This is a genomic window from Leisingera sp. NJS201 (genome assembly GCF_004535885.1).
Lineage (GTDB): Bacteria > Pseudomonadota > Alphaproteobacteria > Rhodobacterales > Rhodobacteraceae > Leisingera.
Map to the genome: position 1 here is coordinate 2,005,292 of NZ_CP038234.1, position 57,520 is coordinate 2,062,811.

Sequence of the window (57,520 nt, forward strand, 5' to 3'; positions counted from 1 at the left end):
GTGGTAAGGGAAATTGCTATGACAACTCTGCTGTCGAAACCTTCTTCAAAACAATCAAAGCAGAGTTGATCTGGCGCAGGTCATGGCCAACGCGCCGAGACGCTGAAATGGCCATCTTCCAGTACATCAATGGCTTCTACAATCCGCGCCGACGGCACTCAGCATTGGGTTGGAAAAGCCCGGTCGCGTTCGAACGGAAAGTGGCCTAAACGAGCACTTGGCGCGGCACGAAAACGGGACAGGCCCAAACTGCGGAAGGCCGGATTTCTCGCGGGTTGTCCTCAAACAACCATGACTTAGCTCCAACTACCGAAAGAAGCCGCGCCTTCCACATAGCGGGGTCTTACAGCGAGTCGGCTTTGTTCCGTCGGCTGTCAGATTTCTACCTGCGTGCCAGTGATCAGGGCCAGCCGCTGCCCACACTTCCAAAGCATATCCATGATGCTTTAATGACAAGCCGAAACACGTCAAACTCAGTGCTAGTGGATGCCCACCCAGCCTGACAGCTCCATTTTATAGGCGTTTCACAGGGCATTTAGGGTTTGCAACGGGAAGTGTCCCAAAATCGGTCAATCACGCTGTATGGGCCATTTTGCCGGGCATTGAAGGACAAACGTCCCTGGCTTCATTTCGGGCTTATACCTTCCTGTAAGCCCTTTTATTTATGGCCCCATCCGGGTTTTTCCGGGTTCCTCCGGCCTCTTCCGGTTACTGCAATACCAAATGTCTCCTAACACTGCGCCCGCGGGGCGGCGGATGAGGGGAATTTTAAGAAATAGATGCGATCATGAGACGAGCCTGCCAAAAACCGACCGGTTGGCTCCAAGGCGGTACCGAGTTCGGATATCTGGCAGACCTCTCGGTCGGTGCTTCGGAGCCAGATTTCAACCGGCCACAGCGGCTTTCGAGACGAACATCAGAAGGTTTTTGAATGCCCCATTCATTAAATTCTAGCCGGGCCGCGACGAACCCGGCTCCCGTCACAAGCCAAGCGGACACGCTTTATGTCCAGGCGCTACGCCGAATAGTTTCTGGCAATCCCGGGGAGGCAATCCGGCTGCTTCAGCAGGCAATTGGCGTTAGCCCGGGTGATGTCCGGCTGCATCTGAGTGCTGCAGAGGCCCTGCAAATGGCGGGCCTGAAAGGGAAAGCGTTCCAGATGTTGCACCAAGCACTGAAGATAGAGCCGGCAAACACCAAATGCCAAATCGCAATCGCGAACTTCCTGCTGAAGGAGAAGCGGGAGGAAGATGCGCTTGATTTCTTTGAACTAGCCGTCGGGTCGGGGGCGGAATGCTCAACTTTGCTTTCCCGGATGCTGTACCTGAAGCTAAAAAAATGCGAATGGAACGCATTTGAGGGACTGGCGGACAAGCTCAGATTCATCGACAAGGAAAGAGGTTGCCCCGATCCTTTCATGTTCCTGCCGCTGACCGATAATCCGGGGTATCAAAAGCGGCGCTCGGCGCGAATGGCCAAGGCGCTGGAGGCGATTCCGGCCACTCAACCCCTTCCGCCGCTGGAGCCGCGCAGGGCCGGGAAAATCAGGCTCGGGTATTTCTCGAACGACTTTTTCGGGCATGCGACCATGTTTCTGATGGGCGGAATGTTTGCGCTGCATGACCGCGAAGAATTCGAAATCTTCATTTACGACACCGGTTCCGGGGAGCTTGACCAAGCGCAACGGCGTGTTCGGCAGTCAGTGGACAGCTACAAGGATGTTTCGCAGCTGTCCGACAGAGACATTGCCAAACTTGCCCGCAAGGACGGGATTGATGTTGCAATCGACCTGAAGGGGCATACAGCAGGCAGCCGCCTGGGGATATTCTGCTACCGGGCGGCGCCTGTGCAGGTGTCCTATCTTGGATATCCTGGCACAACCGCGCTGCGGGAAATGGATTACCTGATTGGTGATGCAGTGACTGTCCCCAAGAGCATGAGGGCACACTACGCCGAGAAGATTTTGTACATGCCAGGAACCTATCAGGTGAATGACGGCAGCAGGGTGCGCCCGGGGAATATGCCGGATAGAAACCAGCTGGGTCTGCCGGAAGGAAGCTTTGTGTTCTGCTCCTTCAACAATCCCTACAAGATCTCTCCGGATGCTTTTAAGATCTGGATGGATCTTCTGAAGGAGGTTCCGGACAGCGTTCTGTGGCTGCTGGAACCGTCCGAAGCGGGAAAGGCGCTGCTGCTGAAGGAGGCCCGAAACCAGGGCGCGGGGGAAAACCAGATCATCTTCGCAAACCGGTTGCCCCAAGCGGAGCACCTGGCGAGGCTCCCCCACGCGGACTTGTTTCTGGATACGTTCAACTACAACGCTCATACCACTGCAAGCGAAGCGCTTTGGAGCGGCGTGCCGGTTGTTACAAAGCCTGGCAAGCAGTTTTCGGCCCGGGTTGCAACAAGCCTGCTGCGTTGCGTCGGCCTGCAGGAGCTAACAGCGGAGACCCCGAAGCAGTATCATGCGCTTGCTCTGAAACTGGCGCGCGATCCGGCGTATCTGGCAGATGTAAAGGCGCGGGTGAAAAACGGAATCGCAACCGGTCCGCTGTATGACACGGAAAAATTCACCCGCAATTTCGAAGCGTTGATGGAAAAAGCCGTTGAGCGGTTCAACGCGGGCCTGAAGCCGGATCACATCAGCCTGACCTGATTTCGGATTCTGAAAGCAAGGGAGCGCAGGCGGTATCTGCGCTCCTTTTTGGTTTCCAATGCTGACCCCAGTCTTCTGGCTACAGCAACCGGACCTGGGTGCCGATCTGCACCATTTCAAACAGCTCCTCGGCGTGCTGATTGTAGAGGCCGATACAGCCGGAGGAGCTTTGCCGTCCGATCTTGCGGGTGTCGTGGGTTCCGTGCACCAGATAGGCCGGCCAGTCCAGATACATTGCCCGGGTGCCCAGCGGGTTGCCGGGAACGCCGCCCTCGATCCGGACGGGCAGGGTTGGATCACGCTCGCGCATGGAGGCGGTCGGAGTCCAGCTTGGGTTTTCCCGTTTGCGCACCACTTTGGTGAAGCCGCGTTTGGTCAGATCCTCGGTCATCGGCACAGAAGAGGGGAACAGCCGGTAGGTTTCACCGTCCGGCCCCCAGTAATGCAGCGCGCGGGAGCTGATATCGGCCAGCAAGCAGCCGGCGCCGAGCGTGTCGAAATGATCCTGCCAGTTCTGCTGGGTGAAGGCGGACAGATTGCGCTGCACCGCTACCTCTTCGCGAATGGGGGTCTCGTCTTGCGGGAAGGCATCCGTCGATTGCGCCCGCAGGACGGCCGGAGCGGCCAAAGTGGCGCCAAGGCCCATCAGGGTGGTGCGGCGGGTGATTTTGAGTTTGGTCATTTTTCCTCAACCGTGCTGCTCGAAAACTCCACAGCAAGATAAGCTGGCGCACGGATTTTCCTAGAGGCGGCATAGCGGAATTGCGGCGCCTCACAAGCTTGTGTTGCCGGGGCGGCGGAACACCGCCACCCCGGCAACACTGCACCAGAGGCGTCAGGAATACAGCGGCCGGGCCTGGGCGAAGGACAGCAGGCGCTTGCTGTCTTCATCCCACAGGTGCAGCCGCGCATTGGCCAGGCTTTCGCGGATGGTCATCCGGTTGCCTTCGGACAGTTCTGCGTGATCGCGCAGGACTTCGGTCAGGCGGTAGAACGGGATGCGGCTGTAAAGGTGATGCACATGGTGGATGCCGATATTGGCGCTGATCCACTGCAGAACCGGCGGCAATACATAGTGCGAGCTGCCATGCAGGGCGGCGTCATGCAGCTGCCAGTCTTCTTCCTGTTCCCATTGAGTGGTCTCAAATTGATGCTGCACATAGAACAGCCACATGCCTGCTGTTGCGGCGACCAATGTTGCCGGCACAAAGATCAGCAGAAGCGGCATCAGCCCGCCAAAGTACCAGATAATGCCGACAGCTGCGAGGATCACCGCATTGGTGCCCATCGCGCTGATCCAGTAGCGGGCCTGGTTCATCAGACCGTAGGGAATGCGGTTTTGCAGGAAGAACAGGTAGCCGGGGCCAAACCCGAACAGGGTCACGGGGTGGCGGTAGATCCGGTACATCAGCCGGTCCCAGCGTCCCAGCGCCCGGTATTCGGCCACGGTCATCGTGTGGATGTCGCCCATGCCGCGCTTGCCCAGGTTGCCATGGGTGCTGTGGTGGATTGAATGGGTGCGGCGCCAAACGTCATACGGGGTGAGGGTCAGAACGCCGATGATGCGGCCGACCCAATCGCTGACATGGCGGTTGCGGAAGAAGGAACCGTGCCCGCAATCATGCTGGATGGTGAACAGGCGCAACAGGAAAGCCGCGATCAGAATGGAGATCGCCAGCGTCAGCCAATAGCTGACCGACAGCGACCACCAGGCCAGAGCCCAGAGCAGGAGAAAGGGGACAACCGTGACCGCCAGTTCAAACGCGCTGCGCCTGTGATCGGGTTCCCTGTATTGCGCGAGGACCTTCACCCAGTCGCGCGCCGTTTTCTCGGCCGCCTGCGGCCTGGTGGAGTCTGGGGAGTTGCTCATACGCCTGCCGTTTTATTTGTCTGATGCAGACCGGATAGACTACCAGACGCGTGGGGCAAGTGAAATTCTGCCGCAGGCCCGCCAAAACAGGGTCAATTCAGCCTAAACCGCGAAATAGTGATCGATTGGCCCCGGATTTTTGAAGTCTGATCAAAAAAATGAGGCCCCGGAAATCCGGAGCCTCTGATTGTTTCCGGCCTGGCCGGAAGGTCAGTCCATTGCTTTGAAGTTGAACTCGCCGCCTTCCTTGATGCCCGAGGGCCAGCGCGAGGTCACGGTCTTGGTGCGGGAGTAGAACTTGAAGCTGTCGGGGCCGTGCTGGTTCAAGTCGCCGAACATGGATTTCTTCCAGCCGCCGAAGGTGTGATAGGCCAGCGGCACCGGGATCGGCACGTTGATGCCGACCATGCCGATGTTGACGCGGCTTGCGAAATCACGGGCGGTGTCGCCGTCGCGGGTAAAGATCGCGGTGCCGTTGCCGTATTCGTGATCCATCGCCAGTTTCAGCGCGTCCTCATAGCTGTCTGCACGCACGGTGGACAGAACCGGGCCAAAGATTTCCTGCTTGTAGATATCCATGTCCGGGGTCACCCGGTCAAACAGATGGGCGCCGACAAAGAAGCCGTCCTCGTAGCCCTGCAGTTTGAAGTCGCGGTTGTCGACCACCAGTTCCGCGCCCTGATCGACGCCGGACTGGATCAGGCCCAGAATGCGTTCTTTGGAGGCCGCGGTCACAACCGGACCCAGGTCCACGTCGTCGCCGGCGGTGTAGGGGCCGACTTTCAGCTTCTCAATGCGCGGGATGAGCTTTTCGATCAGCTTGTCGGCGGTTTCCTCACCCACCGGAACCGCAACCGAGATCGCCATGCAGCGTTCGCCTGCCGCGCCGAAACCTGCACCGACCAGTGCGTCGGCGGCCTGGTCCAGATCGGCGTCGGGCATCACGATCATGTGGTTCTTGGCGCCGCCGAAACACTGGGCGCGCTTGCCGTTGGCGGTGGCGCGGGAATAGATGTACTGCGCGATCGGGGTGGAGCCGACAAAGGACACGCCCTGGATGATCTCGCTGTCGAGCAGGGTATCAACCGCTTCGCGGTCGCCGTTCACTACCTGGAACACGCCTGCGGGCAGGCCGGCTTCGACAAACAGCTCGGCCAGCATCAGCGGCACCGAGGGGTCGCGCTCGGAGGGTTTCAGCACTACGGCGTTACCGCAGGCCAGGGCCGGGCCGACGTGCCACAGCGGCATCATCGCGGGGAAGTTGAACGGCATGATCGAGGCAACCACGCCGAGCGGCTGGCGCATGGAGTACATGTCGATGCCGGGGCCTGCGCTGTCGGTGAATTCACCCTTCAGCATCTGCGGTGCGCCGATGCAGTATTCGATCACTTCCAAACCGCGCTGCAGGTCGCCCTTGGCGTCGGGAATGGTCTTGCCGTGCTCACGGCTCAGCGCCTCGGCCAGCTTGTCCATGTCGCGGTTCATCAGGCCGACCATGGCCATCATCACACGGGCGCGTTTCTGCGGGTTGGTGGCGCCCCAGGCGGGCTGTGCCGCGGCTGCTTTTTCGATGGCGTCAGTGGTTTCTGCAACGCTGGCCATCGGGCATAGATACTGCACTTCGCCGGTTGCAGGGTTGAAGATATCGTCAAAACGGCCCGAGGTGCCGGAGATCAGTGCGCCGTTAATAAAATGGCCGAGTTCTTTCATCGGATCCTCCTCTGTTCATCTTGCCTTAATCCTAGGCTTGCAAAAATCATCGGAAAAGAGGAAAGATTTCAAAGAGGCTTTGCAGGAACGCAAAAGGTTAACAGAACGTTAGCAGCAAGACGGAGGACCCGGGCCGATGGATCCGCAGTGGGATGATATGAAAGTGTTTTTGGCGGTGGCACGGGAGGCGAGCCTGTCAGGCGCCGGCCGTATCCTCAAAATGGACCCCGCAACGGTGGGGCGGCGGGTCGCCCGGTTTGAGGCCGCACTGGAAACACCGCTGTTTGTGAAATCGCCGCAAGGCTATGCGCTGAGTGCTGCGGGCGACCGCTTGCTGGTCCATGCCGAAGCGGCCGAACAGGCCATGCGCGCCGGGACCGAAGCGCTGAGCGGCCCCAGCGACACCATGTCCGGGCAGATACGTATCGGCGCCCCGGACGGCAGCGCCAACTATCTGTTGCCGCAGGTCTGTGCCCGGATCGCCGAGGAAAACCCGGATCTGGACATCCAGATCGTGGCGCTGCCGCGGGTGATCAACCTCAGCCGCCGCGAGGCGGATATGGCAGTGACCGTCAGCGCGCCGACAGCGGGCAAGCTGCTGGTGCAGAAGATCTGCGACTACCGGCTGCATCTGGTCGCCTCGCGTCATTACCTGAAGAACCATCCGCCGATCACCGGGCTGGCGGATCTGAAGGGCCACAAGATGATCGGCTACATCCCCGACATGATTTTCGACAAGGAACTGGACTATCTGAACGATATAGGGGTCGAACGGGTGGCGCTGGCGTCGAATTCCGTGTCAGTGCAGATCAAGATGGCGGCGCAAGGCACGGCGATCTGCATTGCGCATGACTTCAGCCTGCCGTCCCACCGGATGCTGCGCAAGATCCTGACCGACAAGGTCAGCCTCAGCCGCAGTTTCCATCTGGTGCGCCACCAGGGAGACCAGCGCAGCGAGCGGTTGAACCGCTTTGCCCAGGCGTTGTCGAAAGGCATCCGCGACGAGGTGGCCCGGCTGGAAGCCTTGACTTAAAGCTGCGTTGCGGCACACTTAATTGAAACGCGCCAATATTATGGAGGTCTGCAACGTGCTCGTTCAGGTCATTTTGAAGTCCAAAGCCACCAACGGTGTGGTCACGATCAAGCCGGATGCCAGCGTGTCGGAAGCAGCAAAGCTTTTGGCCGAGAACAAATTCGGTTCCGTTGTAGTTTCCGCGGATGGAGAAAAACCCGATGGCATTCTGTCCGAGCGCGATATTGTCCGTGAGCTTGCCGTCAGCGGGCCCGGCTGCCTGAGCAAACCTGTCAGCGAATACATGACGCGCAAGCTGGTGACCTGCACCAGCCAGTCGAATGTCGGCGGTGTGCTGCAGCAGATGACCGAAGGGCGTTTCCGCCATATGCCGGTTGTCGAAGATGGAAAACTTGTTGGGATCGTAACGCTTGGCGATCTGGTCAAAGCGCAGCTGGCGCAGGTGGCAATGGAGAAAGATGCCCTGCAAGGCATGATCATGGGGCACTAAGCCGCAGCGGCGGCGTCCGTATTTCTGCTCTCTTGCAATGATGGCCGCAAATATGTTTGCTTGTGCAGAAATTTGACAAAGCAGGAGGCCGCCGATGCGTGTGGGTCTGTATCCCGGCACCTTTGACCCGATCACCATCGGGCATATCGACATTATCCGCCGCGCCAGCGCGATGGTGGATAAACTGGTTATCGGCGTGGCAATCAACCGCGACAAGGGGCCGCTGTTTGACCTGGAAGAGCGGGTTGAGATGATCGAGGCGGAATGCGCCAAGCTCAGCACCGAAACCGGGACCGAAATTGTTGCGCATCCGTTTGAAAACCTGCTGATCGACTGCGCCCGCGACGTCGGCGCGCAAATCATCGTGCGCGGCCTGCGGGCGGTTGCCGATTTCGAATATGAGTTTCAGATGGTCGGTATGAACCGGGCGTTGGACAGTTCGATCGAGACCGTGTTCCTGATGGCAGAGGCACGGCACCAGGCGATTGCATCAAAACTGGTCAAGGAAATCGCCCGGCTGGACGGCGACGTGTCGAAATTCGTCACTCCGCTGGTCAACGACAAGCTGCTGGAGCGTTTGGGCAAGACCGCATGAACCGGCGTGGGGTAAACCCGCTGAGTGCAGTGCGGGCCGCAGGCTGACGCGGGAGGGGCGCTGCCCCTCTTGGCCGCAGGCCAATTCACCCCGGGGTATTTTAGACCAGAAAGAAGCAAAACCGACACAGGCGGCGTCGAAACCTGTGGCAGGCGGCCACAGGCCGGTCAGCGCCAGAAGGCGACCCAGTCGATCAGGGCAAACAGTTTCTTGCCCAGGAAGATCATGTGCTGATCGCCGAACATGGCGATGTCGATCACCGCGGCGGCAATCAGGAACACGCCGAGGGAAATGGCAATCCGGTTGGTCATCGGGGCTCCGCCGCAATAGAAAACGCCCGCCCAGATAACCTGAGCGGGCGTGAAATCTCAAGAGGTTAGGCCGGGATCAGCCCAGTTTGCCCATCGCAACAGCCACATCAGCCATGCGGACCGAAAAACCCCATTCATTGTCGTACCAGGCCAGCACCCGCACCATGCGGCCGTCCAGCACCCGGGTCTGATCCGGCGCAAAGATCGAGCTCTCGGGCGAGTGGTTGAAATCGGTGGAGACCAGCGGTGCCGGCTCATAGCCCAGAACACCCTTCATCGGGCCTTCGGCGGCTTCCTTGACGGCGGCGTTGATCTGCTCAGGGGTCACATCGCGGCCAGCGCGGAAAGTCAGGTCCACGGCGGAGACATTCGGGGTCGGCACGCGGATGGCGGAACCATCAAGGCGGCCTTTCAGGTTCGGCAGCACCTCACCCAGGGCCTTGGCGGCGCCGGTCGAGGTCGGGATCATCGACATGGCGGCAGCGCGGGCGCGGTACAGGTCCTTGTGGCGGCGGTCCAGAGTCGGCTGGTCGCCGGTGTAGGCGTGGATGGTGGTCATGATGCCGTGCTCGATGCCGAACGCCTCGTCCAGCACCTTGGCCAGCGGCGCCAGGCAGTTGGTGGTGCAGGAGCCGTTGGAGATCATGGTGTCGGCGGCGGTCAGCTGGTCGTCGTTGACGCCGAAGACGATGGTCTTGTCGACGTTTTTGCCAGGGGCGGACAGCAGTACTTTCTTCGCACCGCGCTCCAGATGCGCTTTGGCCTTCTCACCGTCGTTGAACTTGCCGGTGCATTCCAGAACCACGTCGCAGCCCGACCAGTCCAGCGCGCCCAAGTCGTAGGTCGAGAACATCTGCATGTCGCCGCGGCCCAGGTTCATGGTGCCTTCGCCAATGGTGACCTCGCCGGGGAAACGGCCATGCACGCTATCGTATTTGATCAGGTGTGCTGCGGTCTCCAGCGGGCCGGTGGCGTTCACCTTGATCACTTCGATGTCGTCGCGGCCCGAAGCGGCGATGTGCGACAGGGTGCAGCGTCCGATGCGGCCAAAACCGTTGATCCCGACTTTGATGGTCATGAGTTACGTCTCCAAGCGAGCAAAAACCTTTGATCGCCATATAGACCGGTGCAGATGTGGTCTAAAGAGGTAAAAGCGTCATTAAATGAAACTGTTAGCGCAAAAAGCGAACGATGGCGCTAACGGTTTGCGGCGGTGGCGTTAACGGAAATCGGCTGGGTGCGGACGGTGGCGCTAACGCTTGTGCTGCGGCGCGGAAGCGGGCAGATTGCCACCAAACGCGAACAGGATTTGAAGGATTGGGTATGAGCGGTTTGCTGGCGCTTCTGGATGATGTGGCGGGGATTGCCAAGGTTGCGGCGGCCTCGGTTGATGATGTGGCGGCGGCAGCGGGCAAGGCCGGAGCCAAGACCGCGGGCGTGATCATCGACGATGCGGCGGTGACGCCGAAGTACCTGCAGGGCTTTGCGCCTGCGCGCGAGCTGCCGATCATCTGGCGCATCACCCGCGGGTCTCTGTTCAACAAGCTGATCCTGTTGATGCCGGTGGCGATGCTGCTGGCGAATTTTGCGCCGTGGCTCATTACGCCCTTGCTGATGCTGGGCGGGAGTTATCTGTGTTTTGAAGGGGCTGAGAAGATCTTTCACGTCCTCTTTCCGCACGTCAGCCACGCCATCGACGAAGACATGAGCGTCAAGGATCCCGGCCATCTGGAAGAACAGAAGATCAAGGGCGCGATCAAGACCGATTTCATCCTGTCCGCCGAAATCATGACCATCGCGCTGGCCGCCATCGAGGCGCCGAATGTCTGGATGCAGGCGGCGACCCTGGCGGTGGTGGCGATTGGCGTCACGCTGGCGGTCTACGGCTCTGTCGCGCTGATTGTGAAGATGGATGATGTGGGGCTGTATATGGCTGAGAATGCCCATACCGGCTTTGGCCGCGGGCTGGGGCGCGGGCTGGTCAAGTTCATGCCGGTGCTGATGAAGATCCTGTCGGTGGTCGGCACCGCGGCGATGCTGTGGGTTGGCGGCTCCATCATCATCCACGGGCTGGAGGTTCTGGGTTTTGGCTGGCTGGGCCATCACATTCACGACTGGGCCTATGCTGTGGGCCATGCGGTGCCTGCCGCTTGGGAGGGCCTTGCGGAGTGGACGGCAAAGGCGGCAATGGACGGGGTGTTTGGCGTGGTCTGGGGGCTGGTGCTGATCCCGCTGGCGACCAAGGTTGTGGGGCCGGTTTTGGGGATGTTTGGAGGCCCGAAACAGGGCAGCTGAGTGTTTGCTACATCTTGTCTGTTTTTGAGTTGTACAGGAAATGATATTGCGAGTTATTTGACGAGGCTAACGAAGAAATGAAGTCAGCTAAAGTCAGTTTTCATCATAACTTTCCAGAGACTCCAGTGAGCGCTTGGGCGGGGCAAGGTGGAAGGCTTGGTTTCGCGAGATTGATGCTACGGGGCACCTAAAATCGCTTACTCAGGTGCGTCACCCATTTCCTGCACAACGCAAGTTATGGTGTCTTTTGGAGGTTCACTTCGACCAAATTGACCTTGTCTTCGCTACGCCACAAGAACTAGATCAGTTTATCTGTGTATTGTCGGAAAACCCGCTACCTTCTGGGCCGTCCTTGGTACGCAAGTGTTCAATTGGACGCCCTCACAGACACTGGCTTGCAAAGTTGCCTGCCAAGGCAAAGGCACTAAAATTCCGAAGACGATTATGTGCATACTTGTCTGAATGTGACGCAGCTACTCAGTTCAGAGATTTCTATGAGAAAGACCCAGTCAGAATAGACTTCCCTGGATACTTCGACACGCTTCAAGAAGCGAGGGAAGGTAGACGAACGCCATGACCTCCGTTTCCTCAAACATGCTCTCCAAGAATAGCTGTAGGTAGATTGAGGTGAATGCTGCTTCCCGAACTAAAAAGGGCACCCTATTGGGTGCCCTCGCATTTATGTATTTCTATTCAATTCACCCCAGCAGCTCTTTCACCTTCGCCACTGTGCCCTCAGCCGTAATGCCGAAACGCTCGAACAGCTCGCCTGCCGGGGCAGAGGCGCCGAAGCGGTCCATGCCGACGAAACCGGCTTTCTTCTCCTGGCCGCGCTCGCCCAGCAGCCAGCGGTCCCAGCCGCCGGCGCGCATGGCGGCCTCGATGCCGACGCGGACCGGGCCTGCGGGCAGGACCTTGCGGCGGTAGGCTTCGTCCTGCTGCGCAAACAGCTCCATGCAGGGCATGGAGACGACGCGAGTGCCGATGCCCTCGGCTTCCAGCTTGGCCTTGGCGTCCATCGCAACGGCAACCTCAGAGCCGGTGGCGATCAGGATCACCTGGCGCTTGCCCTCGGCCTCGGCCAGAACGTACGCACCTTTTTCGACCATGTTGGTCAGCTTATGCTCGGTCCGGACGGTCGGCAGGTTCTGCCGGGTCAGGGTCATCACCGAAGGGGTGTCTTTGGAGGTCAGGGCGATTTCCCACGCCTCGGCGGTTTCCACAGTGTCGGCGGGGCGGAACACATAGGTGTTCGGGGTCGCACGGCAGATTGCCAGATGCTCCACCGGCTGGTGGGTCGGGCCGTCTTCGCCAACGCCGATTGAATCGTGGGTCATCACAAACACGGTCGGGATCTTCGACAGGGCGGCCAGGCGCATTGCCGGGCGGGCATAGTCGGTGAAGCAAAAGAAGGTGCCGCCGTAAGCGCGCACGCCGCCGTGCAGCACCATGCCGTTCATCGCGGCGGCCATGCCGTGCTCGCGGATGCCCCAATAGACGTAGCGGCCCTTGCGGTTGTCGGTGTCGAAGGTGCCGAGATCACCGGTCTTGGTGTTGTTGGAACCGGTGAGGTCAGCCGAGCCGCCCACGGTTTCCGGCATCAAGGGGTTGATGACGGCCAGCGCCATTTCCGAGGATTTACGGGTGGCAACCTTTGGCTGGTCTTCACTGACCTGCTTTTTCAGCGCCTTGATGGCGGCGGACAGTTTCTTGGGCGCGTCCAGTGCATAGGCACGGTTGAAACGGTCCTGTTTCTGCGTCGACAGCTCGGCAAAACGGCCTTCCCAGGCTTCGCGCTCGGACTTGCCGCGCGCACCGATCTCTTCCCACTGGGATTTGATCTCGCTCGGCACTTCAAACGCGCCGCCGGTCCAGCCATAGGCGTCCTTGGCGGCCTTCAGCTGGTCCGCATCGGTCAGGGCGCCGTGGCCCTTGGAGGTGTCCTGTGCGGCGTGGCCCAGAGCGATATGGGTTTTGCAGGCGATCATCGACGGTTTCTTGGACTTCTTGGCGGCCTCGATGGCCTCGTCGATGGCCTTGGGGTCGTGGCCGTCGATTTCCAGCACCTGCCAGCCCGACGCCTTGAAGCGCTGCACCTGGTTGGTGCGGTCGGACAGATCAACGGTGCCGTCGATGGTGATGTTGTTGTTGTCCCAGAACACGATCAGTTTGCCCAGCTGGTGGCGGCCGGCAAGACCGATGGCTTCCTGGCTGATGCCTTCCATCAGGCAGCCGTCGCCGGCGATCACATAGGTGTGGTGATCCACGACCTTGCGGCCGTAATGGGCGCGCTGCATTTCCTCGGCCATGGCAAAGCCGACAGCGTTGGAAATACCCTGGCCCAGCGGGCCGGTGGTGGTTTCAACCGCATCCAGCAGGAAGTTTTCCGGGTGGCCCGCAGTCAGCGCGCCAGTCTGGCGGAAGTTCTTGATCTGATCCAGGGTCACCTGGCGGTCGCCAACAAGATACAGCAGCGAATAGATCAGCATCGAGCCGTGGCCCGCCGACAGGATGAACCGGTCACGGTCCGGCCACTGCGGGTTGGATGCATCGAATTTGAGGTGCTTTTCGAACAGCACGGTCGCCACGTCGGCCATGCCGATCGGCATACCAGTGTGGCCGGAATTGGCGGCGGCGACGGCGTCCAGAGCCAGCGCGCGAATGGCGGCGGCCTTGTTCCAATGGTCGGGATTGGCGGTGCGCAGGGCTGTCAGGTCCACTTGGATCGTCCTTTGGCGTTAACAGGCAATTGCTGCGCTCAATAACAGCGATGCCGCAAAGATCAAGCATGGTTGCGCCTATGTCTGCTATGTTGCGCGAAGTTGGCGCGGCAAGTGGTTGAAACACAAGGGGGGTGTTTTATCCCTGAAAGGGAAGAACTGGCCCATGTCGGCGGCAGATGCGCGATTCGCGCGGGCGCCGGAACGAATATGGCACTGATGTGGACGGGTGAGGGACAGGCATGAACCAGATTGAAGAATTGCAAGGCCGCATTCAGGCCGCACTTGAGCGTATCGGCACCGGCACGGCTGCGCTGCAGGAGGCGCGCGAAGCGGATAAGGTCAAGGCCGCAGAGGTTGCTGCCGAGGCCGCTAAGGCGGCGGAAGCGGCTGCTGCCGGGGCTGCGACGGCTGAGATTGAACAAGCGCTGGAAGAAGAAAAGCTCGCCAACGCCCAGCTTGAAGAGCGTGTGAAGGTGTTGCGCGCACGTCTGCAGGAGGCCGGAAACCAGGCTCCCGCCGCAAATGAAGATATCGCGGCGATGGAAGCCGAGCTGCAGTTGTTGCGCAACGAAGCCGGGGATCCGGCGGAAAAAGAAGCCCTGCGCGGTGAAGTTGCAAGGCTGAAGGGGAGCTGGAAGCCGCGGCAAATACCGCCGCCAGTGACAAGGAAGCGCTGGAAGACCAGCTGTCTGAGGCCCAGGCTGCCAATGACAGCCTGAAGGCCCAGCTGGAGGAAGCGTCGGCTGCTGCGGCAGCACCGGCGGATACGGCCCCGGCCCAGGACAGGGGCGCAGAGATTGAACGCCAGAATGAAACCCTGCTGCGGCTTGATACCGAACTGCAGCAATTGCGTCAGGCCAACGAGGAGCTGCGTGCCTCCAACACAGCGCTGCGCGATGCAAATGCCCAAAGCCTGGGCGATGCCGGGCTGATCAACACGGCTATGGAAGCCGAGATCGAGGGGCTGCGCGCGGCGCAGGCCAGCGACCAGGCCCAGGTCAACGCGGTGCTGGCCAAGCTGGAGCCGCTCTTGGCCAATGCCCGCAACCTGCCGGAAGGGGAGGAAGTCTGATGCCCGAAGTGACCATAATGATCGGCGGCCGCGGCTTTGAGGTGTCCTGCCAGGAAGGTGAGGAAAGCTATCTGCATTCCGCCGCCAAAATGCTGGATGACGAGGCGCAGGTGCTGTCGGACCAGATCGGCCGGATGCCCGAGGCCCGGATGCTGCTGATGGCCGGGCTGATGCTGGCTGACAAGACCGCCGCGGTCGAGGACCGGATCAAAGAGGTTGAGGCCGTTCTCGCCGAACGCGACCAGGAGCTGGCGGAGTTGCGCGCCATGCCGGCACCGGAACCCGAGCGGATCGAAGTCCCGATCGTGCCGCCGCAGGTTACTGAGAGCCTGGCTGAACTGGCCGCCCGGACCGAGGCGCTGGCCCAGGAAATCGAAGAAAAAGCACAGCCGGCGGGCTGAGCTTGTCCCGCGCCTGCGCCGGGGTGAAGGAAAACGGCAAAATATTGTTCCTTTTCCGGCCTTTGCCGGACCCGCTGGAAACACTGTTTTTCATGCAGTCAGGCCGCCCGGCGCTCGTCCGCGGCGGGTGTTTACGATAGCTTCACCGCACGGGCAGAAGTCCTGACGCAGTGGAGCAGCACAGAATGTACGAAGCCTTGATCCTGGGAGTCTTGTTGCTGGCCGGCGCCTCGGCAAGTGCTTATGACTTTGACCTGCCGCTGCCGGAAGAAGAGCAGCCCGATACAGAACCCACGGAAAATTCCGACCGCCTGCAGCTTGGCGATGAGGCTGACAGTATTGATGCCGGCAAAGGCAATGATCAGGTGCGCGCCGGCGATGGCGATGATACGGTATCCGGCGGCCCGGGGCTGGACATACTGCAAGGCGAAGGCGGCGCAGATCTGCTGTCTGGTGGCGAATTCCACGACATTTTGCTGGGCGGTGCGGGCGCGGATGTGCTGGACGGCGAAGGCGGCAAGGATATCCTGTTCGGCGGCACCGGCGACGACACGCTGATGGGCGGGGACTGGGATGATGTGCTTGCAGGCGGCGAGGGTTCGGACGACTTGTCCGGCGGGCGCGGCAACGACAACCTTTTCGGTGTCAGTGTTGACCCGGAGCCGGATGCCGGGACGCTGAAATCCCTGCGCGACGGTGAGGAATCCGCGGAGAATATTTTTGCTTTGTCCGCGGATGATGAGGCTGACACGCTGGACGGCGGCGATGGCAACGACTTCCTGGCCTTGGGGCAGGGGATACCGCCATTGGCGGCAGCGGCAAGGACGTGTTTGAGCTGCACCGTGATCCGGATGCAACCGGCGTAATCACGATTGAGGATTTTGAGGCCGGAACCGATACCGTTCGGGTTGCTGGCGGCAATACCGGCGGTTTCAGCATTCAGCGGGAGGAAGACAGCGGCGATGCGCTTGTCCTGGAAAACGGCAAACTGGTTGCAAGGCTGCTGGGGCCGGCGACAGTTTTGCCTTGGAAAACCCGGGCTTTTCGGGCAATGCACCCGCGAATTCAGGCTGACCCGGCCTGAAGCGCCACCGGTTTCGCGCCTGCGATTGCAGACCTGAGTTCACTGTTTCTCATTGGGAAACAAATTGTTTAAGGCAATTTTTAGGCAAAATAACAACAAATTCTGGACCAATTTGAAGAATTCCCGTAGCTGAGTTGTGATGTATTTCTGCTTTCTACTTTTGGGGGACTAAATGATTGGCGCACTTGTTCTGAGCACATTGGCAGTTGCCGGCCTGGCGATCAGCTTTGATGACGGCGATGATAACGCGCCCGAACCGGATCCCATTGATGAAAACCCTGAACCTGTACTGCCAGGGACCCTTCCTACGGATGGGCCGGACGATCTGATCCTGGGGATGAAGACGATGTTCTGGACGCAGGAACCGGGGCCGACCGGGTACAGGCCGGGGGCGGCAATGATCAGATCTCGGGCGGCGAGGGCAAAGACACTGTGCTGGCAGGCGACGGCAGCGACACGGTGTCCGGCGGCGCGTTTCATGATCTGATTTACGGTGGCAACGGCAATGACCTTTTGTCCGGCGACGGCGGCCTCGACACGATTTTCGGCGAAGGCGGCAACGATACGCTGGACGGCGGCGACTGGAACGACTCGCTGGTTGGCGGCCTGGGCTATGACAGCCTGACAGGCGGCATCGGAAACGACGTGCTGATTGCCGGCGCAGGAAAAGACGTGGCCGATGGCGGCGAAGGCAATGATACCATCTCCGGCGGCGAATTTCATGACATTGCCTATGGCGGTGCCGGAAACGATTCCCTGTCGGGCGATGGCGGCATTGACGTTCTGTTCGGCGACGAGGGCAACGACACGCTGGACGGCGGCACCTGGGATGACGACCTGATCGGCGGCGATGGCGCGGATGTTCTGAATGGCGGCGCCGGCAATGATGCCCTGAGCGGGGTAAACCTGACGCGGGACCTGACGCCGGAAGAGGTTGCCAGTCTGCGCGACCAGGATGAGGGTGCAACGCTTGAGGACGTCGGCTTCTCCAACGCGGACGACGGCGCGGATACGCTGGATGGCGGCGCCGGCAATGACTTCCTGCTGATGGGCGCCGGCGATACCGGAACCGGCGGCGAGGGGCAGGATGACTTCAGCCTGTATATGTCGCAGGACGCAACCGGTGTCATCACCATCACCGATTACACACCGGGCGAAGACGTGGTTCAGCTGGTCTTTGACAATGGCAGCGAAACCGTGAATGCCGACGACTACAGCGTTGAAAACGATGCGGAAACAGGCGACGCGCTGATCCTGCAGCAGGGCGAGGTTGTGGCCCGGTTGCAGGGGGCCGGCGAAAGCTTTACCGCCGATGACCTGGTGCTGATCGACGCGGCGTAAAACCCGGCATCGGTCACGAAACAAAAAAGGCCTGCCGCAACAAAATGCGGCAGGCCTTTGTAATGAAAAGAGCCTTCAGCTTTTAACCGTTGGCTTCGCGGATCTTGTCGGCAGCATCCTTGTCAAAGGCGATGCTGTTCTGTTCGAACATGCCGTCCAGTTCGCCTGACAGGGTCATCTCGGTGATGATGTCGCAACCGCCGACGAATTCGCCCTTGATGTAAAGCTGCGGAATGGTCGGCCAGTCGGAGTATTCCTTGATGCCCGAGCGGATGTCCTCATCCGCCAGCACGTTCACATCGGTGTAGTCCACGCCGATGTAGTTCAGCACGCCCGCCACGCGCGAGGAGAAGCCGCACTGCGGCATTTCCTTGGTGCCTTTCATAAACAGCACCACGTCGCTGGCTTTGACGGTTTCGTCGATGCGGGTTTTTACGTCGGTCATTGGTTCATGTCCTTTTCGTCGTGCCGCCGTGGATGGACCGGCAGAAAGTCGTTGAGCGCGAGATATGCCACAATGGGCAGCAATAAAAGGGCCGCAGCCGGAGAAACTTGATTTCCCGCAAATTCAAGCAGTCAGCCCAACCGGCCTACTCCGGCGCTTTTGTCGTCAGTGCCAGGGCGTGCAGTTCGCCATCGGGGCCGTCCATCTTGCCTTTCAACGCGGCATAGACGGCGCGCTGCTGCTGGACGCGGTTCTTGCCGCGGAAGCTTTCGTCGACGACCATCGCCGACATGTGAACGCCGTCGGTGCCTGCCACCTGGATTTCAGCGTCAGGGAAGCTTTCGCGCAGCAGTTCTTCGATTTCGTGGGCTTGCATGGGCATCCGGGGAAGTCCTTTGTCTTGTTTGGTAAAAATGTAGGTGGGCGCCGGGGCTGTGCAAGCGGGATTAACCGCGGTCCTGCGCAAAAGGCGCAAGGGTTTCGACAAATTCCGGCACCGCCGCCAGGGCGTCCTGCACGCTGTTTTCCTCAAAATCCCAGACAGAGGTGGGGTTGTGCGGGCAGAGCGCTGCGGTCAGTTCTGCACAGCGGGTTTGCAGTTCCGGCGGCAAGGGCAGGGCGGCGGCCTCCTGCAGCACCAGCAAAGCTTCGTGGATGGGCCGCAGCACCCGCAGAGCATAGGTCATATGGGTCAGCAGGTCCGGGTCATCCTGCCAGGTTTCGCCGTCAAACAGGATTTGCGTAACCCTCTGGCCGGCCCCGGCGCAAGAATAGGCGACGCAGCCGCCAAAGCCGCACGCAGCCAGGTCGGAATGAATGCTGCAGCGGAAATCCGGAGCGAGGTTGGGGCAGGGGTATCTGCCTGTTTCAGCAGGCCAAAGTCCTCATGCGCCTCAAACGGATAGGCCACACAGCACAGACCTGCGCAGCGGCTGCAATCCTCTGTCAGCTCAGGAAGGGTCATGGGCCGGTCCCCGGTTCAAAACAAAGGGCGGGACGGCTGTGCCATCCCACCCTATGCATCAGTCTGCCACGGTGCCCGGTTCGGGCATTGCGTGTTTCAATCAGGCGACAGCAGCGGCAAAGCTGGAGCGGAAGATGTCCTTCAGCTCTGCCAGCGGTGCTTCGGAGCCTCCGATCTTAACCATGTCGCCGCCGAACTTGCCGACGGTAACCAACGGCACACCGGCCTGGCCAGCAGCCAGCATCAGCGCCTCGGCCTGATCAAAGTTGCAGGCGATCAGGTAGCGCGCCTGGTCTTCGCCGAACACGGTCTGGGTGTCGCCCGCGTCGATCTGCACGCCGACGCCGGCCTCTTCGGCCAGCTCGAACGCCGCCAGCGCCAGGCCGCCGTCGCCAAGGTCGGTACAGGCTTTGATGAAATCGCGGTTGGCGCGGATGAATTCGCCGTTGCGCTTCTCCGTCTCCAGATCGACCGCCGGGGCGTCGCCGTCCTCGCGGTTAAAGACCTCGGCCAGCAGTGCCGACTGGCCCAAGTGGCCAATGGTTTCCCCCACCAGCAGGGCGACATGGCCGTCGCGGGCTTCGCCGGTGATCGGCTCCTCGCCCGCCGCAATCAGGCCCACGGCGCCGATGGTCGGGGTCGGCAGGATGCCCTTGCCGTCGGTCTCATTGTACAGCGACACGTTGCCGGAGACGATCGGCATATCGAGCGCGGCCACGGCTTCGCCGATGCCTTTGATGGCGCCGACGAACTGGCCCATGATCTCGGGCTTTTCGGGATTTCCGAAGTTCAGGTTGTCCGTTGTTGCCAAGGGCTTGGCGCCAACAGCTGTCAGATTGCGGTAGGCTTCGGCCACCGCCTGTTTGCCGCCCTCAAAGGGGTTCGCCATCACGTAGCGCGGGGTCACGTCCGAGGTGAATGCCAGCTTTTTACCGGTGCCGTGCACCCGGACAATACCGGAACCGGCGCCGGGGCGGCGGGCGGTATCGCCCATCACGGTGGTGTCGTACTGCTCATAAACCCACTGCTTGCCCGCATAGTTGGGCGAGGTGAGCAGCGCCTTGAGACCATCAATCGGATCAATGGTGGGCACGTCGGCGTCGGTCAGCGGTTCAGCCGCCGGGGTCGGGACCCAGGGGCGGTCGTATTCCGGCGCGGTGGAGGCCAGTTTGGACAGTACCAGATCCGCCTTCACGTCGCCGTTATGCAGGATCAGGAAACGGTCTTCGGCAATGGTCTCGCCGACAATGGCGAAATCCAGGTCCCATTTTTCGAACACCGCACGCGCTTCGGCTTCCAGCGACGGTTTCAGCACCATCAGCATGCGTTCCTGAGATTCCGACAGCATCATCTCATAGGCTGTCATGTTCTCTTCGCGCTGCGGCACGTCTTCGAGGTTCAGCTTGACGCCCAGTTTGCCCTTGTCGCCCATTTCGACGGCAGAGCAGGTGAGGCCAGCCGCACCCATGTCCTGGATCGAGATCACAGCGCCGGTCTGCATCAGTTCCAGCGTGGCTTCCATCAGGCGCTTTTCAGTGAAGGGGTCGCCGACCTGAACGGTGGGGCGTTTTTCCTCAATGGTGTCATCGAATTCTGCCGACGCCATGGTGGCGCCGCCAACGCCGTCACGCCCGGTTTTGGCGCCCAGATACACAACCGGCATGCCAACGCCCGACGCGGCGGAATAAAAGATGGCGTCGGTCTTGGCCAGGCCCGCAGCAAAGGCGTTGACCAGGCAGTTGCCGTTGTAGGCGGGGTGAAAGCGGACTTCACCGCCCGCGCAAGGCACCCCAAAGCAGTTGCCGTAGCCGCCGATGCCCTCAACCACGCCGTTGACCAGCTGGCGGGTCTTGTGGTGGGACGGCTCGCCAAAGGACAGCGAGTTCATCGAGGCGATTGGCCGCGCGCCCATGGTGAAGACGTCACGCAGGATGCCGCCAACCCCGGTTGCCGCACCCTGATAGGGTTCGATGTAAGAGGGGTGGTTGTGGCTTTCCATCTTGAACACCACCGCGTCGCCATCGCCGATGTCGACGATGCCGGCGTTCTCACCCGGGCCGCAGATAACTTGCGGGCCATCGGTCGGCAGGGTGCGCAGCCATTTCTTGGAGGACTTGTAAGAGCAGTGCTCGTTCCACATCGCCGAGAAAATGCCCAGCTCGGTGAAGGTCGGCTCGCGCCCGATGATTTCCAGGATCAGATCGTATTCGTCGGGCTTCAGCCCGTGATTGGCAATCAGTTCAGGCGTGATGGCGGGTTCCTGCATCCGTAAACGTCCCCAATGGCTGCGATTGCGCGCCTTTTAGGGCAAGGAGGGGCGCGGGGGAAGCGGAATCAGCCGGCTCCCGGCCAGATGCCGGCAGAGGCGTCTTTGCGCCGCAGCGGCTGATCCGCTGAACAGGTTTAAGCTTTAGTCTTTTCAAAGCGGTAGATTTGCGGGCGTGCGGTTGGCCAAGCGCTGAAATTACAAGCATGACGAAAGTCTGCGGCGTTTGGAAAAAGAAAAGAAAAGACTTTGTTTTTTCCGCGCTGCTATCCAAGGGCATGTCCAGCCCCATTGGCGGGCCGCCGCAAGCTGTCAGGACTAGGGTGCGCATATCCAGACCGCCTGTCGATCAATACCCCTTTGGGGTCAATGTGTTACGGCCAAAAAAAAGGCCGAGCACTAAGCTCGGCCGAAGTCCAACAGGGAGGTATGAAGGGGGCGAAGCCGCCGCCTTCATGAGCTTCATTTAGGGCGCCGGGCCTGCCCCTTCAAGGGGATTAATGTCAAAGATGGGTCAATGCTGGTATGCGGAAATTGCATGGCTTGGGGCGCTGCACCGGTTCGGACAAATCAAAACCGGCCACGACGCTGCATTGCAGCGCGAACTTGGCCCGCTGATGCGTCGGCGCGGGTCAGAGTTTCCCCAGCTCTTTCATATGCTTCCGGTGCGCCATGATTTCGGATTGCACAAAGTCGCGGAACGCGCCGACCCGCTGGGAATGGCGCAGTTCTTCGGGATAGGCGAGGTAGACCGGCACGCTGTGCTGATCCTCTTCCGGCAGCACCTCGACCAGTTGCGGGAATTCCTCGGTCACATAATCCGGCAGAATGCCGACCCCCAGATTGTGCAGCACGCCCTGCAGCACGCCGAAATAGTTGTTGACGGTCAGCAGCGACCCCGGGTTATGGGCCATCAGCATTTTACCAAGAACCGCGGCTGAACCCACTTGGGCGGAGCGCTGGTTCTGACAGATCAGCCGGTGCTGGGAAATGTCTTCAGCGGTTTCCAAAGTGCCGCGCTGTTCCAGATAGGCCGGAGAGGCATATAGACCCATCCGCACCGTCATCAGCCGCTTGCGCACCAGATCGGCCTGGCTGGGTTCTTTCATGCGGATGGCCACATCGGCCTCGCGCATCGGCAGGTCCAGAACACGTTCTTCCAGCATAAGGTCGATTTTCAGATTGGGATACTGCTCATACAGTTTGGTCAGCCGCGGCGCCAGCCACAGGGTGCCGAAACCCACAGTGGTGGTGACGCGCAACTCGCCGAACACTTCCTCCTCGCTGTCGCGGATGCGGGCAGAGGCGGCTTCAAGCCGGGTGGACATGGATTGGGTGGCGTCAAACAGCAGCTCACCCTGTTCGGTGAGAATCAGTCCGCGCGCATGGCGGTGAAAAAGCGTCGCATTCAGGCTCTCTTCCAGTGCCCGGATCTGGCGGCTGACCGCCGATTGCGACAGATTCAGCCTGTCACCGGCATGGGTCAGGCTGCCCGCATCGGCCACCGCGTGAAATATTCTGAGCTTATCCCAATCCATATGCGTTACTTTCTGTGCGTTTGGGGCCGACTGTATGAAATCTTAGTTATGTATCAGTTTCCGTGACGCAAGCGAGCAAAAACGAAAAAAAAGCGGCTATTCAGGTCAGCAATTATGACCTATTCTTGGGGTCAGAAAGTGCAAGCTAATCCCGGTTGAGGAGGCCACGATGAGCACGCCGAAAATCTCACTTAATGACAAGTACGACCTGACGAAATCGCCGGTGCTGCTGAATGGCACCCAGGCGCTGGTGCGGCTGATGCTGATGCAAAAGCACCGCGACCGGGCGGCGGGTCTCAATACCGCCGGACTTGTTACCGGCTACCGCGGTTCGCCCCTGGGGGCAGTCGACCTGCAGATGAGCAAGGCCGAGAAGCACCTGAAGGCGGCAGACGTCACCTTCCAGTACGGTCTGAACGAAGATTTGGCCGTGACCGCCCTGTGGGGGGCGCAGCAGGCCGAGGTCCGCGGCGAAGGCAAATACGACGGTGTATTCGGCCTGTGGTACGGCAAGGGGCCGGGTGTTGACCGCTCGGGCGATGCGATCCGCCATGCCAATATGGCCGGCTCGTCAAAACACGGCGGCGTGCTGCTGGCGATGGGCGATGACCACACCGGCGAAAGCTCCACCGTGCTGCACCAGTCGGAGTGGTCGCTGCTGGACTGCTACCTGCCGATCGTCAGCCCGGCGGGTGTGCAGGAAATCCTGGATTACGGCATCTATGGCTATGCGCTAAGCCGCTTCTCGGGTCTGTGGACCGGCCTCAAGACCATGAAGGACACGATTGAAGTCACCTCGGTTGTGGATGCAAACCCGGACCGGATGCAGCTGGTCACGCCGGAATTCGACATGCCGGCAGATGGGCTGAACATCCGCCTGGACGACGACCGCTTCCGGCAGGAAGACCGGATCATCGACTACAAGCGCTTTGCGGCAGAGGCTTTCAGCCACGCCAATAAGATGGACAAGCGCATGTGGGGCAAACCCGGCGCCAAGATCGGCTTTGTTGCCGCCGGCAAGAACTGGCTTGATCTGGTGCATGCGCTGAAGCTGCTGAACATCGACGAGACCATGGCCGAACGGCTGGGGCTGACCACCTACAAGGTGGGCCAGACCTTCCCGATGGATATGAAGGGTTTCCACGACTGGGCCGAAGGCCTGGACCTGATCGTTGTGGTCGAGGAAAAGCGCAAGCTGATCGAGATCCAGATCAAGGAAGCGATCTTTGACGACCGCCAGGGCCGCCGGGTCTATGGCTGGTACAAGGGCGGCGCCGGCAGCATGCACCGCGAGGAGCTGTTCCCGACCCGCTATGCGCTGGACCCGATCATGATCGCCGAAAAACTGGGCGGCATCCTGATTGAGGAAGGCCGCGAGACCGAGGCCATCCGGGCCGGCCTCGAAAACCTGTCAGAGGCCCGCCGCGCCGACAACGCCGAGGAAATCGCATCCCGCTTGCCCTACTTCTGCTCGGGCTGCCCGCACAACTCGTCAACCAAACTGCCGGAAGGCTCCCGCGCCTATGCCGGCATCGGCTGCCACTTTATGGTGCAATGGATGGACCGCGAGACCACCGGCTTCACCCATATGGGCGGCGAGGGCGTCAACTGGGTGGGCGAGGCTCCGTTCTCCAACCGCAAACATGTGTTCCAGAACCTGGGCGACGGCACCTATAACCACTCCGGTGTGCAGGCGATCCGTGCCGCATTGGCCGAAGGCACCAACATCACCTACAAGATCCTCTATAATGACGCGGTGGCGATGACCGGTGGCCAGCAGGCCGAGGGCGGGCTGACCGCGCAGCAGATCGCGCATGAGCTGACCGCGATGGGCGTTAAAACCATGGCCGTGGTCTATGACGAGAAGGAAGACGTCGACGCCACGCTGTTCCCGGCCGGCATGCGGATGCACGAACGCGCCGAAATGATGAAGATCCAGCGCGAATTTGAAGAGGTCGAAGGCGTTTCTGCGATTATCTATATCCAGACCTGCGCCGCCGAAAAACGCCGCCGCCGCAAGAAGGGCCAGTTCCCGGACCCGGACCAGCGGGTGTTCATCAACACCGATGTCTGCGAAGGCTGCGGCGATTGCGGGGTGCAATCCAACTGCGTCTCCATCGTGCCCAAGGACACCGAACTGGGCCGCAAACGGGCGATTGACCAGTCGTCGTGCAACAAGGACTTCTCCTGCGTCAACGGTTTCTGTCCTTCGTTTGTGACGGTCGAGGGTGCCAAGATCCGCAAGGAGGCGACCGCCGACATCGACCTGCCGCATCTGCCAAAGCCGGAACTGCCGGCCATTGACGGCACCCATAACGTGGTAATCACCGGTGTCGGCGGAACCGGCGTTGTGACCATCGGCGCCATTCTGGCGCAAGCTGCACAGATTGACGGCAAGGGCGCCGGACTGATGGAAATGGCGGGTCTCGCCCAAAAGGGCGGCGCGGTGCATATCCACTGCCGGATTGCCAACACCCCCGATGACATCTCGGCGATCCGCGTTGCCACCGGCGAGGCGCATGCGCTGATCGGCGGCGACCTGGTGGTGAGTGCGGGGGCCAAGACTCTGGGCCTAACCTCTACTGGCCAGACCGGCGCCGTGGTGAACAGCCATGAAATCATCACCGGCGAGTTCACCAAGAACACCGAGTTCAAGGTGCCGACCGACCGCCTGGAAGTGGCGCTGCAGGCCCGCCTGCGCGACCGGGTCGATCTGTTCGATGCGTCCGAACTGGCCCGCGCCACCATGGGGGATTCGATCTTCTCCAATATGATGGTGTTCGGCGGCGCCTGGCAGCGCGGCCTGGTGCCTGTCAGCTTTGAGGCGATCAAGCAGGCGATCACGCTGAACGGCGCCGCTGTGGAGCGCAACCTGCGCGCCTTCGATATCGGCCGCTGGGCGGTGCTGCACCCCGAAGACGCGGCCCGTCTGAGCCGGCCGGACACATCAGAAAAGCCGAAAACCCTCGAGGAGAAGATCGCCTTCCGTTCCGATCATCTGGTGGCATATCAGGGCAAAGGGCTGGCCAGGCGTTATGCCAGGCTGCTCGACGGTATCAGCGATCCCGCGCTGAAAGAGGCGACGGCCAAGGGCTATCACAAGCTGTTGTCCTACAAGGACGAATACGAAGTCGCCCGCCTGCTGCTCGACAGCCGCGCCAAGGCGGAGGCGGAGTTTGAAGGCGACCTCAAGCTGTCCTATCACCTGGCGCCGCCGATGCTGGGCGGCACCGATGCGGACGGGCGTCCGAAAAAGCGCAAGTTCAGTGCAAGCATGGAGCGCAGTTTCCGCCTGCTGGCCAAGCTGAAACGCTTGCGCGGCACACCGCTCGACATCTTCGGCTACACCGAAGAACGCAAGATGGAGCGCGCCCTGATCAAGCAATATGAAGCGGACATGATGGAGTGGCTGCCGAAAGCGGCGCCGGACATCATGGAGCCTCTGCTGGCATTGGCTGAATTGCCGCTCTCGATCCGCGGTTTCGGTCCGGTGAAGATGGCAAATGAGCAGAAAGCCGCGAAGCGCCGTGAGGAGCTGCTGGCCGCCCTGCGCCAGGGCGGCGTGCCGCTGAAACACGCTGCAGAGTAACCAGGGCCGGGCGGGACACTCCCGCCCGCTCAGGGCCATCCGCAGGATGGTCCTTCCCGGTTGGGCCCGGCGCCGCGCTGACGCGCGGCGTTTGCCGTTCCGCCGCTTCTTTCTGGTCCTGAATACCCCGGGGTCCGGGGCAGCGCCCCGGTCTGCCTTTGCCCCAACGATACTTGCAGCGTTCCGGCGCCAATGGCCAAAGAGACAAAAGCACTTATGGATTTCTTTCGCAAAGCGACGTATGAGCTTTCTTCAGTACCGCTCAAATCCCACGGGTATGGGTTTGAGTTCGAAGAGAAACACCACGCGTGAGAAGGCGACATGGCTGTAGGCATCTTTGATTCAGGATTGGGCGGGCTGACCGTCCTTGACGCCGTGCAGAAACGTCTGCCGGATTTGGATTTCCTTTACTACGGCGACAACGCCCGCGCGCCCTACGGTGTGCGCGATGCCGAAGATGTCTATCAGCTGACCAGGGCTGCGGTCGAAGATATGTGGAGCAAAGGCTGCGATCTGGTGATCCTGGCCTGCAACACCGCCTCTGCTGCGGCGCTGCGCCGGATGCAGGAGGGCGGGCTGCCCAAGGGCAAACGGGTGCTGGGGGTTTTTGTCCCTCTCATTGAAGCGCTGACAGAGCGCCAGTGGGGCGACAATTCGCCTCCGCGCGAAGTCGAAGTGAAACACGTTGCGCTGTTTGCCACGCCTGCAACTGTCGCCAGCCGCGCCTTTCAGCGGGAGCTGGCGTTCCGCGCCATTGGTGTGGATGTCGAAGCCCAGGCCTGCGGCGGTGTGGTGGACGCAATCGAGGACGGCGACATGATCCTCGCTGAGGCCCTGGTGCGCTCCCATGTGGATGCCCTGCAACGTAAAATGCCGCATCCGCAAGCCGCCATTCTGGGCTGCACCCATTACCCGCTGATGGAACAGACATTCCAGGCGGCACTGGGACCGGGGGTCAAAGTGTTCAGCCAGGGCAACCTGGTTGCGGACAGTCTGGCGGATTACCTGACACGGCATCCCGACATGCACGGCACTGGTGCCGGCGGTTTCTTCACCACCGGAAACCCGGGCCGCGTCAGCGACCGGGCGACCCAGTTTCTCCGACGGGAAATCACCTTTCAGGCCGCCTGAGAACAGACCGCGCGGAACCTTGTTCCAGGTCAAAGTGCACGGGCGCATTTCCTCCTAATTCTCTCCGCAGATGGCTGCGGAACGGCAAATCACATTGAAAGACGAGGTCTGACATGACCCATAAAGTGGCTATTCTTGGCGCTTCCGGCTACACTGGCGCAGAACTGGTGCGGCTGATCGCCCAGCATCCGAACCTCGAAATTGCGGCGCTCTCTGCCGACCGCAAGGCCGGCATGACGATGGCGGAAGTGTTCCCGCATCTGCGCCATATGGAACTGCCGGTACTGTGCAAGATCGGCGAGATTGATTTCGCCGGCATTGATCTGTGCTTCTGCGCTCTGCCGCATAAGACCAGCCAGGAAGTGATTGCGGCGCTGCCCGCAAGCCTGAAGATCGTGGATCTGTCGGCAGACTTCCGGCTGCGTGATCCGGCTGAGTACGAGAAATGGTACGGTAATCCCCATTCCGCGTTGGAACAGCAGGAGGAGGCGGTCTATGGCCTCACCGAGTTCTACCGGGATGAGATCAAATCCGCGCGGCTGGTGGCCGGCACGGGGTGCAACGCAGCCACCGGTCAGTTTGCCCTGCGCCCGTTGATTTCGGCTGGGGTCATTGATCTGGACGACATCATTCTGGATCTGAAATGCGCCGTCTCAGGCGCCGGCCGGTCGCTCAAGGAAAACCTGCTGCATGCAGAGCTGAGCGAGGGCTATAACGCCTATGCCATCGGCAGCACCCACCGGCATCTGGGCGAATTCGACCAGGAGTTCAGCAAGATCGCGGGCCGCCCCGTACAGGTGCAATTCACCCCGCATCTGCTGCCAGTCAACCGGGGCATTCTGGCGACCGTTTATGTAAAAGGCGACGCGCGGACGATCCATGACACCTTTGCCAAGGCTTACGCAGATGAGCCCTTTATCGAACTGCTGCCCTTTGGCGAGGCCCCCAGCACCCACCATGTGCGCGGCTCCAACTTCTGCCATATCGGTGTGGCGCAGGACCGGATCGATGGCCGGACCATTGTGATCGCAGCACTTGATAACCTGACAAAAGGTAGCAGCGGCCAGGCCTTGCAGAACGCAAACCTGATGTTAGGTGAGACTGAGACCGAAGGTCTGATGATGGCGCCGCTGTTCCCCTGATCCGGGGGGCGGCGCAGGCAGGGACCTTGAAGTGAGGACACCATGAAGAACCTGAAGAAACAGCGCCGGATCCAGGTCATTGCCGTTGCCGCAGTGGCTTTGGTGGTTGCAACCGCCCTGATCGGCTATGCCATGCGTGACGGGATCAACTATTTCCGCTCGCCCAGCCAGGTGGCCGAGGCGCCGCCGAAACCGTCGGAAGTGTTCCGCATCGGCGGACTGGTTGAGGAAGGCACGCTGCAGCGCGGCCAGGGTGAAACCGTGCGTTTTGCGGTTACTGATGGAGGTGCGACGGTGCAGGTCGCCTATACCGGTGTGCTGCCGGATCTGTTTGAAGAGAACCAGGGCATGGTCGGCACCGGGCGTTACGTGAATGGCGTCTTTGAAGCCTCTGAAATTCTGGCAAAACATGACGAGACCTATATGCCCAAAGAAGTCATGGATGCGTTGAAGGAGCAGGGGGTCTATCAGGAACCCGAAACCTGAGACCGGTTTCTGACCAAATGGCTCCCGCCCCAAAGGCGCCTCCCTTCGGGGAGGCGTTTTGCGTTGGGCCGGGCGCCGCGCGGTGCGCGGCGCGGCAGCTTACCTGAGGCGGTGTTGCGCAGCATGCGTACGCCGCTGTCAGGAGATCTTTTCGTATTTTCACGATGGTTGACTCACCAGAAAAGGGTGAGGTTCGATGCAGAGTGTTATGGAAATCGCCGCTGAGATTGTGGCGCGGGAAGGCGGCTTTGTGAATGATCCGGATGACCCCGGCGGCGCGACCAAATACGGTGTGACCATCGGGACCCTGCGGCGGCTGGGGCTGGATGTGACCGGCGACGGGGATGTGGACGCCGGGGATGTGAAGGCGCTGACCCGCGCGCAAGCCGTGGCCATTTTCATCCGCCACTATTTCGACGCGCCCCGGATTGCCAGCCTGCCGGAGTGCCTCCAGGCCACGGTCTTTGATATGTATGTGAATGCCGGCAGCAACGCGGTGCGCATCCTGCAGCGGTTGCTGCGCGATATGGGGTACAGGGTTGCGGTGGACGGCACAATCGGACCGCAGACGGCAGGCGCCGCCGCCGATGCTGCCACCGTTGATGCGACGGGCCTGCGCGACGCCTATGGCATCGCGAGGCGCAATTATTACTTCCGTCTGGCAGACCGTCGGCCGGCCAGCCGCAAATACGCCCGCACCCGCGCGGGCGGCAAAGGCGGCTGGATCAAACGGGCCGAGGAATTCATCTCGCCGAACTACCATCTGAACCAGCAGGCCTTTCAGGAAAGGATCGCGGCATGGGGTAATCTCTGACATTCTGGGGCTTGTTTTTGGCAGCCAACGCAATGTCCTGCGGGAAACTGCCGAAGTCTTTCGCGAAAACGCTGAAGCCGGTGCCGGCCGTGCCCATGACGTTCAGATTGCAGCGCTTGGCCAGTTTGGCACCGAATTTCACCAGCCCGCAAAAGGCTGGTTTGACCACCTTATGGATGGGGTGAACCGGTTGCCGCGCCCAATGCTGGCCCTGGGAACGCTGGCGCTGATGGTGTCTGCGCTGAGCGACCCGGTGTGGTTCGCCGCCCGGATGCAGGGGCTCGCGCTGGTGCCGGAACCGTTGTGGTGGCTGCTGGGCGTTATTGTCTCCTTCTATTTCGGGGCGCGGCATCAGGTGAAGGCACAGGAGTTTCAGCATGGTCTGGCGGCCAGCATGGCGCGGGTTCCCCAGGCCGTCGAAAACATCGCCGCGCTGAACAGGCTGCGGGCCGATTCACCTGCGGCGGCCTCTACCGGCACCGACGCCGCAGCGCGGCTTCAGGCCACGGGCGCAGAGGAAAATCCGGCGCTGGAAGCCTGGAAAGCCCGTCGCGGCTGATCACATTTTAGCGGCTGCGGCGGCATGGCGCGGCGAATGCCATTGGCGCCCGCAGCAGACAGGCGTATAGGAAAATACATGATTACAGAGCTTGGCCACTTCGCCCTTATCCTCGCCTTCATGATTGCGATTGTGCAGGCCGTTATCCCCTTGATCGGCGCCCATAAACGCTGGCCCGGCTGGATGGCCGTGGCGGAACCGGCGGCACAGGCGCAGTTCCTGTTCACCGCCTTTGCCTTCGGGCGCTGACCTGGGCGTTCATCACTTCTGATTTCTCGCTGAAGCTGGTGACGCTGAACAGCCATTCGGCCAAGCCGATGCTCTACAAGATCTCCGGCACTTGGGGAAACCACGAAGGATCAATGCTGCTGTGGGTGCTGATCGTTGCCCTGTTCGGGGCGATGGCCTCGGTCTTTGGCGGCGGGCTGCCGCCCACGTTGAAGGCGCGGGTTCTGGCGGTGCAAGCAGCCATTGGCGTGGCTTTTTATGCCTTTATCCTGTTCACGTCCAATCCGTTCCTGCGTCTGGCAGTGCCGCCGTTTGACGGGCAGGATCTGAACCCGCTGCTGCAGGATCCGGGCCTCGCCTTCCATCCGCCGTTTCTATACCTCGGTTATGTCGGGCTGAGCATGGCGTTTTCCTTTGCCGTTGCTGCCCTGATCGAAGGCCGCATTGATGCCGCCTGGGGCCGTTGGGTGCGGCCCTGGACGCTGGCGGCCTGGATCTTCCTGACCATCGGTATCGGGCTGGGCTCCTGGTGGGCCTATTACGAGCTCGGCTGGGGCGGGTTCTGGTTCTGGGACCCGGTTGAGAATGCCTCCTTCATGCCCTGGCTGCTGGCGGCGGCGCTGCTGCATTCGGCCATTGTGGTGGAGAAACGAGAGGCGCTGAAGAGCTGGACCATCCTGCTGGCGATCCTGGCCTTTGGCTTTTCGTTGATCGGGACATTTATCGTGCGCTCGGGCATCATCACCAGTGTGCATGCCTTTGCCAACGACCCGGAACGCGGCGTGTTCATTCTGTTCATTCTGGCGTTTTTCACCGGCGGCGCGCTGACGCTGTTTGCGGCCCGCGCCCAGGCGATGGAGGCCAAGGGCGTCTTTGGCATGGTCAGCCGCGAAAGCGCGCTGGTGGCTAATAACATCCTGCTGGCGGTCAGCTGCTTTGTGGTCTTCTTCGGCACTGTCTGGCCGATCCTCGCGGATATGCTGCTGGACCGAAAGCTAAGCGTCGGCCCGCCGTTCTTCAATTCTGCCTTTACCCCTTTCATGATCGCGCTGGGGCTGATCATGCCGGTTGGCGCCATGCTGCCGTGGAAACGCGGCCGGATCGGGCGCACTGCTTGGCAGCTGCGCTATGTCTTCGTGCTGGCGGTGTCGCTGGGTGTGCTGGCCTGGGCGCTGCAGACCGGTAAGTCCGCGCTGGGGCCGGTGGGTTTGTTCCTGGGCTCCTGGATGGTGTTCGGGGCGCTGGCGGATCTGTGGCTGCGCAGCGGCAAATCGGGCCGCCTGCAACGGATGCTGCGGCTGCCGCGTGCCGATTGGGGCAAGGCCGTGGCCCATGGCGGGCTGGGCATCACCATCTTTGCCATCGCCGGTCTGACCGCCTGGGAACAGGAAGATATCCGCGTGGCCCGCATCGGCGAACCCTTTGACGTTGGTGCCTTTACCCTGATGCTGACGGATGTCAGCCGGGAACAGGGGCCGAACTACTTCACCACCAAAGGCCGGGTCGAGGTGACACGCAACGGGCAGCCCGAAGCGGTGATGTTCCCGGAAAAGCGCGACTATCCGGTCAGCCGGATGCCAACCACCGAGGCCGCGATTGATTACCGTGTCACCCGCGACCTTTACGTGGTGCTGGGCGATCAGCAGGCCGATGGCAGCTGGACCATGCGCACCTATATCAAACCCCTTGCCAATTGGATCTGGGGTGGCTCTATCCTGATGGCGCTTGGCGGGCTGCTGAGCCTTAGCGACCGGCGTTTCCGCGTTGCTGCAGGCGCGCGCAAGGCACCGGAAACAGGAGTGCCTGCAGAATGAAAACCTTGCGCCTTTTGATCCTGGCACTGGCCGGGTTTGCTGCTGTCGCTGTCATTACGCCCGCTCCGGTACTGGCAGTGGAGCCGGATGAGGTGCTGGCCGATCCAGCACTTGAAAGCCGCGCGCGGGAGCTGTCCAAGGACCTGCGCTGCCTGGTTTGCCGCAATGAAAGCATTGATGAGTCCAACGCCGAACTGGCCCGTGATCTGCGTGTCCTTGTACGCGAGCGGCTGGTTGCGGGTGACAGCGACAGCGAGGCGATGAGTTTTATCGTCGACCGCTATGGCGAGTATGTGCTGCTGCGCCCCACCACCGGCGGGGCCAACTGGCTGTTGTGGGCTGCAGGTCCGCTGATGCTGCTGGCCGCGCTTGTGACCGCCGTCTTCTATGTGCGGGGACGCGCCCGCGCGCCCAAGGCCGCCGAGCAGGGGCTGAGCGCTGACGAGCAGGAGCGGCTGCGGAAAATCCTGAAGGATTGACGCCGGGTCCGGCTTTCCGGCGGGCGGGCTTTCCGTCACCATACCGGCAAATGGCCAGGCACACGTGTTTCTGGCCCCTGAACGCAAGTTACGTGAGGCACTCCGATGGACTATAAGGAAATCCTGTTTTCTCTGCAGGACGGGCTGGCGGTTGTCACCCTGAACCGCGAAGCGCGCAAGAACGCGCTTAACAGCCGGATGCGGTCCGAGATCACCCATGCGATGCGCATGGCGTCTTCCGAGGCCCGCGCTGTGGTGCTGACCGGGGCGGGCGATGCGTTCTGCTCGGGGCAGGATCTGAGCGACGCAGGCAGCAACGGCGGCCAGCTGGATCTGGAACGCACGCTGCGCGACGAGTACCTGCCGATGCTGCAGGCGATTTATGATTGCCCGGTGCCGGTTGTGGCGGCCGTCAACGGTGCCGCTGCCGGGGCAGGGGCCAATCTGGCGCTGGCCGCCGATGTGGTGATCGCCGCTGAAAGCGCGTTTTTCATGCAGGCCTTCAGCAAAATCGGCCTGATCCCTGACGCCGGCGGCACCTGGTTCCTGCCGCGCCAGATCGGCCTGGCCAAATCAATGGGGGCAGCCCTGTTTGCCGACCGCGTCAGCGCCCGGCAGGCCTGTGACTGGGGGATGATCTGGGAAGCGGTGCCGGATGCAGAGTTCGACGCCCATTGGCGGAAGCGCGCGGAATATTTGGCCAGCGGCCCCAGCAAGGCTTTTGCCGCCACCAAATCCGCCCTGCGCGAAAGCTTTGGCCGCACATTGGCCGAGCAGCTGTCGGAAGAAGCGCATCTGCAGGGCCAATGCGGCAAGACCCGCGATTTCCTGGAAGGCGTCACCGCCTTCATGGAAAAGCGCCCCGCGAAATTCGAAGGGCGCTGAGCAGTTTCAGGCCGGCTGAGAATTGAAAGAAAATGCCGGGGAGTGTCTCCGGCATTTCATTTCAGGCGCGGGTCAGCACCATAACGTTGCCTGCTGTAATCAGACCACCGGCGCCTTGGATACGAGCAAAAACCTCGCCATCTGCCAGCAGCAGGGCGTCATCCTCATCACCGAATTGGTCAAGAGTGTTCTCAACTGTGATTTCAGGCGGCGTGCCTTCGCCATCGTGAGAATAGACGATAACATCTTCAAGGCGGCTGTAGTCTGTCAGAACAACCGGTTCATCGCCGGCCTCGATCCAATCGCCGAGGATCAGTTCATCCAGGCCTTCTCCCAGGCTCACTGTGTCGCCGTTGCCTGCGATAACATCGTCATTGCCGCCGCCCGCCTGGATCACATCCGCGTCTTCGTCGGTATCGTGGTTCAGCTCAAGTTCCAGTTGCACGTCAACGTCCGGATCATCGTTGGCGGCCCTTTCTCTGCCGGCTTCTACGACATTGTCCGGATCAAAGGCGCTGGTCGACACAATGAAATCGTTGCCTGCATCCCCGATCAGAGTATCGCTGCCCGTGCCGTCAATGATTGAATCATGGTCGGAGCCACCCCGCAGGAAATCGTCACCTTCGCCGCCAACCAGCAAATCCTGTCCGCCTTGGCCAAACAGCCGGTCGTTTCCGGCATTGCCGTCTACTATGTCGTCGCCGTCCTTGGCGAATATTGTGTCCTCGCTGGATCCGCCCGCCAGGTCGTCGTTATCCTCTGTGGCGTCGGCGGTGGTGTCGCCCTTGGTAATGCCATCGTCGTCATCATCCAGGGCAAAGGCAACGCCGCCGATGGTCAGGCCGATACCGAGCAAGATCAAGAGTTCCATGTCACCAATCCCATAGTCAGCTGGCAGAGGGCGTTTGCAAATGCGTGCGCGGGCCGCCCTGCCAGAAGTAAGTAAACCTGACGGTTTGGTATTGAGATTGATTGTCTTAGTCAAATATTTCTAAATATTGAACTTTCCATAGAAACGGTCTGAGTAAGGATCCGGAATTGTCGCTGTTTTATGGCTGTTGCGGTGGCATTGCCTTCGGGCCTAGCCCCGAAAAACACAGTCCCCCTTGGAGACCGCAAAAGAAAACGCCCCGCGAATTGCGGGGCGTTTGAATGTTCATTGCATCTGGCGGTCAGCGCTTTTCGATGTCGATGTAATCGCGCATGGTCTCGCCCAGGTACAGCTGGCGCGGGCGGCCGATCTTGTTCTGCGGATCGGCGATCATCTCTTTCCACTGCGAGATCCAGCCGACGGTGCGCGACAGCGCAAAGATCGGGGTGAACATCGACGTCGGGAAACCCATCGCCTCAAGAATGATACCCGAGTAGAAATCGACGTTGGGGAACAGTTTCTTCTCGATGAAGTAGGGGTCGTTCAGCGCGGTCTGCTCCAGCTCCTTGGCAACTTGCAGCAGCGGGTTGTCCTCGACGCCGAGCAGATCCAGAACCTCGTCCGCGGATTGCTTCAGCACGGTCGCGCGCGGGTCGGTGTTTTTATAGACGCGGTGGCCGAAACCCATCAGGCGGAACGGATCGTTCTTGTCCTTGGCGCGTGCGATAAACTCGGGGATGCGGTCGACCGAGCCGATTTCCTTGAGCATTTCCAGGCAGGCCTGGTTGGCGCCGCCATGGGCCGGACCCCAGAGGCAGGCAATGCCGGCGGCGATACAGGCAAACGGATTTGCGCCCGAGGAAGAGGCCAGACGCACGGTCGAGGTGGAAGCGTTCTGTTCGTGATCCGCGTGCAGGGTCAGGATGCGGTCCATCGCCCGGCTCAGGATCGGGTTCACGTGGTATTCTTCAGCCGGAACCGAGAAGCACATGTGCAGGAAGTTGGCTGCGTAATCCAGATCGTTCTTCGGATACACAAACGGCTGGCCGATCGAATATTTATAGGCCATCGCGGCAATGGTCGGCAGTTTGGCGATAAGACGCACGGCGGCGACTTCGCGCTGCCACGGATCGGTGACATCCAGCGAGTCGTGGTAGAAGGCCGACATCGCGCCGACCACGCCAACCAGCGTCGCCATCGGATGCGCATCCCGGCGGAAGCCGCGGAAGAAGTTGTGCATCTGCTCATGCACCATGGTGTGACGGGTCACACGGGTCTCGAAATCCTCCAGCTGGGTGACGGTCGGCAGTTCGCCGTAAAGCAGCAGGTAGCAAACCTCGAGGTAGTGCGATTTCGATGCCAGCTGGTCGATCGGGTAGCCGCGGTGCAGCAGTTCGCCCTTGTCGCCGTCAATATAGGTGATGGTGCTGTCGCAGCTGGCGGTCGAGGTGAAGCCCGGGTCATAGGTGAACACACCTGCCTTCGCGTAGAGCTTGCGGATGTCGAGAACATCGGGCCCGGCCGTTGGCGAGAAAATGGGCAGCTCGTAGGTTTCGCCATTCAGGCTGAGCGTGGCAGATTTCTGTGTCTCGGTCATGGATGTCCCTTCCTGTTACAGGCACGAGAGCGGCCGTGCAGGCGTCTTCATGCGGGGCAGCGCCTGCGCGGAGTCGCGCAGGGGTTGTGTTATCAAAACAGGCTTACCCGGGAGTTAAGGACCGGTTTCAGCCTGTTGCGTCTTGGAGCCGGGCAATGGTTTCATCGCGGCCCAGAATCAGCATCATATCGAACACCGAAGGCGTTACCGCCCGGCCCGCCAGTGCTGCCCGCAAAGGGCCTGCCAGCTTGCCGAACTTGGTATCATGGGCTTCTGCAAATGCGTTCAGAAGCGCCTCCAGATCGTCACGGACCCAGCTAGCATTTTGCAGCTGCGGCGTCAATTCACCCAGTATACCATCGGATACAGAAGATAGCGCCTTTTCTGCCTTCGCATCCCGGTCAATTGGCCGTGATGAAAGGATAAAATGCGCTTTTTCAAGCAGTTCAGGGAAGGTGCGTGCCCGGTCCTTGAGGCAATACATCGCAGCTTCCAGCCCCTGTGACTGTGCGTCAGTCAGGGCAGTTTCTCCGGCTGCGGCCAGATAGGCGCTGATTTCTTGCCGCAGTGCGGCGTCGTCGCTAACGGCGATATGCTGACCGCTGAGATTCTCCAGCTTCTTGGTGTCGAACCGGGCCGGGCTTTTGCCGATGCCATCAAAGTTAAACCACGCCTTGGCCTGATCGTCCGTAAAAAATTCGTCATCGCCATGCGACCAGCCCAAACGGGCCAGATAGTTGCGCATGCCGGCCGCCGGATAGCCCATCGCCTGGTATTCCTGCGCCCCCAAGGCACCATGGCGTTTGGACAGTTTTTTGCCGTCCGGCCCGTGGATCAGCGGGATATGCGCCCATACCGGCACGTCCCAGCCCATCGCCTCATAGATCATCATCTGGCGGGCGGCGTTGTTCAGGTGGTCATCGCCGCGGATCACATGGGTGACGCCCATATCGTGATCGTCGACCACAACCGCCAGCATGTAAACCGGCGTGCCGTCCGAGCGCAGCAGGATCATGTCATCAAGCTGATCGTTCCTGATGGTGACGTCGCCCTGAACCTCATCCTTGATAACGGTAACGCCGCTTTGCGGCGCTTTGATGCGGATCACAAAAGCTGCATCCGGGTGGCTGGAGGCATCTGCGTCGCGCCAAGGCGAGCGGTAGAGGGTGGATTTTCCTTCGGCCTTGGCCTGTTCACGGAAGGCGGCGATTTCGTCCTGGCTGGCAAAACACTTATAGGCCTTGCCTTCGTCCAGCAATTGCCTGGCGACCTCGGCGTGGCGGTCTGCGCCCTCAAACTGGCTGATCACCTCGCCGTCATGATCCAGGCCCAGCCACGCCATGCCCTGCAGGATGGCGGCGGTCGCCTCGGGCGTGGAGCGTTCGCGGTCGGTGTCTTCAATGCGCAGCAGGAACTTGCCGCCGCGGCCGCGGGCATAAAGCCAATTGAACAGCGCGGTACGGGCGCCGCCGATGTGCAGAAAGCCGGTGGGAGAAGGCGCGAAACGGGTGACAACCGGTTGGGTCATGAGCGGGATTTACCTTTTGGAAACCATGTGAGGTTTAGAGTTTCAGCCTGTCTACCGGGCCAGAAGGCGGGGGGCAAGCATGCGGCCGAGCACAGCCATTGCAGACCTGCTGCAGGCGCAGCGGGGACATCTGTTCCCCTGGACCCCGGTGTTTCTCGGGACCGGGATCGGAGCCTATTTTTCTTTGAAGTCGGAGCCAGGCGCCACCGTGTTTGCCGGGCTGGCGATGTGTGCGCTGCTGATGGCAGCCGGCGCCATGTCCCGGCGGTCGCTGGCGTTTTTACTGTGGGCGCCTGCACTTGCGGCGGCGGGGCTGTGCCTGGCCGGGGCACGGGCGCACCGGGTGTCGGCTCCGGTTCTGGAGTTCCGCTATTACGGGGCGGTGGAGGGACGTGTCGTGGCTGTCGACCGCTCGCCGACCGACGCCCTGCGGCTGACCCTGGATCAGGTTCGGCTGGACCGGGTGGCGGCGGAAGACACGCCGGCCCGTGTCCGCATTTCATTGAAGGCGCAGGAACAGGTGCCGCCGCCCGGCGCCAGGGTCATGACCACCGCGCATTTGCTGCCGCCGCAAGGGCCTGCCGAACCCGGCGGGTTCGATTTCCGCCGCCATGCCTGGTTCAAGCAGCTGGGCGGTCTGGGGTACACAAGGGTTCCGGTGCTGCTGGCAAAGGCACCCGGCCAAGGCCTGCCAGTGGAACGCCTGCGCAGGAATATGGCGCAGGGCTTGCAAGACCGTATAGCAGGAGAGACGGGCGGGTTTGCAGCCGCAATTACCACCGGCGACCGCAGCGGCGTGGGGCAACAAACGCTGACTGCCCTGCGGCAAAGCAACCTGGCGCATCTTCTGGCCATTTCGGGGTTGCATATGGGGCTGCTCACCGGATTTGTCTTTGCGGCGCTGAGAGTTGCGTTCAATCTGATACCTGTCATTGCCCTGCGCTGGCCGGTCAAGAAACTGGCAGCGCTTGCGGCGCTGATTGCTGGCGCGGGATATCTTGCCTTGTCAGGCGGTAATGTGGCGACAGAACGGGCCTTTGTCATGGTGGCGGTGATGTTTGGCGCTGTGCTGCTGAACCGGCGGGCGATTACCCTGCGCGCAGTGGCGGTGGCCGCATGGATAGTGCTGCTGCGGCGCCCGGAAAGCCTGCTGAGCCCTGGTTTTCAGATGAGTTTCGCCGCAACGGCGGCACTGGTTGCGGTCTTTGCCGCGCTGCGGGATGGGGAGGTTCCGTTGGGGCCGCGATGGCTGCGGCCGGTTCTGGCGCTGGTGATTTCATCTGCGGTGGCCGGCGCGGCAACCGCTCCCTTTGCTGCGGCGCATTTCAATACGGTGCCGCATTACGGGCTGCTGGCGAACCTGTTGTCTGTTCCGGTCATGGGCTCGGTTGTTATTCCGGCTGCGGTGCTGGCACTGTGCCTGGCGCCGTTTGGCTTGGAGATGATCGGGCTGACAGTTATGCGATGGGGGCTGGACTGGATCCTGGCAGTCGCGCAGGCCGTTTCGGAATTCGAAGGGGCGCTGTCGCATGTGCCCGCGCCGGGCGTAGGGGTTCTGCCGCTGTTTGCTGCGGGCATGCTGTTTGCGGTGATCTGGCAAGGGTGGCTGCGGCTGGCAGGGCTGCTGCCAGCGGCCTGTGCGCTGCTGATGTGGGGCGCGGCAGAGCGTCCTGTTGTCCTGATTGCTGATTCTGGCGGGCTGGTTGGCGTGATGTCGCCGCACGGCCGGGCCTTGTCCCGGGCCAAAGGGCAGGGGTTTACTGCGAAAATCTGGCTGGAGAATGATGGCGACCCGGCAGGGCAGATCGCCGCCGCGGCGCGCTGGAGGGGTGAAACAGAGGCTTTGCCGATTTGGCAAGGACCGGGATTCCGGCTGGTTCATGCGCCTGGGAAACGTAAGTTCGCGCAGGCAAGTGCCTGTAAAAAGGGAGACATCATCGTTTCCACAGTTACGGCGCAAACGCCGGAGAACTGTCTGCTGCTGACACCGGCAGTGATGCGTCAAACGGGCAGCATCGCCGTGACCGCGACAGGCGGTCTGCAGACATCCCGCAGTGTGTCTGGACAGCGGCTGTGGACAGGATGGCAGCCGGAGGGGGCTGAAATCAGCCGCCTCCGGAGGATTCTTGGCCAGGAAAACCCTTAATAAGTGCGGATCAGCCCAACCAGCTGGCCCTGGATCTGCACCTGATCTTCCGGGTAGCGCCGGGTTTCATAGGCCGGGTTGGCGGCTTCCAGCGCGATCATGCTGCCCTGGCGCTGGTAGCGTTTCAGCGTCGCCTCGTGCCCCTCGACCAATGCAACAACAATATCGCCATTATCTGCCGTGCCGGTTTCACGGATCACCACGATGTCGCCGTCATTGATGCCGGCCTCGATCATCGAGTCGCCCTTGACCTCCAGCGCGAAATGCTGGCCGTTCGGCGCGATCATACCGCCCGGAACTGCCACCTGATGCGACACCTGGCTGATCGCCTCGATCGGCACACCAGCGGCGATGCGGCCCATCACCGGCAGTTCCACAGCAGCCTGGCGCATTGGCTTTGCGGCGGCAGGCGCGGAGGGCGAAGGCTGTGTTTGACCGCCGTCGATCACCTTTGGCGCAAAGCCCTGTCCGTCCGGTGCACCGCCCAGGCTTTCCGGCAGGCGGATAATCTCAATCGCGCGGGCGCGGTGCGGCAGGCGGCGGATAAATCCGCGCTCTTCCAATGCAGTGATCAGCCGGTGAATGCCCGATTTAGACCGCAGGTCCAATTCGACCTTCATTTCATCGAAACTGGGCGGCACGCTGTCGCGCTGCAGACGTTTGTGAATGAATTCCAGCAGTTGCAGTTGCTTTTTTGTGAGCATCGCCGCTCCCTCCGCGCCTCGGGTTTTCTTTTGTTCTACGCATGTTCCCGTTTTGTGTCAATATCGCAGTCCCTGGCGTGGCGTAAAAGAGAACGCGCCTGGGGCGCGTGCCTCCGGCGGGAGTATTTTTGCAAAGCTGAAAGGGGTTTAAATCGGCAAGTATTGCACAGTATCGCCTACGCTGCGCGCGCCGTCCTTGGGCGGGCGGACCAGCAGGGCGTTGGCTTCGGCCAAAATGGTGAGCAGGGAGCTGTCCTGGTTGTCAAACGCTTGCAACTGGCCGTTTTGCACATTTGCCCGCATGTAGTGCTCGCGCGGGCCATTGGCCGTCAGGGGGCGCAAAGGACGGCCGTCAGCAACTGCTGCTGCGATGGTGCAGGCAATCCCAGCATGGATCGCACCATCGGGGCCAGAAACACGTGGCCGCAGACCATGGCCGAAACTGGGTTGCCGGGCAGGCCAACCATAGCAGCGCCATTCATCCGGCCGGCCATCAGCGGTTTGCCGGGGCGCATAGCAACCTTGTAGAAACTGCGCTCCATCCCGAGATCCTGCGCCACCTTGCCGACCAGATCATGATCACCAACCGAGGCGCCGCCGATGGTGACAACCAGATCAGCGCCCTCGGCCAGTTCAAAGGCCGTGCACAGCGAGCTTTCGGTGTCACGGGCGATGGGCAGGATGCGGGCACGGGCGCCAAGGTCTTCGAGCATCGCTTTGAGGCCAAAGGTGTTGGAGGCGATGATCTGGTCCGGTCCGGGGGTACCGCCGGGCATCACCAATTCGTCGCCGGTGGAGATCAGTGCAATCTCAGGGCGGCGGGTGACGGGTATCGCGGGGATGTTCATGGCGGCCAGCAAGGCAATATCAGCCGGTGTCAGGCGCTTGGGGGTCGTGACGGTCTGGCCATCGGTGAAATCGCCGCCGCGAGGACGGATGTTGTGGTTGCTGCCGGGGGCGCCGGTGATGGTGATAAGGTCGCCGTTGCGGGTTGTATCTTCTTGTATAACAACGAAACTTGCGCCTTCAGGTACCGGTGCACCGGTAAAGATACGCACGGCCTGGCCCGCGCCGGCGCGACCCTGAAATGCGTGACCGGCGGCGGCTTCGCCGATCACCTTGAACATGGCGTGCTGCTCAACCTCAGCGGCGTTCACAGCGTAACCGTCCATTGCTGAGGCGGAGAACGGCGGCTGATCACGGCGCGCTTGCAGATCAGCCGCCAGCACCCGGCCCGCGGCCTGTGCCAGCGGCACCTGTTCGGTTTCAAGCTGTTGAACAAGCGATAAAAGATGCGCGCGGGCTTCGCTGACCGGGATCATTTACGCCTCGTACTTGCCTGATTTTCCGCCATCTTTCAGCGTCACGCGGATGCCGCCGATCTGCATCGCCTTGTCCACGGCCTTGGCCATGTCATAGACGGTGAGCGCGGCTGTGGAGACGGCGGTGAGCGCCTCCATCTCAACCCCGGTCTGGCCGGTGGTCTTGACCGTCGCTTCAACCCGCACGCCGGGCAGGTCCGGGTCCAGTGTCAGCTCCACCGCAACCTTGGTCACCGGCAGAGGGTGGCAGAGCGGGATCAGATCGGGCGTCTTCTTGGCGCCCATGATGCCCGCGAGACGGGCCACCGACAGGACATCGCCCTTCTTGGCACGGCCTTCAGCAATGATATCAAAGGTTTCCCGGGCCATGGTAATGTGGCCCTCAGCGGTGGCGATACGCGAAGTCACAGCCTTGTCTGAGACGTCGACCATATGGGCGTCGCCCTTGGTGTCGAAATGGGTGAGGCTCATTGCGATCCTCCTTTACATCATGCCAGGCATCAGCGGATTGGCGAGCAGCGCACGGGTGGCACCGGCGACATCGTCCTGCCGCATCAGGCTTTCGCCGATGAGGAAAGTGCGCGCACCGTAACGGGCCATGTCGCTGAGGTCCTCAGGCGTGGACAGACCGCTTTCGCAAACGATGGTGCGGTCGGCTGGCACCATGCGCGACAGTTCCCGGGTGGTGTCCAGTGTGGTCTCAAACGTCTTGAGATTGCGGTTGTTGATGCCCATCAGCGGCGATTTCAGGTTGCAGGCGCGCTCCAGCTCTTCGGCGTCATGCACCTCCAGCAGAACATCCATGCCCCAGTCAAAGGCGCTTTCCTCCAGCTCCTGCGCCTGGGCGTCTGAGACCGAGGCGAGGATGATCAGGATGCAGTCGGCGCCCAGGGCGCGGGCCTCAGCCACCTGATAGGTGTCATACATGAAGTCCTTGCGCAGCGCAGGCAGCGAACAGGCCGCGCGGGCTTGGGTCAGGAACTCCTTGGCGCCTTGGAAGCTGGGGGTGTCGGTCAGGACAGACAGGCAGGTCGCGCCGCCGTCCTCATAGGCCTTGGCCAGTTCAGCTGGTTCGAAATCAGGGCGGATCAACCCCTTGGAGGGGCTGGCTTTCTTGATCTCGGCAATCAGACCGTAACCGCTGCGGTTGGCTTGTTTCAAGCTGTCGGCAAAGCCGCGCACCGGGGAGGCATCGCGCGCTTCGGCTTCGACCGCCTCCAGTGGTTTGGCGGCCTTGTCGGCAGCGACTTCCTCCAGTTTGTAGGCCTTGATCTTGTCGAGCACGTTTTTGGTCATACCAGTTTCACTCATGCCTGGGCCTCCGTTCCTGCGTTCCAGTCTATGGCAGTTTCACCGCGGGCGGCGAGCCAATTGTTCACTTTTGAAAAGGGCCGGGACCCGAAGAAACCGCGCCGCGCCGACAACGGCGAGGGATGGGCTGTTTTCAGGATCAGGTGATCGCCCGGTTTGATATGTTTTTCAAGCTTTTGTGCAGCATTTCCCCACAGAATGCATGCGGTGGGGGTTTGTGAGGCCAGTTCCAGCACCTGATGCACCAGGTGGTGCCAGCCAAAGTGCTTGTGACCGTTTGCCTCGCCTGCGGGAACTGACAGCGCAGTGTTCAAAAGCAAAACACCCTGGCGCGCCCAGCCGTGCAGGTCCGCATTCGGGCGGGTGACGCCAAGATCATCCTCCAATTCCTTATAAATATTGGACAATGAGCGGGGAAAGGGCGGACGTCCGGCTCGGCTGAGAAGGCGAGCCCATGGGCGTGGCCCGGCGTCGGATAGGGATCCTGCCCCAGGATCACCACGCGAGTGTTCTCAGGCTGGGTCAGCTCCAGCGCAGCGAACCGCTGATGCGCGGGCGGCAGGACGGTCCGGGGATCCTCAGCAATTGCAGCTGCGATCCCGGGCCAGTGGTCGGTGAAAAAGGGCAGGCTGGACCAGGCGCCCAGCCCCGGCGGAAGATCGGTCATGCGGCTGAGGTGATCCGCGCCAGTGCCTCGACCTTGGACTTGGCCGCCCCGCTGTCGATGGACTCGGCCGCGCGCGCGACACCTTCCTTGAGGTCGGCAGCCTTACCCGCGACAACCAGCGCAGCGGCGGCGTTCAGCAGCACCGCATCCCGGTAGGCAGAGGGCGTGCCTTGCAGCAGCACCCGGAAGGCCATTGCGTTTTCTTCAGGGGTGCCGCCGACAATCATGTCAAAGTCATGCACCGGCAGGCCTGCGTCCTCGGGGTGGAGTTCGACATCGCGGATGCTGCCGTCTTCCTCCAAAGCGGAGACCCAGCTGACGCCGGTAATTGTCAGCTCATCCGTGCCGTCAGAACCGTGCACCAGCCAGGCGCGTTCCGACCCCAGGGCTTTCAGCGTTTCCGCCATCGGCCGGATCATTGCGCGGCTGAAAGCGCCGGTCAGCTGGCGTTTCACGCCGGCCGGGTTGGTCAGCGGGCCGAGGATGTTAAAGATAGTGCGGGTGCCAAGCTCGGACCGGGTGGGCATTACATGTGCCACTGCCGGGTGATGCATGGGGGCCATCATAAAGCCGATACCGGCTTCATTTATTGCCTTTTCAACCACTTCCGGGCCGACCATCACGTTAATGCCCATCTGGGACTGCATGTCGGCAGTGCCGGATTTGGAGCTGAGGTTGCGGTTACCGTGTTTGGCAACCACCACGCCTGCGCCGGCCGCCACAAAGGCAGTGGCGGTGGAGATGTTGAGGGTGTTCTTGCCGTCACCGCCGGTGCCGACGATGTCCATGGCACCTGCAGGCGCTTTCACCGGGTTGCATTTGGCGCGCATCACGGCGGCGGCAGCAGCGTATTCGTCAACGCTTTCGCCACGGGTGCGCATCGCCATCAGAAGGCCGCCGATCTGACTGGGCGTGGCCTCGCCCTCAAACAGCAGAGTGAAGGCGGTTTCGGCTTCTTCGCGGGTGAGGGAACGTTCTGCGGCAGCACCGATCAACGGTTTCAGGCGGTCGCTCATGCGGGCACCTGCATCACGTCGAGAAAGTTTTTCAGCAGCGCGTGACCGTGCTCAGATGCAATCGATTCCGGATGGAACTGCACTCCGTGGATCGGCAGCTCCTTATGCTGCAGACCCATGATAGTGCCGTCTTCCAGTTCAGCGGTGATTTCCAGGCAATCCGGCAGGCTGTCGCGCTCAACCACCAGAGAGTGATAGCGGGTTGCGTCAAAAGGTGTCGGCAAGCCTTTGAAAACACCAGTATCCTTGTGGTGCATCTTACCCATCTTACCGTGCACGATCTCGTGGCAGCGGATCACCTTGCCGCCAAAGGCCTGGCCGATGGTCTGATGGCCCAGGCAAACACCCAGCAAGGGTATGCCGGTTTCGGCTGCGGCTTCGGTCAGCGCCAGGCAGATGCCGGCCTGATCCGGGTCGCAGGGACCGGGCGACAGCAGAATGCCTGAGGGCTTCATTGCCATGGCTTCTTGCACGTTGATGGCGTCGTTGCGGCGGACTTCCATTTCCGCGCCCAGCTCACCCAGATAATGGACGAGGTTGTAGGTAAAGGAATCGTAGTTGTCTATCAGCAGCAGCATCGTAGCGGGCTCTTTTAAGGGTGGCGGGCGGAGGGCACGCCGCAGTATAGTGGTCGAAACATACATGTTCAGGGATACGGGGCAGCGTCAAGGGCAGGATAGGCGAATGCCGGAGTGAACAGAAACAGGGTTCGCTCAGGCACGCTGGAACGGCGCGGCACCGAAAACGGATTGAGAGGCAAAACAGGCATGCGTGGATTTCTGGGCGGCGTGAGTGTCGGGGCATTGCTGGCCGCGGGCGGGCTGGCGATGCTGTCTTTGTCGGTGCCCTTGCCGGACAGCGGTGCCGATACCGCAGCGGTGCCGGCCCCTGCCGCGCATGATCCTGGCGATGCGCCGCAGATGCCAAACGGCGGCACCGACGCCGCCACGGACGCTGCCGGTCCGCCCGCCAGCAGCCAGGGACGTGATGCAGATCTTGTTGAGGCACAGCCGGCCGCGCCGGCCGAAACCGGTGGCAGCGATGACCTGAACGCGCTTGCAGGGGCGGATACCGCGCCGGCCGGCAAACCTGAGGTCGGGCAGTCAGCGGCGCTTATCGCTTCCAGCGATCCGGAAACAGCGGCAGCACCGGGTTTGGCAAAGGGACCGGATGCGCCTCTGCCGCAGGCCGTTCAGCCGGCGGTGCCGCAGGCCCCGGGCGCTGAGTCTGCCGTTATTGCTGCCACCGAGCCAGCACCGGAACCCGCGCCCGAGGCGCCCGAAATTGCGCAAGAGGATACGGCAGAGGCTGCGCAGCCTGATGCCATGGCGGTTCCGGTTGAGACACCGGAGACCTCTGCTGTTCTGGCGCCGGATATCGGCAGCGCGCCGCAGGCTATCACGCTGCCGGTAATCGGTGCGGCACCGGTTCTGCCAGAGGCTGGCGGCGACAGCGGCGAGAGTATTTCTGACAGCGAAACAGGTCAGGAATCTGCGGTTGCAGGGCAAGAGGCTTTGGCACCAAGTATCGGCACACCGGTTGTTCCGCTGACCGACCGGGACAAGCCGCAGGACGCCGGATTTGCCACTGCGGGGGTATCGGACCAGACGCCGTTTACCGCCTATGCCGAACCTTTTGACAATCCGGAAGACCGGCCGCTGATGTCGATTGTGCTGATCGACGACGAGGGGGCTGTCGGGGCCGAAGCGCTGGCGGAATTCCCCTATCCGTTGAGCTTTGCCATTGATCCGGAAGACCCGCAGGCTGCATCAAAGATGGTCGCGCGCAGGGCGGCGGGGTTCGAAGTGCTGATGCTGGCGGATCTGCCGCGATCTGCGTCGCCGCAGGACGCGGAGACGGCGCTGGAGGTCTGGCGCGGCAAGCTGCCGGAGGCCATGGCGATCCTCGAAGGCATCGGGACCGGGGTGCAGGGCAACCGGGCGCTGGCGGATCAGGTTGCAGCGGTTGCGGCCTCGGCCGGCTACGGGCTGGTGACCCAGGACAGCGGGTTGAACACGGTGCAGAAACTGGCGCTGCGCGATGGTGTGCCGGCCGGTGTTGTGTTCCGCGACTTTGACGGAGCCGGTCAAAACCCGCGGTCGATCCGGCGGTTTCTGGATCAGGCAGCGTTCCGGGCCGGGCAGGAAGGCGCGGTGATCATGCTTGGACGGTTGCGCCCTGATACGATTTCAGCGCTGCTGATCTGGGGCCTGCAGGACCGGGCCGCCCGGATTGCGCTGGCGCCGGTCTCGGCCAGTTTGGAAGCAAACCTGCCGGCCAAGTAAAAACGGCGCCCAAGGCGGGCGCCGTGCCTTCGGCGAGGGTATTTTGAACCAGAAAGAAGCCGCAGAACAGTCCTGCGCTGCAAGTCCTAGCGGTTGCCGTTGCCGGTGAAACGGGCAGCGTCCGCTGCCGCGCGGCGGATGGCATTGGATTTATGGACAGTCTCCATGTATTCCGCTTCCGGGTCGCTGTCATAGACCACGCCGCCGCCGGCCTGAATATAGAGGCTCTGATCCTTGACGATGGCGGTGCGCAGGGCAATGCACATGTCCATGTCGCCGCCTGCCGAGAAATAGCCGACACCACCGCCATAGATACCGCGTTTTTCCGGCTCCAGCTCGTCGATGATCTCCATCGCCCGGACCTTGGGGGCGCCGGAGACGGTGCCTGCGGGCATCCCGGCAAAGAAAGCGTCGAGCGCGTCCTTGTCCTCTGCCAGTTCGCCGACGACGTTGGAGACGATGTGCATCACGTGGCTGTAGCGTTCGATGATGAACTTCTCGGTCGGGCGCACGGTGCCGATTTTTGCGACCCGGCCGGTGTCATTGCGGCCCAGATCCAGCAGCATCAGATGCTCGGCCAGTTCTTTCTTGTCGGCCAGCAGGTCCAGTTCCAGCGCCTTGTCTTCTTCGGGTGTGGCGCCGCGGGGCGGGTGCCTGCGATCGGGCGGATGGTGACCTCCTGCCCGAAAACGCGGACCAGGATTTCCGGGGACGCGCCCACCACCTGGAAGCCGCCGAAGTTGAAGTAGAACATGAAGGGCGACGGGTTGGTGCGGCGCAAGCTGCGGTAAAGCGCGAAAGGCGGCTGGCGGAAGGCTTGCGTCCAGCGCTGTGCCGGCACCACCTGGAAGATGTCGCCTGCGCGGATGTAGTCCTTGGCTTTTTCCACCGCGGCCATGTAGCTGTCCTTGGTGAAGTTCGACACCGGCGGTGCAACTTCATCCGCGTCACCCAGATCGCGGCTTTCGGCGGGCATGGCGCGTTCCAGATCGCGCACCGCGTCCATCACCCGTTCGGCGGCTTGGGCATAGGCGGCCTTGGCGGTCTGGCCATCGCTGGACCAGACGGGGGAGACCACGGTGACCTCGCCCTTGACCCCGTCCAGCACGGCAATCACCGAGGGGCGCAGCATCAGCGCGTCGGGCAGGCCGAGCGGATCGGGGTTCACATCAGGCAGGTGTTCAACCAGGCGGATCATGTCATAGCCCAAGTAGCCGAACAGCCCGGCTGCGGCCTGCGGCAGATCATCGGGCAGGTCGATCCTGCTTTCGGCAATCAGCGCCCGCAGGTTGTCCATCGGGTTGCCGTCCTGCGGGGTGAAATCATCCGCATCAAACCGGGCTGAGCGGTTCAGGCTGGACTGATCGCCGTGGCAGCGCCAGACCAGATCAGGTTTCATACCGATGATCGAATAGCGCCCGCGCACCTCGCCGCCGGTGACAGATTCCAGCATGAAGGCGTCCTTTTGGGCGCCGGTCAGCTTGAGCATCAGCGATACAGGCGTGTCGAGATCGGCGGCAAGGCGGGTGTAAACGACCTGGTTCTCGCCGGCCTCGTAAGCCTTGGCGAATGTGTCGAAATCGGGGGTCAGAGCCATTGGTGCTTGCCTTGATTACTGGAAGTTCGCCTGCGCTGCATTCAGCGCCTGCTGGTCGACACGGGGTTCGGCGCGGGCCTGGACGTCCTGCACATAGGCCTGGAACAGCTCCTGGGCCAGGGCCTGGTTCAGTTGCGCCTGCAAGGCCTGGGTGAGCAGGTTCATGTCATCGCTGGCTTCCGGCGGCAGAATACCGTCAAGGCGGACGGCCACAGCCGACTCCGCATCCTGCAGCAGGCGGAAGTTTCCGACCTCCATTTCGAAGACCTGGGTGACCAGGTCTGCGGGTACTGTGTCGATGTAGGCTGTGCGGGTCAGGCCGGTCTCGGTTTTGACTTCAGCCCCTTCGGCAAAGCCGCCGGCACTCTCTGCCTGGGCCAGAAGCGTCTCGCCCTGCTCACGCAGCGCGGTGGCGAGGCGGTCGGCCTGCCATGCGGCGAGGACCTTATCCTTGGCATCGGCAAAGGGTTCCGGACGTTCCGGCAGGACCTCGTCCAGGCGCAGGGCGAACAGGCTGCCATCGTCCAGGAAGTCCACAGCCGGGAAATCCTCGGCGGTGACGGCGGCGGCGGCGGTGCGGAAGCCTTCATAAGCTGCGATGCCATCGCTGGCATTGTCTGTCCAATGGATCTGAACCAGCTCCAGCCCGCTTTCGGTTGCGAGTTCTTCAAGCGTAGCGCCACCGGCCAGAAGGTCGTCGATGTCTTCGGCCTGGGCCTCTACCAGACGGCGGGTGCGGTCGGACGCCAGTTCCTCGCGCAGGTCCGGCATTGCCTGTTCAAAGGTCGTGATCTGGGCCTCAAGGCGGCCGTTCACACGGTACAGCGCCGGGCCAAGATCAGAGGGCAGGGGGCCTTCCACATCGCCGACCTGGGCGGCAAACACATCGGTGCCTGCAGCGCCGAGCGCGCCCATGGTCACATCGCCCATGTCAATATCCTGCAGGGTCAGGCCGCGGGCATCAACCAGGCTTTCGAATGTCGCACCGCCGGTTTCCAGCTGTGCCTTGGCGCTGGCAGCAGCATCGTCATCGGCAAATACCAGACGTTCCACCAGACGGCGCTCGGGCACCTGGTACTGGCTGGAGCGGTCATTGAACAGCTGGCGCAGGGCGGCCTCGTCGATCTCCACTTCGTCCAGCAGCATCGATGGGCGCAGCGCGGCGTAGGTGATCACCTTGGTTTCCGGCAGCATGAACTGGTCCTGTGCCGCCTCGTAGAAGGCTTGCAGCTCGGCATCCGCAGGAACCTGGGCGGTCAGGGCGATGTCAGCGGCGTTGATCTGCACATAGGAAAAGCTGCGGCGTGCGCCGATGAAACCGGTCAGGGTTTCGGTCAGGATCCCCGGCATTTCGGTGCCGGACAATACCGCGTTCTGGACGATGGTGCGGGCGGCTTCGCGGCGCAGGTCCTCTTCGAATTCTTTTTCCGACAGGCCTGCGTTTCTGAGGGCGAAGCTATAGGCCTCGCGGTCAAAAGCGCCGTTCACGCCTTGGAAGGCATCGATGGCGCCCAGCTCTTCGATCAGGTTTTCGTCACCGATCGACAAGCCCAGGCCCTTCGCCTCGTGATCGAGCGCTGCCAGCGAGATCAGGCGGCCAAGGACCACCCGGTCAAGACCAAAGGCGCTGAGCTGCGCCATGGAAACGGCCTGGCCGGTTTGCGCCTGCAGCCCGCGCTGCTCGCGCTGCAATTCCCGCACATAGGTGCCGATGCTGACTTCCTCGTCGCCGACACTGGCAACCGAGGAGGCGGAGCTGGTGAAATTCACCGCGCCAAATCCGGCAAGGCCGACGATCAGCATCCCCATCAGGATCCAGACAAAGGTTTTGGATAGCTTTTTCATGCCTGCGGCCATGATGCCCTCTTTATTGTTCTGCCGTGCAAGGGGTCGCCTTGCGGCGGGAAATGCCGCTGACTGAATACGCGGCTGCCCGCAGAGGGGCAAGATGGTTGCGGATCAAACTGCTGCGTGATCAGGGATTAAAGGCGGCCAGCCGGTCAAACAGCGTCTGGATGCCTGTCCGGTCCGCATTGGCAAAGGCAATGCGGAACTGGCGCGCGCCATCCGGATCATCTGCGGGCATGAACATGGAACCCGGCAGCATCAGAACCGAAGCCTCTGACACCAGCCGTTTGGCGATGTCTTCCGACGGCAGGTCGAACGGATGCGCGACATAGGCAAAATAGGCACCGCATCCGAGCAGCTTCCAGCCCTTGGCGGCCAGAACAGGAAACCCGTCTTCGATTGCTGCGCGGCGGTCGAGGATTTCCTGCCGCTCTCCGGCCAGCCAGCCCTGCAGGTTTTCAATTCCCCAAAGGGCGCCGGCCTGGCCCAGCTGCGAGGGGCAGATGGTGACGGTGTCCAGAAACTTCTCCATTTCGTACATCTTGTCCGGCGAAGCAGCAACCGCACCGACCCGGTGGCCGGTCAGCCGGTAAGCCTTGGAGAAGGAATAGAGGTGGATAAGGGTCCGGTCCCAGCCATCCAGCTGGAACAGCCCATGCGGCGCGCCTTCGCGGCTGTCAAAATCGCGGTAGGTTTCGTCCACGATCAGGGCAATGCCCCTGGCTTGGGCCAGATCAAAGAAAGCCCGCACCAGCCCGGAAGGGTATTCGACGCCGCAAGGGTTATTAGGGGTGACCAGCACGATGGCGCGGGTGCGGGGGGTGATCAGCGCCTCAGCGGCAGCAAGGTCCGGCAGCATACCGGCCCCAACGTGCAGAGGCATGGCAGTCACGCCGGCCATGTCCAGCCACATCTTGTGGTTAAAGTACCAGGGCACGGGGATGATCACCTCATCCCCCTCGCCGCACAGCGCGGCAATCGCAGCGGCAAAGGCCTGGTTGCAGCCGGAGGTGATACCAACCTGCTCTGCCCGCACGTCTGCTTGGTAGTGGCCGGATATCTGCCGCGCCAGCGCCCGGCGCAACGGGTCATTGCCCAGGACGGGACCGTATAAATGCGCCTCAACATCATTGAGCGCTGCATCTGCGAGTGCCTGGCGCAGTCCTTGGGGCGGCGCTTCTGCCGGCGCGGCCTGGCTGACATTCAGCAGCGGGCGTTCTGGCGGGAATTCAACCCCGGCCACCCAGCGGCGCGATTCGACGATGGGCGAGACAAATGTGGCTTGGGTGCGGGGAAGGGGCATGTGAGGCTCCGGGCGGCAGCAGATAATGTCAGGTGCGCCGGACCGGGCGCCGGCACATGTCTGGCACGGCGGAATGGACAGCTCAAGCGGTAACGGCGGGTGCCGGCATGGCCAAAGAAAAAGGCGCGCTGTAACGCGCGCCTTTGGGGCTTTCTGTCCGGACAGGATCAATCCTTGCCGCGGTAGGGCTCCACATATTGCAGCGCCATGTCCCAGGGGAAGAAAATCCAGGTGTCCTGGCTGACTTCGGTGATGAAAGTGTCCACCATCGGCCGGCCCTTGGGCTTGGCATAGACGGTGGCAAAATGCGCCTTGGGGTACAGCTGACGCACCAGATCCAGGGTTTTGCCGCTGTCGACCAGATCGTCGATAATCAGGATGCCTTCGCCATCGCCCATCAGATCTGCATCGGGTGCCTTCAGCACTTCGGCCTCACCCTGGGACTGGTGGTGGTAGGACCGCACCGAGATGGTATCGACGGTGCGGATGTCCAGCTCGCGGCTGACAATCATAGCCGGCGCCATGCCGCCGCGGGTGATTGCCACGACTGCGCGCCATGCGCCATCATCAGGGCCTTGCCCGTCCAGCCGCCAAGCCAGGGCGCGGCTGTCGCGGTGGATCTGGTCCCAGCTGATGTGAAAGCCTTTTTCGTGCGGCAGACGATCGGTCATGTTACTTGCTCCCCGCAAAGTCGCGTCAGCTTGCAGAAACCCAGGATGCCCCTGGGTTTCTTTCTGTATTCAGTTACTTGGAGATATCCGGTGCATCCACCGCCTTCATGCCCACCACGTGATAGCCGGCATCGACATGCAGGTTCTCGCCGGTCACGCCGGAGCTGAGGTCGGACAGAAGGTAAAGCGCGGATTTGCCGACGTCATCAGTGGTCACGTTGCGGCGCAGCGGCGAATTGTATTCGTTCCACTTCATTATGTAGCGGAAATCGCCGATGCCGGAGGCGGCCAGGGTCTTGATCGGGCCGGCCGAGATCGCGTTGACGCGGATGCCGTCCTTGCCCAGATCCTCGGCCAGGTATTTGACCGAAGCTTCCAGTGCTGCCTTGGCCACACCCATCACATTATAGTGCGGCATCACCTGCTCGGCACCGTAATAGGTCAGGGTCAGCAGCGAGCCGCCCTCGCTCATCATCTTCTCAGCGCGGTTTGCCACCGCGGTGAAAGAGAAGACCGAGATGTCCATGGTCATCTGGAAATTGCTGCGGCTGGTGTCGACATAGCGGCCGCGCAGCTCGTTCTTGTCGGAAAAGCCGATGGCGTGGACAACAAAGTCCAGCTTGCCCCATTTGGCTTCCAGACCGGCGAATAAGGCGTCAATGGACGCTTCGTCCGAGACGTCGCACGGCAGCACGATATCGCTGCCCAGCTGCGCCGCCAGCGGGGCGACCCGCTTTTTCAGTGCGTCGCCCTGATATGAAAAGGCAAGCTCGGCGCCAGCATCGGCGCAGGCCTTGGCAATCCCCCAAGCGATGGATTTGTCATTGGCCAGGCCCATGATGAGGCCGCGCTTGCCGGCCATCAGGTGATTAGACATGCAGGTTCTCCGCCTGTGATCTGTGAATTAGAGGGTGTTTAGTATGCCGCGCGGGCCGCTTCAAGGGTGCACGCCCTTGTCGCGGGGCAGGAAGCTGCATAGGTTGCAGCGAAATCCGCAAAGAGGTGCCCGATGTCCGACCGTACAGGTATATTTGCAGGTGACGATCCGTTTGCCATCGCCCGGTCCTGGCTGGGAGAGGCGGAACAGGCCGAACCCAACGATCCCAACGCCATTGCCCTGGCCACGGTGGATGAGACCGGATTGCCGAACAGCCGCATGGTTCTGCTCAAGGAAATCGAAGACGGCGCCTTTGTATTCTACACCAATTACGAGAGCGCCAAGGCGCAGGAGCTGGATCAGGCCGGCAAGGCCGCCTTTGTGGTGCATTGGAAATCGCTGCGCCGCCAGATCCGGGTGCGCGGCACCATCACCCGCGAAGACGGGCCGCAGGCGGATGAATACTACAAGTCCCGCTCGCTCAAGAGCCGGCTGGGGGCCTGGGCCTCAAAGCAGTCACAGCCGCTGGACAGCCGCGGCACGCTGATGGCCGAGGTGGCAAAGGTCACAGCCATGAAGGGTCCGAACCCGGACCGTCCGCCGTTCTGGGGCGGTTTCCGCCTGGTTCCGGTTGAGATAGAATTTTGGGCAGATGGCGCATTCCGGCTGCATGACCGGTTTCGCTGGCGCCGCAAGAACGCAGCTGCAGAATGGGAAATCCTGCGGCTCAATCCTTGAGCGGAAGCGGCAATGGCTTACCTTGGGTCAAGAGTAATTTCATGACAATTTCTAGACTTTTTAGCTTGAAATCCAAGGTCAGAATCGCGCATCAGGGCACCATCAAAATAAAAAAAACGCGGTAGGGAAAAGTACGTGGCAGAAGATCTGAGCAGCTTGCAGCAAATCCAGGGGCTGGTGAAGTGGTTCGATCCGGCCAAAGGATACGGATTTGTCGTATCTGACGAGGGCGGCGCGGATATTCTGCTCCACGTGAATGTACTGCGTAATTTCGGCCAAAGCTCTGTCGCGGATGGCGCCAGGATCGAGATTGTAACCCATCAGACCGACCGCGGTGTCCAGGCCGTTGAAGTGGTCTCTATTCAGCCGCCCGAACGTGATGACACCCCGGTGCTGAGCGATTTTGCCGAACTGGACATGACCAGCCTGCAGAACGAACCGCTGGAGCCTGCCCGGGTCAAATGGTTCGACAAGGGCAAAGGGTTCGGTTTTGCCAATGTCTTTGGCCGCGGCGAGGATGTTTTCCTGCATGTCGAAGTGCTGCGGCAGTCCGGGCTGGCGGATCTGCAGCCGGGGGAAGCTTTGGCAATGCGGGTGATCGACGGCAAACGCGGCCGCATGGCGGTTGAAGTGCTGGCCTGGGAGGCTGCAATGCTCCCCGGCGACGAGGACTGAGGTCTTGATGCGGCGCCTGCTTCAGTGGAGCTTGGGCGCCTGCATGACATTTGCCGCCGGCACCGCGCTGGCGTCCGGCTGCCAGCTTGCACAGGCCGATCTTCGCGGCGACTGGGGGCAGGCGGGATTTACCGTTGAAATTGCCGGTACAGAGGCGGAGCGTGCCCAGGGGCTGATGTTCCGCGAAGACCTGCCGCGCGGGGCAGGGATGCTGTTTGTCTATGACAGCCCGCAGCCTGCGGCGTTCTGGATGAAGAATACTCTGATCCCGCTCGATATCATTTTTCTGAATGAACACGGGTTGGTGACCTCGGTTCACGAGAACGCCGTGCCTGGCGATCTGACCCCGATTCCCGGGGGTGACGCTGTCTTTGCGGTGCTGGAAATCAACGGCGGGCTTGCCCGCAAATACGGTATCGCGGCAGGCTCGCAGATGCGCCACGAAGTTTTTTCCCGCAACGGTGCAGTTTGGCCCTGTTAGGGGTTTTCAAATCAGTTTGGCAGAGATAGGAAGGCGCACGGTCCGGGGCGTGGCGCAGTCTGGTAGCGCACCTGTTTTGGGTACAGGGGGTCGTGAGTTCGAATCTCGCCGCCCCGACCATACTTCTTCAATAAATGCAGCGAATCTTTGCCGGGTAAAACCCAGGGCAAAGATTCGTTTCCCGTATTTGGTGAACTGAACCTACGCAGTTCAATCGGGGGTGTTAGGACTTTCTTAATGCACTGTTAAGACACCCTTAACCAATTGCCGCTGAGCCGCATCAGAAGGTTAATCGGAGACCGGCTGTCCTAAGGTCCGTGGCAGGAAGCCAAAAGAAAATCGCTTCTAACCTGTGCGCCCCGTTGTCAGCCAGTGCAGCTGCATGGTTTTACACACCCATCACCTTTGGCCGGTACGGCCGCTGTCCTTCTGCAAGGCAGCAAGTCACTCACCCGTCAAAGGAAATCCGAACAGGCAGCAGCGCAGTCCGAAGACATTGAACGGGACAGGGCCTGTGGATGAATCAACGCCCCGCCGCAGACCCTGCAATCCGCGGAAACCGTCAACAGCAAAGATAGTTGCCAAAGTGTAAATTTGCCGTTGACCCTTAGTGTCCGAATACGCCAAATTGTGGACACCGGTTGCGATGGCACTAGATCTGGTGGGTGACAGAGCCGAAGCAACAACGCTGAAAACAGCAGACAGTCCTGTGAGAATGGCCGGCGAGGGCCGCAAGCGCGCTATTTGCGGCGCGCGCCGGGTGTTTGTGTATTCCGTGACCGGATCTGACTGGCGCTTGGGGGCGCCGCGGCAAATAGACGACGAATGCTTGAAAAGGGGCTGAGCATGAAGATCGAACGGAAGTTCACCAAACCCGGACAGGATGCCTATGCTGATCTGGCCTTTATCTCGGCCACATCGGAGATCCGCAATCCGGACGGGACCATTGTTTTCCGGCTCGACAACATCGAAATTCCCGCATCCTGGAGCCAGGTCGCCAGTGATGTCATTGCGCAGAAGTATTTCCGCAAGGCCGGCGTGCCGTCGCGGCTGAAGAAAGTCCGCGAAAAAGGCGTTCCTGAGTTCCTGTGGCGCTCGGTCCCTGCAGACGGCGCAGTGCTGGGCGGGGAAACCTCCTCCAAGCAGGTGTTCGACCGTCTGGCCGGCGCCTGGGCCTATTGGGGTTGGAAGGGCGGCTATTTCTCCTCCGAGGAGGACGCCCGGGCCTATTACGACGAGATGCGTTTCATGCTGGCAACCCAGCGCTCCGCCCCCAATTCCCCCCAGTGGTTCAACACCGGCCTGCATTGGGCCTATGGCATCGACGGCCCGGCCCAGGGCCATCACTATGTCGACTACAAGACCGGCAAGCTGACCAAATCCGACAGCGCCTATGAGCACCCCCAGCCGCACGCCTGTTTCATCCAGTCGGTTTCGGATGATCTGGTCAAGGACGGCGGCATCATGGACCTGTGGGTGCGCGAGGCGCGCCTGTTCAAATACGGTTCCGGCACCGGCACCAATTTCAGCCATCTGCGCGCCGAAGGCGAGCCGCTGTCCGGCGGCGGCAAGTCTTCGGGCCTGATGGGCTTCCTGAAAATCGGCGACCGCGCGGCCGGCGCTATCAAATCAGGCGGCACAACCCGTCGGGCAGCAAAAATGGTGATCGTCGATGCCGATCACCCGGACATCGAGCAGTTCATCGAATGGAAGGTGCTGGAAGAACAGAAAGTCGCTTCCATCGTCGCCGGCTCTAAGATGCACGAGAAGATGCTGAACGGTATTTTCGAGGCCATCCGCAGCTGGGACGGCGGTGAAGCGGATGCTTATGACCCGGCGGTCAACACCGGGCTGAAATCGGCCATCCGCGAGGCCAAGAAAGTGGCAATCCCGGAAACCTACATCAAGCGGGTGCTGGATTACGCCAAGCAGGGCCATACCTCGATCGAGTTCCCGACCTAT

48 protein-coding genes, 1 tRNA gene and 6 pseudogenes (2 of these 55 cut by a window edge) are annotated in these 57,520 nt (G+C 61.4%); 28 read left to right on the forward strand and 27 right to left on the reverse strand.

Going from position 1 to position 57,520, the window contains the following annotated elements; genetic code table 11:
* A pseudogene (locus ETW23_RS09900) lies at positions 1–209 on the forward strand (IS3 family transposase); its annotated part reaches 690 nt to the left of the window's first position; the annotation flags it as partial.
* Between the two features lie 950 nt (positions 210–1,159).
* Complete coding sequence (locus ETW23_RS09905; protein WP_167738109.1) at positions 1,160–2,656, forward strand: UDP-N-acetylglucosamine-peptide N-acetylglucosaminyltransferase; 1,497 nt, start codon at positions 1,160–1,162, stop codon at positions 2,654–2,656.
* Between the two features lie 79 nt (positions 2,657–2,735).
* On the opposite strand, the gene ETW23_RS09910 is transcribed toward ETW23_RS09905, so the two are convergent.
* The 3 genes from ETW23_RS09910 to ETW23_RS09920 all read right to left on the reverse strand — a co-directional run bounded on the left by ETW23_RS09910 (position 2,736) and on the right by ETW23_RS09920 (position 6,236).
* On the reverse strand, positions 2,736–3,338 hold the full coding sequence (locus ETW23_RS09910) for a L,D-transpeptidase (protein WP_134829892.1): 603 nt from the start codon (positions 3,336–3,338) through the stop codon (positions 2,736–2,738).
* A gap of 153 nt (positions 3,339–3,491) precedes the next feature.
* The gene (locus tag ETW23_RS09915) at positions 3,492–4,526 is read right to left on the reverse strand and encodes a fatty acid desaturase (RefSeq protein ID WP_134829893.1); all 1,035 of its coding nucleotides are present in this window, start codon (positions 4,524–4,526) and stop codon (positions 3,492–3,494) included.
* A gap of 210 nt (positions 4,527–4,736) precedes the next feature.
* Positions 4,737–6,236: a CoA-acylating methylmalonate-semialdehyde dehydrogenase gene (locus ETW23_RS09920; protein WP_134829894.1), complete on the reverse strand. Its 1,500-nt coding sequence runs from the start codon at positions 6,234–6,236 to the stop codon at positions 4,737–4,739.
* A gap of 136 nt (positions 6,237–6,372) precedes the next feature.
* On the opposite strand from ETW23_RS09920, the gene ETW23_RS09925 reads away from it, so the two are divergent.
* The 3 genes from ETW23_RS09925 to coaD all read left to right on the forward strand — a co-directional run bounded on the left by ETW23_RS09925 (position 6,373) and on the right by coaD (position 8,354).
* Complete coding sequence (locus ETW23_RS09925; RefSeq protein ID WP_134829895.1) at positions 6,373–7,269, forward strand: LysR family transcriptional regulator; 897 nt, start codon at positions 6,373–6,375, stop codon at positions 7,267–7,269.
* Between the two features lie 55 nt (positions 7,270–7,324).
* A complete protein-coding gene (locus ETW23_RS09930; protein WP_129370970.1) occupies positions 7,325–7,759 on the forward strand; it encodes a CBS domain-containing protein in 435 nt (144 codons plus the stop codon).
* Positions 7,760–7,853: 94 nt separating this feature from the next.
* Positions 7,854–8,354 (forward strand): pantetheine-phosphate adenylyltransferase, encoded by a 501-nt coding sequence (gene coaD / locus ETW23_RS09935; protein WP_129370969.1) that lies wholly within the window; start codon positions 7,854–7,856, stop codon positions 8,352–8,354.
* Positions 8,355–8,521: 167 nt separating this feature from the next.
* On the opposite strand, the gene ETW23_RS25135 is transcribed toward coaD, so the two are convergent.
* Both ETW23_RS25135 and gap read right to left on the reverse strand, forming a co-directional pair.
* Complete coding sequence (locus tag ETW23_RS25135) at positions 8,522–8,665, reverse strand: hypothetical protein (protein ID WP_027259049.1); 144 nt, start codon at positions 8,663–8,665, stop codon at positions 8,522–8,524.
* A gap of 76 nt (positions 8,666–8,741) precedes the next feature.
* Positions 8,742–9,743, reverse strand: coding sequence for a type I glyceraldehyde-3-phosphate dehydrogenase (gene gap, locus ETW23_RS09940; protein WP_134829896.1), 1,002 nt, complete (start codon positions 9,741–9,743; stop codon positions 8,742–8,744).
* A 245-nt stretch (positions 9,744–9,988) separates the two neighbouring features.
* On the opposite strand from gap, the gene ETW23_RS09945 reads away from it, so the two are divergent.
* Complete coding sequence (locus tag ETW23_RS09945) at positions 9,989–10,960, forward strand: DUF808 domain-containing protein (RefSeq protein ID WP_134829897.1); 972 nt, start codon at positions 9,989–9,991, stop codon at positions 10,958–10,960.
* A 698-nt stretch (positions 10,961–11,658) separates the two neighbouring features.
* On the opposite strand, the gene tkt is transcribed toward ETW23_RS09945, so the two are convergent.
* Positions 11,659–13,680, reverse strand: coding sequence for a transketolase (tkt, locus tag ETW23_RS09955; protein WP_134829898.1), 2,022 nt, complete (start codon positions 13,678–13,680; stop codon positions 11,659–11,661).
* Positions 13,681–13,922: 242 nt separating this feature from the next.
* Here tkt and ETW23_RS25890 point away from each other — a divergent pair, with 242 nt between their 5' ends.
* The 5 genes from ETW23_RS25890 to ETW23_RS09985 all read left to right on the forward strand — a co-directional run bounded on the left by ETW23_RS25890 (position 13,923) and on the right by ETW23_RS09985 (position 17,581).
* Positions 13,923–14,402 carry a hypothetical protein gene (locus ETW23_RS25890; RefSeq protein WP_254695185.1) on the forward strand — a complete coding sequence of 160 codons (480 nt, stop codon included), beginning with the start codon at positions 13,923–13,925 and terminating at the stop codon, positions 14,400–14,402.
* A 128-nt stretch (positions 14,403–14,530) separates the two neighbouring features.
* Entirely contained in the window at positions 14,531–14,755 is a 225-nt protein-coding gene (locus tag ETW23_RS25895) for a hypothetical protein (RefSeq protein ID WP_254695186.1), read from the forward strand.
* Complete coding sequence (locus tag ETW23_RS09965) at positions 14,755–15,156, forward strand: cell division protein ZapA (RefSeq protein WP_129370963.1); 402 nt, start codon at positions 14,755–14,757, stop codon at positions 15,154–15,156. Before ETW23_RS25895 ends, ETW23_RS09965 begins: the two co-directional genes overlap by 1 nt.
* Positions 15,157–15,341: 185 nt before the next feature.
* On the forward strand, positions 15,342–16,022 hold the full coding sequence (locus ETW23_RS09970) for a calcium-binding protein (protein WP_134829899.1): 681 nt from the start codon (positions 15,342–15,344) through the stop codon (positions 16,020–16,022).
* A gap of 650 nt (positions 16,023–16,672) precedes the next feature.
* Complete coding sequence (locus tag ETW23_RS09985; protein WP_134829901.1) at positions 16,673–17,581, forward strand: calcium-binding protein; 909 nt, start codon at positions 16,673–16,675, stop codon at positions 17,579–17,581.
* Between the two features lie 82 nt (positions 17,582–17,663).
* Here the strand turns inward: ETW23_RS09985 and grxD are convergent, their stop codons facing one another.
* The 6 genes from grxD to ETW23_RS10015 form a co-directional block, all read right to left on the reverse strand.
* Positions 17,664–18,026 (reverse strand): Grx4 family monothiol glutaredoxin, encoded by a 363-nt coding sequence (gene grxD, locus ETW23_RS09990; RefSeq protein WP_129370960.1) that lies wholly within the window; start codon positions 18,024–18,026, stop codon positions 17,664–17,666.
* 145 nt (positions 18,027–18,171) lie between these two features.
* Positions 18,172–18,408, reverse strand: coding sequence for a BolA/IbaG family iron-sulfur metabolism protein (locus ETW23_RS09995; RefSeq protein WP_019297755.1), 237 nt, complete (start codon positions 18,406–18,408; stop codon positions 18,172–18,174).
* 64 nt (positions 18,409–18,472) lie between these two features.
* Positions 18,473–18,712, reverse strand: coding sequence for a hypothetical protein (locus ETW23_RS25905; protein ID WP_254695187.1), 240 nt, complete (start codon positions 18,710–18,712; stop codon positions 18,473–18,475).
* A 378-nt stretch (positions 18,713–19,090) separates the two neighbouring features.
* A complete protein-coding gene (gene purL, locus ETW23_RS10005; protein WP_129370959.1) occupies positions 19,091–21,256 on the reverse strand; it encodes a phosphoribosylformylglycinamidine synthase subunit PurL in 2,166 nt (721 codons plus the stop codon).
* Positions 21,231–21,548 (reverse strand): hypothetical protein, encoded by a 318-nt coding sequence (locus tag ETW23_RS10010; RefSeq protein ID WP_134829902.1) that lies wholly within the window; start codon positions 21,546–21,548, stop codon positions 21,231–21,233. The genes purL and ETW23_RS10010 overlap by 26 nt, the downstream gene beginning before the upstream one ends.
* Positions 21,549–21,888: 340 nt before the next feature.
* Positions 21,889–22,794: a LysR family transcriptional regulator gene (locus ETW23_RS10015; protein WP_129370958.1), complete on the reverse strand. Its 906-nt coding sequence runs from the start codon at positions 22,792–22,794 to the stop codon at positions 21,889–21,891.
* Between the two features lie 169 nt (positions 22,795–22,963).
* Between ETW23_RS10015 and ETW23_RS10020 the strand changes: the two genes are divergently transcribed.
* The 10 genes and pseudogenes from ETW23_RS10020 (at position 22,964) to ETW23_RS10065 (ending at position 33,921) form a co-directional block, all read left to right on the forward strand.
* Positions 22,964–26,383, forward strand: a complete 3,420-nt coding sequence (locus ETW23_RS10020; protein ID WP_134829903.1) for an indolepyruvate ferredoxin oxidoreductase family protein — start codon at positions 22,964–22,966, stop codon at positions 26,381–26,383.
* 189 nt (positions 26,384–26,572) lie between these two features.
* Positions 26,573–26,695 (forward strand): annotated as a pseudogene (locus ETW23_RS25910) (acyltransferase); the annotation flags it as partial.
* A gap of 9 nt (positions 26,696–26,704) precedes the next feature.
* Positions 26,705–27,514, forward strand: a complete 810-nt coding sequence (gene murI / locus ETW23_RS10030) for a glutamate racemase (RefSeq protein ID WP_129370956.1) — start codon at positions 26,705–26,707, stop codon at positions 27,512–27,514.
* A gap of 113 nt (positions 27,515–27,627) precedes the next feature.
* On the forward strand, positions 27,628–28,656 hold the full coding sequence (gene argC / locus ETW23_RS10035) for an N-acetyl-gamma-glutamyl-phosphate reductase (RefSeq protein ID WP_134829904.1): 1,029 nt from the start codon (positions 27,628–27,630) through the stop codon (positions 28,654–28,656).
* A 42-nt stretch (positions 28,657–28,698) separates the two neighbouring features.
* Positions 28,699–29,142, forward strand: a complete 444-nt coding sequence (ccmE, locus tag ETW23_RS10040; RefSeq protein WP_129370954.1) for a cytochrome c maturation protein CcmE — start codon at positions 28,699–28,701, stop codon at positions 29,140–29,142.
* 196 nt (positions 29,143–29,338) lie between these two features.
* Positions 29,339–29,956, forward strand: coding sequence for a holin-associated N-acetylmuramidase (locus ETW23_RS10045; protein ID WP_134829905.1), 618 nt, complete (start codon positions 29,339–29,341; stop codon positions 29,954–29,956).
* Positions 29,949–30,515 (forward strand): holin family protein, encoded by a 567-nt coding sequence (locus tag ETW23_RS10050; RefSeq protein WP_134829906.1) that lies wholly within the window; start codon positions 29,949–29,951, stop codon positions 30,513–30,515. Before ETW23_RS10045 ends, ETW23_RS10050 begins: the two co-directional genes overlap by 8 nt.
* 78 nt (positions 30,516–30,593) lie before the next feature.
* Positions 30,594–32,557, forward strand: a pseudogene (locus tag ETW23_RS10055) (heme lyase CcmF/NrfE family subunit).
* Positions 32,554–33,036, forward strand: coding sequence for a cytochrome c-type biogenesis protein (locus ETW23_RS10060; protein ID WP_205879957.1), 483 nt, complete (start codon positions 32,554–32,556; stop codon positions 33,034–33,036). Before ETW23_RS10055 ends, ETW23_RS10060 begins: the two are co-directional and overlap by 4 nt.
* A gap of 105 nt (positions 33,037–33,141) precedes the next feature.
* Positions 33,142–33,921 carry an enoyl-CoA hydratase-related protein gene (locus ETW23_RS10065; RefSeq protein WP_129370950.1) on the forward strand — a complete coding sequence of 260 codons (780 nt, stop codon included), beginning with the start codon at positions 33,142–33,144 and terminating at the stop codon, positions 33,919–33,921.
* Positions 33,922–33,982: 61 nt separating this feature from the next.
* Here ETW23_RS10065 and ETW23_RS10070 read toward each other — a convergent pair whose 3' ends face one another.
* The 3 genes from ETW23_RS10070 to gltX form a co-directional block, all read right to left on the reverse strand.
* On the reverse strand, positions 33,983–34,792 hold the full coding sequence (locus ETW23_RS10070; protein ID WP_134829907.1) for a calcium-binding protein: 810 nt from the start codon (positions 34,790–34,792) through the stop codon (positions 33,983–33,985).
* Positions 34,793–35,093: 301 nt separating this feature from the next.
* Positions 35,094–36,389: a citrate synthase gene (locus ETW23_RS10075; RefSeq protein WP_129370948.1), complete on the reverse strand. Its 1,296-nt coding sequence runs from the start codon at positions 36,387–36,389 to the stop codon at positions 35,094–35,096.
* A gap of 127 nt (positions 36,390–36,516) precedes the next feature.
* Positions 36,517–37,917: a glutamate--tRNA ligase gene (gene gltX / locus ETW23_RS10080; protein ID WP_134829908.1), complete on the reverse strand. Its 1,401-nt coding sequence runs from the start codon at positions 37,915–37,917 to the stop codon at positions 36,517–36,519.
* Between the two features lie 79 nt (positions 37,918–37,996).
* On the opposite strand from gltX, the gene ETW23_RS10085 reads away from it, so the two are divergent.
* Positions 37,997–40,063, forward strand: coding sequence for a ComEC/Rec2 family competence protein (locus ETW23_RS10085; RefSeq protein WP_134829909.1), 2,067 nt, complete (start codon positions 37,997–37,999; stop codon positions 40,061–40,063).
* Here ETW23_RS10085 and lexA read toward each other — a convergent pair.
* The 7 genes and pseudogenes from lexA to ETW23_RS10120 form a co-directional block, all read right to left on the reverse strand.
* Positions 40,060–40,767, reverse strand: a complete 708-nt coding sequence (gene lexA / locus ETW23_RS10090) for a transcriptional repressor LexA (RefSeq protein WP_134829910.1) — start codon at positions 40,765–40,767, stop codon at positions 40,060–40,062. The two genes, ETW23_RS10085 and lexA, sit on opposite strands and share 4 nt — an antisense overlap.
* A 147-nt stretch (positions 40,768–40,914) precedes the next feature.
* A pseudogene (gene glp, locus ETW23_RS10095) lies at positions 40,915–42,089 on the reverse strand (gephyrin-like molybdotransferase Glp).
* Positions 42,090–42,560 carry a cyclic pyranopterin monophosphate synthase MoaC gene (gene moaC, locus ETW23_RS10100; RefSeq protein ID WP_134829911.1) on the reverse strand — a complete coding sequence of 157 codons (471 nt, stop codon included), beginning with the start codon at positions 42,558–42,560 and terminating at the stop codon, positions 42,090–42,092.
* A gap of 12 nt (positions 42,561–42,572) precedes the next feature.
* Complete coding sequence (gene trpC, locus ETW23_RS10105) at positions 42,573–43,385, reverse strand: indole-3-glycerol phosphate synthase TrpC (RefSeq protein WP_134831295.1); 813 nt, start codon at positions 43,383–43,385, stop codon at positions 42,573–42,575.
* An 11-nt stretch (positions 43,386–43,396) separates the two neighbouring features.
* Positions 43,397–44,067 (reverse strand): annotated as a pseudogene (locus tag ETW23_RS10110) (uracil-DNA glycosylase).
* Positions 44,064–45,083, reverse strand: coding sequence for an anthranilate phosphoribosyltransferase (gene trpD, locus ETW23_RS10115; RefSeq protein WP_134829912.1), 1,020 nt, complete (start codon positions 45,081–45,083; stop codon positions 44,064–44,066). The pseudogene ETW23_RS10110 and the gene trpD overlap by 4 nt, the downstream one beginning before the upstream one ends.
* A complete protein-coding gene (locus ETW23_RS10120; RefSeq protein ID WP_134829913.1) occupies positions 45,080–45,661 on the reverse strand; it encodes an aminodeoxychorismate/anthranilate synthase component II in 582 nt (193 codons plus the stop codon). The genes trpD and ETW23_RS10120 overlap by 4 nt, the downstream gene beginning before the upstream one ends.
* Positions 45,662–45,850: 189 nt before the next feature.
* Between ETW23_RS10120 and ETW23_RS10125 the strand changes: the two genes are divergently transcribed.
* Entirely contained in the window at positions 45,851–47,368 is a 1,518-nt protein-coding gene (locus ETW23_RS10125; protein ID WP_134829914.1) for a polysaccharide deacteylase family 2 protein, read from the forward strand.
* Between the two features lie 86 nt (positions 47,369–47,454).
* On the opposite strand, the pseudogene trpE reads toward ETW23_RS10125, so the two are convergent.
* The 5 genes and pseudogenes from trpE to fabI form a co-directional block, all read right to left on the reverse strand.
* Positions 47,455–48,965, reverse strand: a pseudogene (gene trpE / locus ETW23_RS10130) (anthranilate synthase component I).
* A gap of 15 nt (positions 48,966–48,980) precedes the next feature.
* Complete coding sequence (locus ETW23_RS10135; RefSeq protein WP_134829915.1) at positions 48,981–50,822, reverse strand: peptidylprolyl isomerase; 1,842 nt, start codon at positions 50,820–50,822, stop codon at positions 48,981–48,983.
* A gap of 118 nt (positions 50,823–50,940) precedes the next feature.
* Positions 50,941–52,116 (reverse strand): aminotransferase, encoded by a 1,176-nt coding sequence (locus ETW23_RS10140; protein WP_134829916.1) that lies wholly within the window; start codon positions 52,114–52,116, stop codon positions 50,941–50,943.
* Between the two features lie 167 nt (positions 52,117–52,283).
* The gene (gene gpt, locus ETW23_RS10145; RefSeq protein ID WP_129370934.1) at positions 52,284–52,787 is read right to left on the reverse strand and encodes a xanthine phosphoribosyltransferase; all 504 of its coding nucleotides are present in this window, start codon (positions 52,785–52,787) and stop codon (positions 52,284–52,286) included.
* Positions 52,788–52,860: 73 nt separating this feature from the next.
* Complete coding sequence (gene fabI / locus ETW23_RS10150) at positions 52,861–53,664, reverse strand: enoyl-ACP reductase FabI (RefSeq protein ID WP_129370933.1); 804 nt, start codon at positions 53,662–53,664, stop codon at positions 52,861–52,863.
* Between the two features lie 132 nt (positions 53,665–53,796).
* On the opposite strand from fabI, the gene pdxH reads away from it, so the two are divergent.
* The 5 genes from pdxH to ETW23_RS10175 all read left to right on the forward strand — a co-directional run.
* Positions 53,797–54,402, forward strand: coding sequence for a pyridoxamine 5'-phosphate oxidase (gene pdxH / locus ETW23_RS10155; RefSeq protein ID WP_129370932.1), 606 nt, complete (start codon positions 53,797–53,799; stop codon positions 54,400–54,402).
* A 135-nt stretch (positions 54,403–54,537) separates the two neighbouring features.
* On the forward strand, positions 54,538–55,077 hold the full coding sequence (locus ETW23_RS10160; protein ID WP_134829917.1) for a cold-shock protein: 540 nt from the start codon (positions 54,538–54,540) through the stop codon (positions 55,075–55,077).
* Positions 55,078–55,120: 43 nt separating this feature from the next.
* On the forward strand, positions 55,121–55,558 hold the full coding sequence (locus ETW23_RS10165; RefSeq protein ID WP_205877398.1) for a DUF192 domain-containing protein: 438 nt from the start codon (positions 55,121–55,123) through the stop codon (positions 55,556–55,558).
* Between the two features lie 43 nt (positions 55,559–55,601).
* A tRNA-Pro gene (locus ETW23_RS10170) sits at positions 55,602–55,678 on the forward strand.
* 726 nt (positions 55,679–56,404) lie between these two features.
* Positions 56,405–57,520, forward strand: partial view of a vitamin B12-dependent ribonucleotide reductase gene (locus tag ETW23_RS10175; RefSeq protein WP_134829918.1) — the start only. The gene runs 2,529 nt beyond the window's last position; the window shows 1,116 of its 3,645 coding nt (coding positions 1–1,116); it begins with the start codon at positions 56,405–56,407; the stop codon falls past the right edge of the window.

Coding starts and splice junctions, on each gene's coding strand:
- ETW23_RS10010 (WP_134829902.1), bottom strand. CDS start 21,548: ATGGGGCTGGACATGCCCTTGGATAGCAGCGCGGAAAAAACAAAGTCT.
- ETW23_RS10140 (WP_134829916.1), bottom strand. CDS start 52,116: ATGCCCCTTCCCCGCACCCAAGCCACATTTGTCTCGCCCATCGTCGAA.
- ETW23_RS25135 (WP_027259049.1), bottom strand. CDS start 8,665: ATGACCAACCGGATTGCCATTTCCCTCGGCGTGTTCCTGATTGCCGCC.
- ETW23_RS10070 (WP_134829907.1), bottom strand. CDS start 34,792: ATGGAACTCTTGATCTTGCTCGGTATCGGCCTGACCATCGGCGGCGTT.
- ETW23_RS09995 (WP_019297755.1), bottom strand. CDS start 18,408: ATGCCCATGCAAGCCCACGAAATCGAAGAACTGCTGCGCGAAAGCTTC.
- ETW23_RS10015 (WP_129370958.1), bottom strand. CDS start 22,794: ATGGATTGGGATAAGCTCAGAATATTTCACGCGGTGGCCGATGCGGGC.
- ETW23_RS10060 (WP_205879957.1), top strand. CDS start 32,554: ATGAAAACCTTGCGCCTTTTGATCCTGGCACTGGCCGGGTTTGCTGCT.
- fabI (WP_129370933.1), bottom strand. CDS start 53,664: ATGTCTAATCACCTGATGGCCGGCAAGCGCGGCCTCATCATGGGCCTG.
- purL (WP_129370959.1), bottom strand. CDS start 21,256: ATGCAGGAACCCGCCATCACGCCTGAACTGATTGCCAATCACGGGCTG.
- argC (WP_134829904.1), top strand. CDS start 27,628: ATGACCCATAAAGTGGCTATTCTTGGCGCTTCCGGCTACACTGGCGCA.
- ETW23_RS09925 (WP_134829895.1), top strand. CDS start 6,373: ATGGATCCGCAGTGGGATGATATGAAAGTGTTTTTGGCGGTGGCACGG.
- gpt (WP_129370934.1), bottom strand. CDS start 52,787: ATGACCGATCGTCTGCCGCACGAAAAAGGCTTTCACATCAGCTGGGAC.
- ETW23_RS25905 (WP_254695187.1), bottom strand. CDS start 18,712: ATGACCTATGCTCTGCGGGTGCTGCGGCCCATCCACGAAGCTTTGCTG.
- lexA (WP_134829910.1), bottom strand. CDS start 40,767: ATGCTCACAAAAAAGCAACTGCAACTGCTGGAATTCATTCACAAACGT.
- murI (WP_129370956.1), top strand. CDS start 26,705: ATGGCTGTAGGCATCTTTGATTCAGGATTGGGCGGGCTGACCGTCCTT.
- ETW23_RS09920 (WP_134829894.1), bottom strand. CDS start 6,236: ATGAAAGAACTCGGCCATTTTATTAACGGCGCACTGATCTCCGGCACC.
- ETW23_RS10085 (WP_134829909.1), top strand. CDS start 37,997: ATGCGGCCGAGCACAGCCATTGCAGACCTGCTGCAGGCGCAGCGGGGA.
- ETW23_RS09970 (WP_134829899.1), top strand. CDS start 15,342: ATGTACGAAGCCTTGATCCTGGGAGTCTTGTTGCTGGCCGGCGCCTCG.
- ETW23_RS10135 (WP_134829915.1), bottom strand. CDS start 50,822: ATGGCCGCAGGCATGAAAAAGCTATCCAAAACCTTTGTCTGGATCCTG.
- ETW23_RS25890 (WP_254695185.1), top strand. CDS start 13,923: ATGAACCAGATTGAAGAATTGCAAGGCCGCATTCAGGCCGCACTTGAG.
- ETW23_RS10020 (WP_134829903.1), top strand. CDS start 22,964: ATGAGCACGCCGAAAATCTCACTTAATGACAAGTACGACCTGACGAAA.
- moaC (WP_134829911.1), bottom strand. CDS start 42,560: ATGAGCCTCACCCATTTCGACACCAAGGGCGACGCCCATATGGTCGAC.
- trpC (WP_134831295.1), bottom strand. CDS start 43,385: ATGACCAAAAACGTGCTCGACAAGATCAAGGCCTACAAACTGGAGGAA.
- ETW23_RS10075 (WP_129370948.1), bottom strand. CDS start 36,389: ATGACCGAGACACAGAAATCTGCCACGCTCAGCCTGAATGGCGAAACC.
- pdxH (WP_129370932.1), top strand. CDS start 53,797: ATGTCCGACCGTACAGGTATATTTGCAGGTGACGATCCGTTTGCCATC.
- gltX (WP_134829908.1), bottom strand. CDS start 37,917: ATGACCCAACCGGTTGTCACCCGTTTCGCGCCTTCTCCCACCGGCTTT.
- gap (WP_134829896.1), bottom strand. CDS start 9,743: ATGACCATCAAAGTCGGGATCAACGGTTTTGGCCGCATCGGACGCTGC.
- ETW23_RS10120 (WP_134829913.1), bottom strand. CDS start 45,661: ATGCTGCTGCTGATAGACAACTACGATTCCTTTACCTACAACCTCGTC.
- ETW23_RS09910 (WP_134829892.1), bottom strand. CDS start 3,338: ATGACCAAACTCAAAATCACCCGCCGCACCACCCTGATGGGCCTTGGC.
- ETW23_RS09945 (WP_134829897.1), top strand. CDS start 9,989: ATGAGCGGTTTGCTGGCGCTTCTGGATGATGTGGCGGGGATTGCCAAG.
- ETW23_RS09915 (WP_134829893.1), bottom strand. CDS start 4,526: ATGAGCAACTCCCCAGACTCCACCAGGCCGCAGGCGGCCGAGAAAACG.
- ETW23_RS10045 (WP_134829905.1), top strand. CDS start 29,339: ATGCAGAGTGTTATGGAAATCGCCGCTGAGATTGTGGCGCGGGAAGGC.
- ETW23_RS10165 (WP_205877398.1), top strand. CDS start 55,121: ATGACATTTGCCGCCGGCACCGCGCTGGCGTCCGGCTGCCAGCTTGCA.
- ETW23_RS10065 (WP_129370950.1), top strand. CDS start 33,142: ATGGACTATAAGGAAATCCTGTTTTCTCTGCAGGACGGGCTGGCGGTT.
- ETW23_RS09905 (WP_167738109.1), top strand. CDS start 1,160: ATGTTGCACCAAGCACTGAAGATAGAGCCGGCAAACACCAAATGCCAA.
- coaD (WP_129370969.1), top strand. CDS start 7,854: ATGCGTGTGGGTCTGTATCCCGGCACCTTTGACCCGATCACCATCGGG.
- ETW23_RS09965 (WP_129370963.1), top strand. CDS start 14,755: ATGCCCGAAGTGACCATAATGATCGGCGGCCGCGGCTTTGAGGTGTCC.
- trpD (WP_134829912.1), bottom strand. CDS start 45,083: ATGAGCGACCGCCTGAAACCGTTGATCGGTGCTGCCGCAGAACGTTCC.
- ccmE (WP_129370954.1), top strand. CDS start 28,699: ATGAAGAACCTGAAGAAACAGCGCCGGATCCAGGTCATTGCCGTTGCC.
- ETW23_RS10125 (WP_134829914.1), top strand. CDS start 45,851: ATGCGTGGATTTCTGGGCGGCGTGAGTGTCGGGGCATTGCTGGCCGCG.
- grxD (WP_129370960.1), bottom strand. CDS start 18,026: ATGACCGACGTAAAAACCCGCATCGACGAAACCGTCAAAGCCAGCGAC.